This window comes from Cupriavidus sp. IDO (assembly GCF_000812465.1).
Taxonomy (GTDB): Bacteria; Pseudomonadota; Gammaproteobacteria; order Burkholderiales; family Burkholderiaceae; genus Cupriavidus.
Window position 1 is genome coordinate 1 of sequence record NZ_JWMA01000042.1, and the last position, 57,358, is coordinate 57,358.

Below are 57,358 nucleotides of genomic sequence, written 5' to 3' on the forward strand. Positions count from 1 at the left end.
GAAACTCCGCAGCCTCTTGAATGCTGACCATCGTGCGTATCATGCGCAAATTGTGCACAGCTGCGCAAGAACGCGCAACTATTCTGTCAGCAGTTCAAACCCTTGCCGCGGCGGCGTACAATGTGTCCCGGCTGGCACTCGTCCGGTCTCCTTCCCTTCGTCAAACAGAAAGCAGCTGGCCCCGTCCGCCGGCCGTCCACTTGCCTCGTCGCCCCATGACCGCAGCCAGCCAAGCTACTAACGCGTCCTCAAACTTCGTCTCGTCTTCCGAACGTGGAAAATCGAAGCTGCTGACCGTGGCACTGGCGTTCCTGCTCGGCTGCCTGGGCGCGCATCGCTTCTACCTTGGCGGCCTGCGCGACCGCTACGGATGGCTGCACCTGCTGGCAACGCTCGCCGGCGCGATCGGCATCGCCTCGATGGTGGTTGGCGCAGGCTCGCCTGCACTGAACTGGACCTTTGCCGTGGCAGGCGGAGCGTCTGTCATCAGCGCTTTCCTTGGCGCGATCGTCTATGGCTTGCGCCCCGACGAGAAGTGGGACGCGCGCTTCAACCCGAACGGCAAGCCGACGCGCTCGGGCTGGCCGGTGGTGATTCTCGTGATCCTGTCGCTGCTGATCGGCACCGGCCTGCTGATGGCGGGCCTGGCCATCAGCTTCCAGACCTTCTTCGAATCCCAGGTGGAGGCGGCACGCGCGCTGTCGCAGTAAGCGCCGGCCCCGTGGACTTCGACCTGCTCGAACGCTTGGCCGCACCATTTGCGCTTGCACAAATTGGGCCGCAATCGGTGTCACCGCTTTCGCGCAAATCGCCCATACTGGGAGTGGACCGCCTCCTGGCGGTGCAAGCGCGGGCCGGGCATGAGCCCGGTGACGCAAAGGAGCACAGATCGACATGCCTACCTATGAAGAAGGACGCCTGGCGGCCATCGCAGTCAGGCTGGCGCTGTCCTCGGGACTTCCCCCCGCGAACGCGAAAGCCGCGCTGGAGCTGGCGAGCAGGATGATCGGCGACCAGCTGGCAGCGGCGCCTGCTCAGAACAAGGAGCCCTGTGTATCGTCCGTGGCCCGCGGCCCTCTCGGCGGCGCCCGGAATCGTGAAGTATCCAGTTCAAACCGGTTGTAGCGAAAGCCGAGCCGGTCGGCGGCCTTGTAGAAGCGCTGGCGCATCAGGTCCGCCCAAATCCCTGTACCCCGCATGCGCGTCGCGAAGCTGGCATCGTAGTCCTTGCCGCCGCGCATCTCGCGTACTCGATTCATCACTCGCTCGGCCCGATCCGGGAAATGCGCCTGCAGCCATTCTTCAAACAGCGGGCGCACTTCCCAAGGCAATCGCAGCACGATGTAGTTCGCATAGACCGCGCCGGCTTCGCGCGCGGCCTCCAGTACCCGCTCCAGGTCCGGCTCCGTGATGAACGGAATGACCGGCGCCACGCTCACTCCCACCGGGATCCCCGCCTCGGACAACGTACGGATCGTGCGCAGCCGTCGCGGGGGTGTGGCGGCCCGCGGCTCCAGTGTGCGGGCAATCTCGGTATCGAGCGTGGTGATGGTCACCGCGGCGACGGCAAGGCGCTTGGCGGCCATCGGCGCCAGGATGTCAATGTCGCGCTCGATCAGTGACGACTTGGTGATCAGCGCGACCGGATGGTCGCATTCGCTGAGCACTTCGAGAATCCCGCGCGTCACACGCTGTTCGCGCTCGATCGGCTGGTAGGCATCGGTATTCACGCCCAGCGCAATGGTTTCGCATCGATACGTCGGCTTGGCGAGCGCCTCGCGCAGGCGCTTGGCGGCATTGGTCTTGGCGAACAGGCGGGTTTCGAAATCAAGACCCGGCGACAGATCGAGATAGGCATGCGTGGGCCGCGCGAAACAATAGATGCAGCCATGCTCACAGCCCCGGTATGGATTGAGCGATACATCGAACGGAATGTCCGGCGAGGCGTTGCGCGTCAGGATCGAGCGGGCGCGTTCGATGGTGACCTGTGTGCGCAGGGGCGGTAGCGGAGGATCCTCCTTTGCGACAGCGAGCGGGGCATCGGAACCGCTTTCCGGTTCGGAGACGTTGTCTCCAGCATGCTCGCCCCAGCCGTCGTCAAACGCTTCGCGCTGGTCGCGCTCGAACCGGCCCTGAAGGTTGCTGACCGCCCCACGCCCCTTGCGCGGCACAGGCGTGCGCCGGCCGGATACGCCGCCTTCAGCGTCGTCCCGCGGCTTGCGGTTGGCGGCGTTGCCTGAATCGTGTTCCGGACGGCGCATGTCTAGCCTGGCTGGCCCTTCTCTTCCACGGAGATGGCCAGGGTCTCCTTGATTTCTTCCATTACCACATAGCTCTTCGACTGCGCAGCGCCCGGCAGTTGCAGCAGGATGTCGCCGAGCAGCCGCCGATACTCGCCGATTTCGCGGATACGCGCCTTGATCAGGTAGTCGAAGTCGCCGGACACCAGGTGACATTCCAGCACTTCCGGAATCCGGGAAACCTCGCGCCGGAATTGCTCGAACATATTGCCCGACTTGTTTCCGAGCGAGATCTCCACGAACACCAGCAGCCCGCTGCCAAGCAAGGCCGGACTGAGCCGCGCGAAGTAACCCATGATGACACCATCGCGCTCCAGGCGCTTGACGCGCTCGATGCACGGCGTGATGGTCAGCCCGACCGCCTCGGCCAGGTCCTTCATCGACATGCGCCCGTCAGCCTGCAGCAGGCCCAGGATCTTCCGGTCGAGCCGGTCGAGGGTGCGCATGGGCTGGCGACTCGTTCTCATGATTAATTCCTGTTTCTGAGAAAAATTCGGTAACTATGACTGGATTAGTTTCAATAGTATAGAAGCAAATCCTTTATTGACCTGACATCTCAGTTGGGAGTCCCCGAACATGCGCGTTCTCGTACTTGGCAGTGGCGTTATCGGCGTCACCAGTGCGTGGTATCTGGCCAAGGCCGGTCATGAAGTGACGGTCGTCGACCGCGAGGCTGCGCCCGCGCTTGGCACCAGCTTTGCCAACGCCGGGCAGATCTCGCCCGGCTACGCGTCGCCGTGGGCCGCCCCCGGTGTGCCGCTGAAGGCCATCAAGTGGATGTTCCAGGAACATGCCCCGCTCTCGATCCGCCCGGACGGCACTCTGTTCCAGCTGCAATGGATGTGGCAGATGCTGCAGAACTGCAGCGCCGAGCGTTATGCCGTCAACAAGGAACGGATGGTCCGTCTTGCCGAATACAGCCGCGATTGCATCCGCAACCTGCGCGCGGAAACCGGCATCTCCTACGAAGGCCGCCAGCAAGGCACGCTGCAGGTGTTCCGCACCGCCGAGCAACTCGAAGGCGCGGCCAAGGACATCGCCGTGCTCGAGGAAGCCGGCGTGCCCTACCAGTTGCTCTCGCGCGAAGAACTCGCCGCGAGCGAACCGGCGCTTGCCGCAGTCAGCCACAAGCTGAGCGGCGGTCTGCGCCTGCCTAACGATGAGACCGGTGACTGCCAGCTGTTCACCCAACGGCTGGCAGCCATGGCGCAATCGCTGGGCGTGCAGTTCCTCTACAACCGCACGATCGACGGCCTGATGACCCAGGGCGACGCCGTCACTGGCGCCGTGGTCAATGGCCAGCCGATGGTTGCGGACCTGGTCGTGGTGGCGCTGGGCAGCTGGTCGACGCAACTGGTCAGGCCGTTCCTGTCCGGCATGTCGAACCTGCCGGTCTACCCGCTCAAGGGCTTCTCGATCACGGTGCCGATGACCAGTGCCGAGCGCAGCCCGGTCTCGACCGTGCTGGACGAGACCTACAAGGTTGCCATCACCCGTTTCGACGACCGCATCCGCGTGGGCGGCATGGCGCAGATCGTCGGCTACGACCGCAGCCTGGACCCGGCCAAGCGCCGCACGCTGGAGCACGTCGTGACCGACCTGTTCCCGGGCGCCGGCGATGTCAGCAAGGCCACCTTCTGGACCGGCCTGCGCCCGATGACGCCGGACGGTACGCCGATCGTCGGCCCGACGCAGATGCGCGGCCTGTGGCTCAATACCGGCCACGGCACGCTGGGCTGGACCATGGCCTGCGGCTCCGGCAAGCTGCTGTCCGACCTGGTCTCGGGCAAGTCGCCTGCGATCCGCTCGGACGACCTGTCCGTCTGGCGCTATCTGAAACAGCCTCGCGGCCATGTTGCGCCGCGTCCCGCAGTAGCCTGATTCGTATCGGCCTGCGTCAGCAGGCTCCAGCGAAAAAAGGGCGACCCCGACGGGTCGCCCTTTCTACTTTCCGATCCGACAGGCGCGGGTCAGAACTGCTCAGCTGTCAGCGCGTTAACCGGCGCCGAACCGCTGACGATCGCATCGCGCAGCCCCGAAGCCTGCGACAGGATGTGCTCCGCATAGAAATGCGCAGTCGCGATCTTGGCGTCGTGGAAGTTCGGATCTTCGCTGCGCCTTGCATCGGCGGCCAGCATGGCACGGCCGAGCTGCCAGCCCGAAAACACGATGCCGCAAAGGCGCAGGTAAGGCACGCTGCCGGCAAACACCGCGTTCGGATCGGACTTGGCATTGGCGACGACGAACTCCACCACCGCTTCCAGCGCGGCACGGCCCTTGGCCAGCTGTGCCTGCACAGCAGTGAAAGCTGCACCGCCGTGCTTGCCCAGCGCGGCTTCGGTCTCGGCAATCTGTGCGCAGATCGCGCGCGCCACGGCGCCGCCGTCGCGCACGGTCTTGCGGCCGACCAGGTCATTGGCCTGGATTGCCGTCGTGCCTTCGTAGATCGGCAGGATGCGGGCATCGCGGTAGTGCTGCGCGGCGCCGGTTTCCTCGATGAAGCCCATGCCGCCGTGCACCTGCACGCCCAGGCTGGTGACGTCGATCGACAGTTCCGTGCTCCAGCCCTTCACCACCGGCACCAGGAATTCATAGAACGCCTGGCTCTCCTTGCGCACGGCCTCGTCCGAATGCTGGTGCGCGGCATCGCTGGCGGCAGCGGCCACGTAGGCCACCGAGCGCGCACCTTCGATCAGGCCGCGCATCGTCATCAGCATGCGCTTGACGTCCGGATGATGGATGATCGTGACAGCCTCGCGCGCCGATCCATCGACCGGGCGGCTCTGCACGCGCTCACGGGCATAGGCGACGGCCTGCTGGTAGGCGCGCTCGGACACGGCGACGCCCTGCATGCCGACCGAGAAGCGCGCCGAGTTCATCATGATGAACATGTACTCCAGGCCGCGATTCTCTTCGCCCACCAGCGTGCCGATGGCACCGCCGTGGTCACCGAATTGCAGCACCGCGGTCGGGCTGGCCTTGATGCCCAGCTTGTGCTCGATCGACACGCAATGCACGTCGTTGCGCGCGCCGTTGCTGCCGTCGGCATTGACCATGAACTTCGGCACGATGAACAGCGAGATGCCCTTCACGCCTTCCGGAGCGTCGGGCGTGCGAGCCAGCACGAGATGGACGATGTTCTCCGCCATGTCGTGTTCACCGTAGGTGATGAAGATCTTGGTGCCGAAGACCTTGTAGGTGCCATCACCCTGCGGCACGGCGCGGGTGCGCACGGCCGCCAGGTCGGAGCCGGCCTGCGGCTCCGTCAGGTTCATGGTGCCGGTCCACTCACCCGAGATCAGCTTGGGCAGGAAAGTGGCCTTCTGTTCATCGGAGCCAGCCGTCAGCAACGCTTCGATCGCGCCGTCGGTCAGCAGCGGGCACAGCGCGAACGACAAGTTCGCAGTATTGAGCATCTCGTTGCAGGCCGTGGCGATCAGCTTGGGCAGGCCCTGGCCGCCAAATTCCTGCGGATGCAGCACGCCTTGCCAGCCGCCCTTGCCAAACTGGCGGAAGGCTTCCTTGAAGCCCGGCGTGGTGGTGACGACGCCGTCCTTCCAGCTGCTCGGATCCAGGTCACCGGCGCGGTTCAGCGGTGCAACGACCTGCTCATTGAACTTGGCCGCCTCTTCGAGCACGGCTTCGGCCGTTTCCCGGGTGGCTTCCTCATAGCCGGGCAACTGGCTGATGGCTTCAAGGCCCGCCAGCTCGTTCATCACGAACAGCATGTCCTTGAGCGGAGCACGGTAGGTCATCGATGTCTCCCAATATGTGTAAAAAAGCCGTTCAGGGGTGCCCCCCTTGAACGGCTCGTAATTGCTATCCAAGCCGGCCGCTCCGCGGCCGGCGAGGCATCAGCCCAGCGCCGCCACCAGCTCCGGCACGACAGTGTTCAGATCGCCAACCAGGCCATAGTCGGCCACGGAGAAGATCGGGGCTTCGGCATCCTTGTTGATCGCGACGATCACCTTGGAGTCCTTCATGCCGGCCAGATGCTGGATCGCGCCGGAGATGCCGACGGCGATGTACAGCTGCGGCGCGACGATCTTGCCGGTCTGGCCGACCTGGTAGTCGTTCGGCACGAAGCCGGCGTCCACGGCGGCACGCGAGGCGCCGAGGGCGGCACCCAGCTTGTCGGCCAGCGGCGTCAGCACCTTGGTGTAGTTCTCGCCCGAGCCCACGCCACGGCCACCGGAGACGATGATCTTGGCAGCGGTCAGTTCCGGACGGTCGCTCTTGGCCACTTCGCGCGAAACGAATTGCGAGATGCCCAGGTCGGCCACGGCCGGCAGGTTCTCGACGGCAGCCGAGCCGCCTTCGGCAGCAGCCGCGTCGAACGCCGTGCCGCGCACGGTGATGACCTTGATCTTGTCGGCCGACTTCACAGTGGCAATGGCGTTGCCGGCGTAGATCGGACGCTCGAAGGTGTCCGGGGCGTCGACCCTGGAGATTTCCGAGATCTGGGCCACGTCCAGCTTGGCAGCCACGCGCGGCAGGATGTTCTTGCCGTACGGGGTGGCCGGAGCCAGGATGTGCGAGTAGTCGTTGGCGATGGCCAGCGCCTGCTCGGCCACGTTCTCGGCCAGGCCGTCGCCGAAGTAGGCGGCGTCGGCCAGCAGGACCTTGCTCACGCCGGCGATCTTCGCGGCAGCAGCAGCGGCTGCAGCCGCGTTCGAACCAGCCACCAGCACGTGGACGTCGCCGCCACACTGGGCAGCAGCGGTCACGGTGTTCAGCGTGGCGGCCTTGATGGATTGATTGTCGTGTTCAGCAATGACGAGTGCAGTCATGTTCTATCTCCCCGCGCTCAGATAACTTTGGCTTCGTTCTTCAGCTTCTGCACCAGCGTCGCAACGTCCGGCACCATCACACCCGCGCTGCGCTTGGCAGGCTCGACCACCTTCAGGGTCGACAGGCGCGGCTTGACGTCCACGCCGAGGTCTTCCGGCTTGACGATATCGAGCTGCTTCTTCTTGGCCTTCATGATGTTCGGCAGCGTGACGTAGCGCGGCTCGTTCAGGCGCAGGTCGGTCGTTACCACGGCGGGCAGCTTGATCGACAGCGTTTCCAGGCCGCCGTCCACTTCACGGGTCACCGAAGCCTTGCCATCCGCCACCACCACCTTCGAGGCGAAGGTAGCTTGCGGCAGGCCGGCCAGTGCGGCCACCATCTGGCCGGTCTGGTTCGAATCGTCGTCGATGGCCTGCTTGCCCAGGATCACCAGCTGCGGTTGTTCCTTGTCGATCAGTGCCTTGAGCAGCTTGGCCACGGCCAGCGGCTGCAGGTCTTCATTCGATTCCACCAGGATGCCGCGGTCGGCACCGATGGCCATGGCCGTGCGCAGGGTTTCCTGGCACTGGGTCACGCCGCACGAGACGGCGATGACTTCGGTGGCAACACCGGCTTCCTTCAGGCGCACGGCCTCTTCGACGGCGATTTCGTCAAAGGGGTTCATGCTCATCTTGACGTTGGCCAGATCCACGCCGGTGCCGTCCGCCTTGACGCGGACCTTGACGTTGTAATCCACCACCCGCTTGACTGCGACGAGTACTTTCATGCGCTCACTCCACTGATAGCTGATAGTCAGAAATTTGTTCGCTCGTCATTATAACCACCGGGTTGGCGGCTCTCCTGTTTTTCGAACGATCGTACTATTTTATCGGCAAAATTATGCCGGGCATAGCCCGGCAAGCTCCAAGCCGTCCGCCGATTGTGCCGCAAACCGGGGCCGCGGGCATCGTCGGATTGGATTAAATCCTCGACTTACCAGGCCGTAATCACCGAATCCTTGAAGGTAGAAGTGATGTATTGCTTGATTTCCGGCGAATGGTAGGCCTTCACCAGCTTGGCCACCCAGGGTTTGTTCTTGTCGGCTTCGCGGATGGCGATCAGGTTCGCGTACGGGCCCTTCGGCCCTTCCATGGCAATGGCGTCCTTCGTCGGCGACAGGCCGGCCGACTCCGCGTAGTTGCCGTTGATCGCGGCGGCGTCCAGGTCATCCAGCGAACGCGGCAGTTGCGCGGCGTCCAGCTCGACAATGCGGATCTTCTTCGGGTTCTCGACGATATCCAGCGGCGTGGCCTTCAGACCGGCGTTGGCCTTGAGCTTGATCAGGCCCTTGCTTTGCAGCAACAGCAGGCCGCGACCACCGTTGGTGGGGTCATTGGGCACGCCGACGCGCGCACCTTGCTTGAGCTGGTCCAGCGACTTGATCTTCTTCGAGTACACGCCCATCGGGAAAGTGACGGTAAATGCCACATTCGTGAACTTGTAGCCACGGTCCTTGATCTGGGCTTCCAGGTACGGCAGGTGCTGGTAGCTGTTGGCATCCAGGTCGCCGGCTGCGAGCGCGGCGTTAGGCTGGATGTAGTCGCTGAATTCGACCACCTGGATATTCAGGCCGTCCTTGGCGGCGACCTTCTTCACCTGTTCCATGATCTGGGCGTGCGGGCCGCCCGTCACGCCGACCTTGATCGGCTTTTCCTGGGCAAGTGCGCCAGTCGCCAGCGTGGCGCCGATGGCGGCACCGAGAATCCATTGCAGGAGGTTGCGACGTTGCATTGTGTGCGTTCCTTTTCAGGGTTGTGCTGTGTCGTGCCCTTGTGGCGCGATGTCACGCGGAAATTCGAAAATCCGGGTTCAGCGGTGGCTGATGCGCCGGACGAGCCAGTCGCCGAAGCTCTGCACGGCCTGGACAAAGACGATCAGGATCACCACCACTGCGACCATCACCTCGGTGATGTAGCGCTGGTAGCCATAGCGGATGCCGAGGTCACCCAGCCCGCCGCCGCCAATCGCACCGGCCATGGCCGAATAGCCAACCAGGCTGACGAAGGTGATCGTCAGGCCGGCGACGATGCCAGGCATGGCTTCGGGCAACAGCACCTTCCACACGATCTGCCCGGTGGTCGCACCCATCGACTGGGCCGCCTCGACCAGGCCCTTGTCGACCTCGCGCAGCGCGCTTTCCACCAGGCGTGCGATGAACGGAATCGCCGCGATGGTCAGCGGCACGATGGCCGCCATCGTGCCGATCGATGAGCCGACGATAACGCGCGTGAACGGAATCACCACCACCAGCAGGATGATGAACGGGATCGACCGTACCGCGTTCACCACGACGCCGATGGTGCGATTGAACAGCGGATGCGACAGCACGCCGCCGCGGTTGGTCAGGTGCAGCAGCACGCCCAGGGGCACGCCCAGCAGCGAGCCGACCACGCCCGAAATCGCCACCATCAGCAGCGTTTCGTTGAACGAGGTGAGGAACAGGTCAAACATTTCAGACCACATGCTCGATCTCCTCCACGACTACGCCTTGCTCCTGCAGATAATCCATGGCTGCCCGCACGTCAGCCAGTTCGCCTGTAGCCATGATCGCCAGCGAGCCGAACGCCTGGCCCTGGATCTCGTCGATATGGCCGTGCAGGATGTTGAAATCGAGCCCGTAACGGCGGATCGCCTGGGCCAGCACCGGCTGGTCGACGCCTTCACCGGTGAAAGCCAGACGGTAGACGTGGTCGCGCCCGTTGCCGAGACGGCTTTCGACGCGCTTGAGCACGCTTTCCGGCAGTTCCTGGGCAATCACGTCGCCGATCATGGCGCGCGTGACTTCATGCTTCGGTCGCAGGAACACGTCGATGACGCGGCCCTCCTCCACCACCTGGCCGGATTCCAGCACCGCAACGCGGTCGCAGACCTGCTTGATGACCTCCATCTGGTGGGTGATCATCACGATGGTCAGCCCGAGGTCGCGGTTGATCTGCTTGAGCAGGTCAAGAATCGAGCGCGTGGTTTCCGGATCCAGCGCGGAAGTCGCCTCATCGGACAGCAGCACTTTCGGCTTGCTGGCCAGTGCGCGGGCGATGCCGACGCGCTGCTTCTGCCCGCCGCTGATCTGCGCCGGAAAGCGATCCTTCAGGGCCGACAGCCCGACCAGGTCCAGCAGCGGCAGCACCGTGGCCGCAATTTCGCCCTTTGTCTTGCCGGCGAGCTCCAGCGGCAGCGCCACATTGTCGTAGACGGTACGCGACGACAGCAGGTTGAAATGCTGGAAGATCATGCCAATGTCGCGGCGTGCCTGGCGCAGTGCGCCATTGTCCAGCGAGGTCAGGTCCTGGCCGGCGACGATCACGCGCCCGCTGGTGGGGCGGTTGAGCAGGTTGATGGCGCGCACCAGCGTACTTTTGCCGGCGCCGCTGCGGCCGATGATGCCGAAGACCTCGCCCGCCGCGATGGACAGGCTGACGTCCCGCAATGCATGCACTTCACCCGACCCGCCGGGGAAGCGCTGCGAGAGCCCTTGCAGTTCGATCATGAAAAGTGACCAAAAGAAAACGGCAACAGGGCGAGAAGGTCTCCAGCGCTGTTGCCGCACATTATTTTTTATGAAGCGCACATTTTAAGCGATTCGCTTCATGCCATAAACGAATTTTTGCCGATGTTCTTATATGTCTAAGGCATATAGGGCGCCTAATAAGCGCCTTATGGAGCTCACCAGGACGGCGGCCGCTTCTCGAGGAATGCCTGCACCCCCTCCAGCGCCGATTCCTCCATCATGTTGCACGCCATGGTCTGGCCGGCAAGCTGGTAAGCCGCCTCGATGCCCATCTCCAGCTGCCGGTAGAACAGGCCCTTCCCTGCCGCCACCGCCTCCGCGGGCTTGGCGCAGATGCCGGCGGCCAGGCGCGCCACTTCGTCGTCGAGCTGCAGCGCCGGCACGACACGGTTCACCAGCCCGCGCTCGCGCGCCGTAGCGGCATCGATCATGTCGCCCGTCAGCAGCATTTCCATGGCCTGCTTGCGCGACATGTTGCGCGAAAGCGCCACGCCCGGCGTCGAGCAGAACAGGCCGAGATTGACGCCCGACACGGCAAAACGCGCATCGTCGGCCGCCACCGCCAGGTCGCACATGGCAACCAGCTGGCAGCCCGCCGCCGTGGCGATGCCCTGCACGCGCGCGATCACCGGCTGCGGCATCTTCTGGATGGCCATCATCACCCGCGTGCATCGGTCGAACAGCCGGCGATAGTAATCGTGCGAGGGCGTCGCCCGCATCTCGCGCAGGTCGTGGCCGGCGCAGAAGGCTCGCCCGGCGCCGGCCAGGACTATGACCCGCACGGTGTCATCGGCGGCCAGGCGGCCAAGGGCTTCCGCCAGCGCATCGAGCAGTCCTTCGGACAGCGCATTGAAGGCTTCCGGGCGGTTCAACGTCAGCCGCGCCACCCCGGCGGCATCGCGCGATTCGATCAGTAGTGGCGCATCCACGCGCCGATCGTTCTCGGCCATGTTTGCCTCCTATCGTTCGACCAGCACCTTGAGGTGGGCCAGCACACTGCGCCCCAGCGCGCTCAGGTTGTAGCCGCCTTCCAGGCAGCTGACGATGCGGCCGTTGGCGTGCACACGCGCCAGGTCGACAAGCTGGCCGGTGATCCAGGCGTAATCCTGCTCGACCAGGCCCATTTGCCCGAGGTCGTCTTCGCGATGGGCGTCGAAGCCGGCGGAGATAAACAGCATCTGCGGCCTGAACTCGTTCAGGCGCGGCAGCCAGATTGTCTCCACCACCTCGCGCACCGCCATGCCGTTGGTGTAAGCCGGCAGCGGGATATTCGCCATGTTGGTGGCGATATGCTCGGTGCCGCTGTACGGGTAGAACGGGTGCTGGAAAAAGCTGCACATCAGCACCCGCTCGTCGCCGCGGAAAGCGGCTTCGGTGCCATTGCCGTGGTGAACGTCGAAATCGACGATGGCCACGCGCTCCAGGCCGTGCGCTTCCAGCGCATGGCGTGCGGCGATGGCGACGTTGTTGTAGAAGCAGAATCCCATCGCCCGGTCAGGCTCGGCGTGGTGCCCGGGGGGGCGCACGCAGCAGAAGGCATTCTCCATCTCGCCGGCGATCACGGCATCGGTCGCGGCCACCGCGGCGCCGGCTGCCAGGGTGGCGGCCGCCAGCGTATGGCTGTTCATGGTGGTGTCAGGATCGATCGGGTGGTATCCGCTCGTCGGACTGACACTCACCAGCGAATCGATATAGTCGGGCCGGTGCACGCGCTCGAGCTGCTCGCGCGTGGCGGGCGGCGCCTCGCGGCGCTCGAGCAAGCCGTCCATGCCGTGGGAAATCAGGTGATCCTCGATCGCCTGCAGGCGTTCCGGGCACTCTGGATGGAAATGGCCCATCTCGTGCAGCTGGAACTCGGGGTGCGTGTAATAGCCTGTCGGCATGTCTTATCGTCGCAATTTTGTCTCCAATCGCTACGTTAGCACAGGACGCGCGGCCTACCCAGCAAGCCGCCCGGGAGGCCGGATTCGCCATCCCATCCGCTATACTCGCTGCGACTTGCAAAGGACACCATGACCGACACCCAGCGTTCACTGCGCCGTCCGCTCCTGGGCGCCGCGCTTTCCGCTGCCGCACTGGGACTCTGCGGCCTTTCCCCCAACCTTTCAGCCGCCGGCAAACGCCGCGTCAGCGTCCGCGAAGAAGAAATCGAGCCGGGTCGCTATCGCGACAACGCCCAGACCCGCGCTTTTATCGATGAAATGGTGGCACGCCACGGCTTCGACCGCGGCATGCTCGAAAGCTGGTTCGGCCAGGCGGTCTATTCCGCCACGGTCGCGCGGCTGATCCTGCCGCCGGCCACGCCCGGGCGCAAAAGCTGGCGCGCCTACCGCTCGCGTTTCATCGAGCCGATCCGGATCAACGCCGGCGTGCGCTTCTGGCAGGACAACCGCGACACGCTGCGCCGCGCCGAAGCTGAATTCGGCGTGCCGGCTTCGGTGATCGTCGGCATCATCGGCGTCGAGACCATCTACGGCCGCGACATGGGCACGTTCCGCGTGATCGACTCGCTCTCAACGCTGGCCTTCGACTACCCAGCCACCGCAAACCGCGAGTCGCGCACGGCCCTGTTCCGGAACCAGCTCGCGGACTACCTGCTGTGGTGCCGCGACACGCGCACCGATGTGTTCTCCGTGCTGGGTTCCTACGCGGGCGCGATCGGCATTCCGCAGTTCATGCCGACCAGCCTGCGCGAGTACGCCATCGACTATGACGGCAACGGCCGTATCGACCTGCGCAACAGTCCGACCGACGCCATCGGCAGCGTGGCGCGCTTTCTCCAGCTGCACGGCTGGGAGCCGGGCCGCCCGGTGGTCTGGCGCATCGCCGGCGACGACGGCAGCCGCGGCATCGCCGCCGCAGCCGCGGACGGCGAGCCGTGGCCGACGCGGACGCTGAGCCAGCTCACCAAAGCCGGCCTGCGGCTGGATGAGCCCGTCGACCTCGCACGCGAAGGCGAAACGGGCGTCCTGGTGGTGGACCTGCCCACGCCGGACCAGCCGACCGAGTACATGATCGGCCTGCGAAATTTCTACGTACTGACACGCTACAACCGCAGCTTCTTCTATGCGCTGGCGGTGTATCAGCTGGGCGAGGCGGTCAAAGCGGCGATGGCCTGAAGCGCCTGCAAACGGCCATCAGAAACTAAAAGCCCCGCACGATGCGGGGCTTTTTGTTCACTGTAACGCGCGGCGCGAACGGCTCAGGCCGGGAACACGCCGGTCGACAGGTAGCGGTCGCCGCGATCGCACACGACGAACACGATGGTCGCGTTCTCGACTTCTTCCGCGATCCGCAGCGCCACGCAGAGCGCACCCGCAGCCGAGATGCCGCAGAAGATCCCTTCCTCGCTTGCCATGCGGCGGGCCATGTGCTCGGCGTCGCCCTGGCTGACGGGCTCGGTGCGGTCGATGTGCCTGGGATCGTAGATCTTGGGCAGGTAGGCTTCCGGCCATTTCCGGATACCCGGGATGCGCGAGCCCTCGGCAGGTTGCGCGCCGATGATCTGTACCGCCGGGTTCTGCTCCTTGAGGTAGCGAGACACGCCGGTGATCGTTCCAGTCGTGCCCATCGCAGAAACAAAATGCGTCACGCGGCCTTCGGTATCGCGCCAGATCTCCGGGCCGGTCCCTTCGTAGTGCGCCAGCGGATTGTCCGGGTTGGCAAACTGGTCGAGGATCACGCCCTTGCCTTCGCGCTCCATCGAATCTGCCAGGTCACGTGCGTATTCCATGCCACCCTTGACCGGCGTCAGGATGATCTCCGCGCCATAGGCCGCCATGCTCTGGCGGCGCTCGAGGCTCAGGTCCTCGGGCATGATCAGCACCATCTTGTAGCCGCGGATGGCGGCGGCCATGGCCAGCGCAATGCCGGTATTGCCCGAGGTTGCCTCGATCAGCGTGTCGCCGGGCTTGATGCGGCCGCGGGCTTCGGCGCGGGCGATCATCGAGACTGCCGGCCGGTCCTTGACCGATCCAGCCGGGTTGTTGCCTTCCAGCTTGCCAAGGATCACATTGCCGCGCTCGTCGTTGGCGGCACCGGGGATGCGCTGCAGTCGCACCAGCGGCGTGTTGCCGATGGTGTCTTCAATTGTCTTGTAGGCCATGGTGGGAATGGATCGATTTTCGCGGCCATTGTAATCCAGCCCACTTACCCGTGCCGGCAGGCGGGCTTTGCACGGTGCGAGCCCGCCTGCCAGCGGATCACTCTTCGTGATTGCCCTCGCCAAGCAGGTGGTAGAGGAGGATGCAGCCGAACGTCGCGGTTCCGATGCCGCCCAGCGTCATGCCGCCGAGCTTGAGCGTCAGGTCGCCGGCGGCCACGGTCAGCGTCGCGCCGACCGTGATCAGGTTGCGCGAGCTGGAGAAATCGACGTGGTTCTGCACCCAGATCCGACCGGCCGTGGCCGCGATCAGGCCAAACACGACAATGGTCAGTCCGCCGATGACCGGCCCCGGAATGGTCAGGATCAGCGCACCGAACTTGGGCGAGAAGCCCAGCAGGATTGCCACCAGCGCCGCCACCACGAAGATCAGGGTCGAATAGATCTTGGTGACAGCCATTACGCCCATGTTCTCCGCGTACGTGGTCACGCCGGTACCACCGCCGCTGGCCGACAGCATCGTCGCCACGCCGTCGCCGATAAAGGCACGGCCGATGTACGGATCGAGGTTCCGCCCCGTCATCACGCCGATAGCCTTGATATGGCCCAGGTTCTCCGCCACCAGCACGATCGCGACCGGTGCGATCAGCAGCATGGCGCTGGCCTCGAAGACCGGCGCGGAGAACGATGGCAGGCCGAACCAGCTCGCCGCGGCAACGCCCGAGAAATCGATGGCCTTGCCCAGCCCCATCACATTGGTGCCGACGTAGTAGGCAACGTAGCCGGCCAGGCCGCCGATCAGTACTGGCAAGCGCCCCACCATGCCCGGCGCACGCACCGCCACCAGCCCGACGGCCAGCACGGTCAGCAGCCCGACCCATGTATCCAGCGGCGCGCCGCTGACGGCCTTCACGGCCACCGGAGCCAGGTTCAGGCCGATGGCCGCGACGATCGCACCCGTCACCACCGGCGGCATCAGGCGTTCCACCCATGCATAGCCAACCGCTTGCACCACCAGCCCGATGACTGTGTACAGCGCGCCGGCCGCGATAATGCCGCCCAGCGCAACCGGGATATTCGCGTTAGGACCGCTTCCGGCATAGCCGGTGGCGGCGATCACAACGGCAATGAACGCAAAGCTCGAGCCGAGGTAGCTCGGCACCCTGCCGCGCACGCACAGGAAGAAGATCAGCGTGCCGATGCCCGAGAACAGGATGGCGATATTCGGATTGAAGCCCATCAGGATCGGGGCAATGGCGGTCGAGCCGAACATCGCCACGACATGCTGGATGCCTGCCAGCACTGTCTGCCCTGCCGGCAGGCGTTCGTCCGGCCCGATCACGCCTTCGGTCTTGAGCCGCCACTTAGGCAGGAATCCCGCGTCCTCGCCATTTCCCATTATTGAGCTCCCTGAGGTTCGGCCAGGCCCGCGCGACGCGGGCTGGCAAGTTCTTGTTGGCTATGTTCTGTTCTGCAGCCCCGCGCGACTGACCCTGCCCGCGACGGCGTCCGCATGATACTCCGCGGCCGCCGGCCTGCGAAGCCAGGATCGATCTAGCACAACACGTACCAGCAACCTGAACCAGGTTAGGGAACCGATGGCCCTGCCATGCACCGACAGGGCCAGAAGCTGATCGCCTCAGCGCGCAGGCTTGGCGGCCGCCTGTGGGGCGCCCTTCGCACCCTTGCCGGTCGCCGGCAGCCGGCGCCGCAGCTTTGGCGCCGAAGACCAGCCCCGCTTCCTGCAGCTTCGCCGCCGACTTGGGGCCGACGCCGCTGACGCGTTCGGCCAGGTCGGAGGCATCCTTGTAAGGTCCGCGCTTGTTGCGCTCGTCGATGATGTTTTTCGCGGTAGCGGGGCCGACGCCCTTGAGGGAGGTAAGCGCGGTTTCGTCGGCCGTGTTGACATCGACAGCCGCCTGCGCGGCGCCTGCCACGCAAAGCCACATTGCAGCGATCACTGCAGACTGCTGAACCAGTGATCATGAAACAGACTCCTTTCCGGTGTGGGTTGAGATACCACCTCGTCATGGGCGACGAAGTCCGGTCAGGATAGGCGCTGGCCGCTGCGGCGGCGCACGCGGCAACAAAAGTTGACGCCGGTCGTACAAAAGCGTTTCGGACCGATGCCGGATTGCTGCGTTCCGGTCAGCCGCCGCGCTGGAGCAGCCAGTCGCAATAGCGCGATACACCTTCTTCCACGGTCAGGAACGGCGCGGTGTAGCCGGCGCTGCGCAGCCGCGACACGTCCGACTGCGTAAAGCACTGGTACTTGCCGCGCAACGCGTCCGGAAACTTGACGTACTCGACCAGACCTTCCTGCACCAGCTCGTCCAGCGTCAGCGCCGGCTTGCCTTCCGCAGCACGCAGCGAGTTGACTACGGTAACGGCGATATCGTTGAAGGGCTGGGCGCGGCCGGTGCCAAGGTTGAAGATGCCGGATTTTTCCGGATGGTCAAGGAAGTGGAGATTGACCTTGACGACGTCTTCCACCGAGACGAAGTCGCGGCTCTGCATGCCGGGGCCGTAGCCACCGTACTCGCCGAACAGCTTGACCGTGCCGTCAGTGCGGAACTGGTTGAAGTTGTGGAAAGCGACCGATGCCATGCGGCCCTTGTGCGTCTCGCGCGGCCCATACACGTTGAAGTAGCGGAAGCCCACGATCTGCGACAGTGCCGACGGCAGGCGGCGACGGACGATCTGGTCGAACAGGAACTTGGAGTAGCCGTAGACATTGAGCGGCCGCTCGCACTCGCGGTCTTCCCGGAAGATCTGCGAGGCGCCGTACGTTGCCGCCGACGACGCGTACAGGAACTGCGTACCCTGCTCCAGGCAGCTTTCCATCAACGATAGCGTGTAGCGGTAGTTGTTCTCCATCATGTACCGGCCATCGGTTTCCATGGTGTCGGAGCACGCGCCTTCGTGGAACACCGCCCGGACCTTGCCGAAGTCCCCGCGCGCAAAGCGCGCGAGGAAATCCTGCTTGTCGAGGTAGTCGGAGATCTCGCAATCGACCAGGTTGTGGAACTTGTCGGCGCGGGTCAGGTTGTCGACGGCAACGACATTGTTCTCGCCGCGCGCGTTCAGCCCTTTGACGAGGTTGCTGCCGATAAAGCCGGCGGCGCCGGTGACGATGATGGTCATGGTCGGATCTATCAGGATTGCGCCGCGCTTCAGGCCGCGGCGCCAAACAATTCGGAATAGGAGACGACGGCGGTGCCAAGCTTGCCCACCACGATGCCGCCTGCGCGATTGGCGTGCTGGACCGCTTCCTTGAGCGGCACGCCGGCCCCGATCATGGTCGCGAGCGTGGCGATCACGGTATCGCCGGCCCCCGATACATCATAGACTTCGCGGGCCTGGGCCGACACGTGCAGCACTTCGGCCTCGGTGTAGAGCGTCATGCCCTCCTCGGAGCGCGTCAGCAGCAGCGCTTCGAGCTGGAGGTCGCGGCGCAGGTTCTGCGCGCGGATGGTCAGGTCCGCCTCGGTCTTCCACGCACCCACCACCGCTCGCATTTCAGCACGGTTGGGCGTGATCAGCGTGGCACCGCGATAGCGCGAATAGTCGTCCCCCTTGGGATCAATCAGCACCTTGCGGCCGGCCACGCGGCCGGCGTCGATCATGCGCGCCACATGGGTCAGACCGCCCTTGCCGTAGTCGGACAACACCAGCACCTGGTAGTCGTTGACCAGCGCCTGGAAGCGGTCCTGTACCGAAGCCAGCACCTCGTGCGTCGGCGCGCTCTCGAAATCGACACGTAGCAGTTGCTGCTGATGCGCGACCACGCGCAGCTTGATGGTGGTATTGACGCTCTGGTCGCGATGCAGGTATGGCTGCACATGGCTCTCGCCCAGCAAGGCTTCGAGCGTGCGCCCCGGCTCGTCGTCGCCGACCACCCCCAGCATGCCGACGCGCGCACCCAGCGCCGCCGCATTCCGGGCGACGTTGGCCGCGCCGCCCAGGCGCTCGTCGCTGCGCTTGATCTGGACTACCGGCACCGGAGCCTCGGGCGAAATGCGCTCGACATCGCCGAACCAGTAGCGGTCCAGCATCATGTCGCCCACCACCAGTACGTGGGACTGCTGAATCTGTTCCTGCGGAATTTGGTTCTTGCTCATGGACATCCTTGGCAACATGTGCCGGCCCGAAAGCCGGCACGTTGGCTGCTTACCCGTTGATGGCTTGCTGGCGCGTCAAGGTCGGACGCCCGATCGCATGATATTCAATGCCGGCCTCCACCATCGCATCGGGCTCGTACAGGTTGCGGCCATCAAAGACCACCGGCGCCTTGAGCCGCCGCTTGATCTGCCCGAAGTCCGGGCTGCGGAATACCTTCCATTCCGTCACGATGACCAGCGCGTCGGCGCCATCCAGCGTTTCCATCTGTCCTTCGTGAAAGCTGACCCGGTCGATGGCACCCGGAATATCGGCGAGATCCGCCTCCAGCACGCGCCGGGCTTCTTCCATCGATACGGGGTCGTGCATGCGCAACGCTGCGCCGCGCGATACCAGCTCGCGAGCTAGCACGCGTGACGGCGCTTCGCGCATGTCGTCAGTGTTCGGCTTGAACGCCAGGCCCCAGACCGCGAAGGTGCGCCCGCTCAGGTCGTCGCCGAAGCGTCGCACCACCTTGTCGCCCAGCACGCGCTTTTGCGCACCATTGACGGCCTCGACCGCCTCGAGCACCCGCATCGGCTTGCCGTGATCCTCGGCAGTGCGCATCAGTGCCTGCACGTCCTTCGGGAAGCACGAGCCGCCGTAGCCTGCGCCGGCATACAGGAAGCTGTAGCCGATGCGGGGATCGGAACCGATCCCCATGCGCACCAGCTCGATATCCGCGCCGACTTCATCGGCCAGGTTGGCCAGTTCGTTCATGAAGGAGATGCGCGTCGCCAGCATGGAGTTGGCTGCGTACTTGGTGAACTCGGCCGAACGCACATCCATGTAGAAGGTGCGCTCATGGTGGCGATTGAACGGCGCATACAGCTGCTTCATGGTCGCCTGCGCGTGACGGCCGGCGGGGTCGGCGTTGCAGCCGAGCACGATACGGTCCGGGCGCATGAAGTCCTCGACCGCCGCGCCTTCCTTCAGGAATTCGGGATTCGAAACCACCGAGAACTGCAGGTCTTCCAGGCTGCGCGCGGCCAGTTCGTCACGGATCGCGGCGGTGACGCGGTCGCCCGTGCCGACCGGCACCGTGGACTTGTCCACCACCACCTTGAAGCCGGTCATGTAGCGGCCGATGTTGCGAGCAGCGGCCAGCACGTACTTCAGGTCGGCCGAGCCGTCCTCGTCAGGAGGCGTACCGACGGCGATGAACTGCACATCGGCGTGCTCGACGCTCGCTGCCACATCGGTCGAGAACGTCAGGCGGCCGGCTGCGCGGTTACGCTGGATCAGCTCCTGCAGGCCGGGTTCATAGATCGGCACGCCCCCTGCGTTGAGCATCGCGATCTTCTTTTCGTCCAGATCCAGGCAAAACACATCGTTGCCAAGTTCCGCGAGGCAGGCGCCGGTAACCAGGCCGACGTAGCCGCTGCCGATAATGGTGACTTTCATAGCATGTACCTTGAATAGGGATCGTATTGCCGCGCCGCAGCTCAGCCAAGTGATTCAGAACGACGGGGCGCGTAAGTTTCCCAGCGGTTACAGCCAGGGCATTGCCAGTAGAACAGGCGGGCACGGAAGCCGCATTCCCGGCACGTATAGCGGGCCAGGTTGCGCGTGCGGAGTTGCAGCAGGTCACGGATGGCCGTGACTTCCTGCGCCTGGGTGTCTGTGGCTTGCGCCGGAGGCTGGGTAGCGGCCTCGGTGTTCTCTGATGCAATGGTCGCGGCTTGCGCTGCGGTATGCGTGGTCGAAGCAGCCTGTGCCTCGAAGTACTTCGTCAGGGCCAGCAAAGTCGGCTGGCGGCGCAGCTGGTCGCGCATGAGCCGGGCGGCGGCTTCCGGACCGTTGACGTCCAGTTCGGTCTTGTAGGCGGCATCCAGCACTTCGGGCGCGAGATTGCCCTTGAGCAGGCCTCGCAGCCATTCCAGCGCCTTGCCTTCCTCGTCCAGGCTGGCGTAGGCCTGGACCACGCGGTCGGCAACCAGCGGCAGATAGGACGCATCCTGGCGCTCGATGCCCAGCCAGTGGCCGAGCGCGGCTCGCGCATCGCCGGCAGCGGCGGCTACGTCGCCCAGCAGGATCGGCGCACGCACATTGGCCGGGTTCTCTTCGGTCGCCTGCCGCAGCCATTTCACCGCGTCTTCCGGGCGCTTGCGCTGCAGTGCGTCCTGCGCCAGCTCGCAGCAGAACTGCGCGATCTGCAGGCTGTAGCTTTTCTGCTCCAGCGCCTGCAATTCACGTGCGGCCTCGATGGCCTTCTGCCACTCCTTTTCCACTTCATACAGTTCGAGCAGAACGCGCTTGGCCGAGGCGGCATAAGGGCCGGACATCAATCGGCGCAGCGACTCTTCCGCACGGTCGAGCAGGCCAGCGCGCAGGAAATCCTGCCCCAGCTCGTACAGGGCATGCTCACGCTCCGGCTCAGGCAGGTCCGGCCGCGTGGCCAGGTTCTGGTGCACCCGGATGGCGCGCTCGGTCTCGCCGCGGCGGCGGAACAGCGCGCCCAGGGCGAAGTGGAGTTCAGTGGTTTCGGGGTCGAGCCGTGCGACTTCGATAAACGCGTCGATCGCCTGGTCAGGCTGCTCGTTGAGCAGGAAATTGAGCCCCTTGAAATAGGAGCGGGGCAGCGCGCCCTGCTCGCTGATGAGCTGGCGCACGTCAAAGCGTGCCGCCATCCAGCCAAGGCCAAAGACAAGTGGCAGCGCGAGCAGCCACCAGGTTTCAAACATCATGGATCAGACTTTCGGGCCGACTACGTTATAAGGGACGCCTTTGCTGCCATCGCGATCGGCAGCCGCCGCGGCAAGCGGCTTTTGCGCCTCGCCAAGGGCGCGCCGCAGCCTGGCCACCTCCATGCGCTGACGCATGAGCCCCGGGGCAATGGAAGCCAGCGCCGCAACAGCGCCCAGCCCGAAAGCGACGAACAGGATCAGGATCAGTGGCGCGCGCCAGACGGCATTGAAGAAGAGCTGCAGGGAAGCATCGGCGGTATTGCGCAGCGCCAGCACGAACAGCAGCGCGAACAGGACGATGCGGATGATCCAGGCGACAAGTTTCATGCGGGTAATGGCAAGCGTGGCGTTGCGGAAGCGCACATGCGTCCCGGCTGGGTCCGGCCAGGACCGGCGGCAGACCCCGGCATTGTAACGGAATCACTTCCCGCTAACGGTAACGCGCAAGTAACGCACGCGGCTCCCGGCAATAAAAAAAGCGCCTCGAATGAGACGCTTTCCTACAGACAACATCAGCTTCTGCGTGAAGCCCGGGCGATCACGGGCGGGCCAGGTTCAGCCCGCCACCCTCATGCATCACCGCCGAACCGGCCGGTGCCGCACCCTGGCCAGCCTTGCCAGGCCCGGCATTTGCCGGACCGGCAGCGTGGCCATTGCCGTTGCCGCCCGAAGGCGGCGACGGGCTGCGATCCACCCGTTCGCGCAACTCCTTGCCCGCCTTGAAGTGCGGCACCCGCTTCTCGGGCACCAGCACTCGTTCACCGGACTTGGGATTGCGCCCAACGCGCGGCGGACGCCGGTTCAGACCAAAACTGCCGAATCCGCGGATCTCGATGCGGTGGCCATCGGCCAGCGCATCGGACATCGCGTCGAGTATCGTTTTCACCGAGATGTCCGCATCCCGCAGCAGCAGCTGGGGGAAACGAGCAGCCAGCTTTTCGACGAGCTCCGACTTGGTCATGGGCATTCGCGCGGGCGCCGGGGCCTGCGATTACTGGTTGTCCTGGCCGAGCTTGGCCTTCAGCAGTGCGCCGAGGTTGGTCGTGCCAGCCGTGCCGGTATCAGCCTGGAACTTCTGCATCGCTTCTTGCTGCTCTGCGCTGTCCTTGGCCTTGATCGACAGGTTGATGTTGCGCGACTTGCGGTCGACGTTCACCACCAGGGCGGTGATCTGCTCGCCTTCCTTCAGCACGTTGCGGGCGTCTTCCACGCGGTCAGCGGAGATTTCCGATGCACGCAGGTAGCCTTCCACATCGTCAGCCAGCTGAACCACAGCGCCCTTGGCGTCGACAGCCTTGATGGTGCCGTTCACCAGCGAGCCCTTGTCGTTGGCCGAGATGAAGTTGTTGAACGGATCGCCCGACAGTTGCTTGATGCCCAGCGAGATGCGTTCCTTGTCGACGTCGATGCCCAGAACCACGGCTTCGACTTCGTCGCCCTTCTTGTACTTGCGAACGGCTTCTTCGCCGGTTTCCTGCCACGACAGGTCGGACAGGTGCACTAGGCCGTCGATGCCGCCAGGCAGGCCGATGAACACGCCGAAGTCGGTGATCGACTTGATCTGGCCGCTCAGCTTGTCGCCCTTCTTGTGGTTACGGCTGAAATCGTCCCACGGATTGGCCTTGCATTGCTTCATGCCCAGGCTGATACGACGCTTGTCTTCGTCGATATCCAGAACCATGACTTCGACTTCGTCGCCCAGCTGGACAACCTTCGACGGCGCAACGTTCTTGTTGGTCCAGTCCATTTCCGACACGTGGACCAGGCCTTCGATGCCGGCTTCGATCTCGACGAACGCGCCGTAGTCGGTCAGGTTGGTCACCTTGCCGAACAGGCGGGTGCCTTGCGGGTAGCGGCGCGAGATGCCGACCCACGGATCTTCGCCCAGTTGCTTCACGCCCAGCGAGACGCGGTTCTTTTCCTGGTCGAACTTGAGGATCTTGGCGGTGATTTCCTGGCCAACCGACAGCACTTCGCTCGGGTGACGCACACGACGCCATGCGAGGTCGGTGATGTGCAGCAGGCCGTCAATGCCACCCAGGTCCACGAACGCGCCGTAGTCGGTGATGTTCTTGACGATACCGTTGACGATGGCGCCTTCCTTCAGCGTTTCCATCAGCTTCTGACGCTCTTCGCCCAGGGTCGCTTCGACCACGGCGCGGCGCGACAGCACAACGTTGTTGCGCTTGCGGTCGAGCTTGATGACCTTGAATTCCAGGGTCTTGCCTTCGTACGGCGTGGTGTCCTTGATCGGACGCACGTCAACCAGCGAGCCCGGCAGGAACGCGCGGATGCCGTTGACCATCACGGTCAGGCCGCCCTTGACCTTGCCGGTCACGGTACCCGAGATGATTTCGCCGTCTTCCAGCGCCTTCTCGAGGTTGAGCCACGACGCCAGGCGCTTGGCCTTGTCGCGGGAGAGGATGGTGTCGCCATAGCCGTTCTCGAGCGCATCAATGGCCACGGAGACATAGTCGCCGGCCTGCACTTCGAGTTCGCCCTGGTCGTTCAGGAACTCCTCCACCGGCACAAATGCTTCGGACTTGAGGCCGGCATTGACGACCACGAAGTTGTGGTCGATGCGCACGACTTCAGCGGAGATCACTTCGCCAGCCTTCATATTGGAGCGGGCGACGGATTCCTCGAACAGTGCGGCAAAGGATTCGTTAGTTTGCAGGTCGGACATAAACGTAAGTTAGCAATCCGCAGTACGCTGGCCGGCGCGACTATCGCGCTCAGTCTGCCAATGCAGCGGGGTCAGGTTTGACAATGCCCGCACCGGATGCCCGGTGGCAGGCGCCAAATGGCACGGAAGGAATCCGGCCGCTTCATCTACGCGTGAACGGAGTCACTTGTTGCGCACAGCGGCGAACCATTCCAGTACCTGCGCCACTGCCTGATCCACCGTCATGTCGGAGGTATCGAGCAGGTGCGCATCCTCTGCGGGGCGCAGCGGCGCGGCGACTCGGGTGCGATCCCGTGCATCGCGCGTCTCAAGGTCACGCAAAAGGTCTTCGATATTAGCAGAAATTCCCTTATCAATCAATTGTTTATAGCGCCTGCGAGCGCGGGCTTCAACACTTGCCGTCAGGAATACCTTGAGCTGGGCGTCATGGAAGATCACGGTGCCCATGTCGCGGCCGTCGGCCACCAGGCCGGGCAGCTTGCGAAAGTCGCGCTGGAGCTTGGTCAGCGCGTCGCGCACCGGTTGGTGCACGGCAATGGCGGAGGCGCGGTTGCCAATGGCTTCGGCGCGAATCGCCAGACTGACCTCTTCGCCCGCCAGCCACACCCGGTCGGGGCCGAACTTCACATCGAGGCGGGACGCGATCTTTGCCAGGCCATCCACGTCCTGCAGATCAACGTCTGCACGGTCGCTGGCCAATGCCACCAACCGGTACAGCGCGCCGCTGTCCAGCAGGTGGAAGCCGACCGCATCGGCAACCTTGTGCGCCACAGTGCCCTTGCCTGAGGCGGTCGGGCCGTCAATGGTAATGACGTTGATGATAGTCATTTTCGATGATACTGAGAGAAACAATTGAATATTAATTCAATTGAGAATTATTATCATTTGATCCATGGCGCTGCGCTGCGAAGATTCCAAGCCGGCGCAAACCTTCAGTATTCGTCGCGAGGCAATCTACCATGGCAAAGACCCTGACGTTTGGCATCATGCACCTTGGCATCGCATTCAGCGTGACCTATGCGCTGACCGGCAGCCTGGCCATCAGCGGGGCGATCACTTTCATCGAGCCCGCCGTCAATACCATGGCGCACTACTTCTTCGACCGTTACTGGGAGAAGCGGGAGCGCCGGCACGCAGACAACGCCGCGGCAGCGGCCTCGTCCGGCGAGACCGCCCTGGTCAGCGCGTAACGCCGCCGAACACCGCGAAATAGTCCGGGAACGTCTTTGCCACGCAGCCCGGATCGTTGATACGGACCGGCAGCGGCCCGAAGGCCGCCAGCGAGAAACACATCGCCATGCGATGGTCATCATAGGTCCCGATCCCCCCCTCGGGCGTCTGCCATTGTTCCGGCGGGGTCACCCGCAGGTAGTCGGGGCCCTCTTCCACCATCGCGCCCAGCTTGCGCAATTCGGTCGCCATCGCAGCAATGCGGTCGGTTTCCTTGACCCGCCAGCTGGCAATATTGGTCAGCGTCGTGGTGCCCTCCGCAAACAGCGCGGCCACGGCCAATGTCATCGCGGCATCGGGGATGTGGTTGCAGTCCAGCTCAATACCAGTCAGCCGGCCGTGGTCGTTTCCGGTGCCCCGCACCTCGATCCAGTTGTCGCCTGCCATCACATTGGCGCCCATCTGGTTGAGCGCCTCGGCGAATTTCACGTCGCCCTGGATGCTTGACATGCCCACGCCCTCGACCCGTACGGGGCCGCCGCCAATCGCGCCGGCCGCCAGGAAGTACGAAGCGGACGAGGCATCGCCTTCGACGAAAATCTCGCCCGGGGACTGATAGCTCGCGCCCGCCGGGACGATGAAGCGCTCCCAGCCCTGCCGCTCCACAACGATACCGAAGCGCGCCAGCAGGTTCAGCGTGATCTCGATATAGGGCTTGGAAATCAGTTCACCGATGACTTCGATCTCGATGCGGCCGCCGGCAGCTTGCGCCATCGGCAACGTCATCAGCAATGCCGTCAGGAACTGGCTCGACACATCGCCACGCACGCGGATCGGCGCGTCGATACAAATCTGCGCCGGCTGGATATGCAGCGGCGGAAAGCCTTCGTTGCCCAGGTAGTCGATCACTGCGCCAACCTGACGCAGGCCGTCGACCAGGTCACCGATCGGCCGTTCATGCATGCGCGGCACGCCAGACAGCTTGTAGCTGCCGCCTTGCAGGGCGAGCGCGGCCGTCAGCGGACGGATCGCGGTGCCGGCATTGCCCATGAACAGATCCGCAGACTTGTTCGGGAAATCGCCACCGGCGCCGGTCACGATGTAGTCCGCGCCTTCCTGCCGCCACGCCACGCCGAGCGTCTTCAGCGCCTGCAGCATGACGCGGGTGTCGTCGGAATCGAGCAGGTCGCGCACGCGCGTCTCGCCCCCGGCCAGCGCCGCGAGCAGCAGCACTCGGTTGGAAATGCTCTTCGAACCCGGCAGCCGGACGGTGCCGGAAGCGCGGGTGAGGGGGCCAAGCGTCAGGTGTTCCATGATGTTCAGGCGGCTAAGGCAGATAAGGCAATGACGGCGCCGCGCCGAAGGCGGCACCTGACGGCAATGACGACCGTCTCAAGGTTCGATGTTGGCGCCGGCCGCTCGGTCGGCGCCCCACTTCTGGCGAGTCTTGCTGGCGCGCATAAAGATCCGCTCCAGGGCGTCGCCGTCGCCCTTCTCGATCTGGGTCTTCAGGTGCGTGAGCACCGACTGGTAAGTATTCAGTTCACGCAGCAGTGCCTCGCGGTTGGCGACGCAGATATCGCGCCACATCTCTGGCGAAGAGGCAGCAATCCGCGTGAAATCGCGGAAACCGCCGCCGGCGAAATCGAGCTTGAGCTCGGCGTCCTCGGCATTGCCAACTTGCGCGACCAGCGCATAAGAGAGCACGTGCGGCAGATGGCTGACGGCGGCAAATATGGCATCGTGCTGCACTGCCGACATCACATGGCAATGCGCGCCGGCGCTTTCCCACATCGCCTTCACGGCAGCCACATCGGCGCGCGAGTTCTCCTGCAGCGGGCACAGGACGGTCTTCTTGCCGACGTAAAGGTCTGGCAGCGCTGCCTCCACGCCATTGAGCTCACGCCCTGCGATGGGATGTGCCGGCACGAACTGAGCCGCCTTGTCACCCAGCGCTGTCTTGGCCGCCATGATGACGTCCGACTTGGTGCTGCCCGCATCGGTGACGATGGTCCCCGGCTGCAGATGCGGCTCCAGCGCGTGCAGCAGCGCAAAGTTCTGCGCGACCGGTGCGCACAGCACGATCACGCTGGCGCCGCGGGCTGCATCCTCCAGCGAGGCAGCCTCGTCGATCACACCCAGGTCCAGCGCCCTCTGCAGAGACGCAGCGGAACGCCCCACCCCGACCACCGTGCCCACGACGCCGGCACGCTTGAGCGCCAGCGCCAGCGAGCCGCCAATCAGGCCGACACCGACAATCACAACACGGGAAAAATGCAGAGCGCTCACAATCTCAAGCCGCGGGGGCGGATCATTCAATGATTTCAGGGTGAATCGGAAAACACCGGAAAAGCCGGCATTGTAGCGGTGCCGGTGGCGCTCACCTGAGCGCCTGCTCCAGCGCCACAATAAACGCCGCGTTCTCTTCCGGCAGGCCGATGGTCACGCGCAGCCAGCGCGGCAGGTTGTAATTGCCAACCGGCCGCACGATGACACCTTGCTTCAGCAGCGCGAGGTTGACGCGCGCGCCGGCGCCGTCATCGTCACCGACACGCACCAGCACGAAGTTGCCGGACGACGGCACAAATTCCAGGCCGAGCCGTTCGAAGGCCCCGACCAGCTGCGCCTTGCCCGCGCGGTTCAGCTCCGCGCTCTTGCGCAGGAATTCCGTATCGCCCAGCGCGGCGACAGCAGCGGCCTGCGCGACGCTATTGACGTTGAACGGCTGGCGGACCCGGTTCAGCAGGTCGGTCAGTTCTGGCTGGGCGACTGCATAGCCGATACGCAGGCCGGCGAGTCCATACGCCTTGGAGAACGTCCGCGAAACCATCAGGTTGGGATACTTGCGCACCCACGCCACCGAGTCGTACTGCTGGCCGGCGTCGAGGTACTCGTTGTAGGCCTCGTCCAGCACGACCACCACGTGCGACGGCACCTTGCCCAGGAAGGCTTCGATGGCTGCCGCCGACAGGAACGTGCCGGTCGGATTATTCGGATTGGCGATAAACACCAGGCGGGTGTCCGGCGCGATCGCGGCGGCCATGGCATCGAGGTCGTGCCCGTAGTCGCGCGCCTTCACCTCGATGGCGCGCGCGCCCAGCTCCTGCGTGGCCAGCGCGTAGACCGCGAACGCATATTCCGCATAGACGATCGACTGGCCCGGCGTAACCAGCGCATGTGCGGCCAGTTCGAGGATATCGTTGCTGCCGTTGCCAAGCGTGAGCCAGTCCGCAGGGACGCCATACCTTGCGGAAAGCGCGGCCTTCAGCTCGAAGCCATTTGAGTCGGGGTAGCGCCCGAGATCGGCGATGGCAGCCGCAACGGCCTGCTTTGCCGAGTCAGGCATGCCAAGGGGATTCTCGTTCGACGCCAGCTTGACGATCGTGGCTTCGTCCAGGCCAAACTCGCGCGCCACTTCGGAAATCGGCTTGCCAGCCACGTAGGGCGAGATCGCCCGCACATAGTCGGGGCCAAAGTGCGTGCCGCCGGTTTGCATGTTCTGTTCTGCCATCTTGTCTCCTCGCTGGCGCCGCGATTGTCGCCTTCTGTCTTACTTGCTCGACGGATACGAGCCCAGCACCTTCAGGTACGCGGCGTTCCGGCGCAGCTCATTGATTGCCCGCTCGACCGCCGGCTCGTGCTGGTGTCCTTCCACATCCACATAAAAGTAGTATTCCCACGCGCCGCTGCGCGCCGGCCGCGATTCGAAGCGGCACATCGACACGCCGTTCTCTGCCAGCGGCGCCAGCAGCTGGTAGACCGCACCGGCCTTGTTCGGCACCGACAGGATCATCGAGGTCTGGTCGCTGCCTGAAGGCTCGGTCTCATAACGCCCGATCACAGCAAAACGCGTGCGATTGTGAGGATCGTCCTGGATATGGGTACGCACCATATGCAAGTGATAGCGATTGGCCGCCGACTCACCGGCGATCGCCGCGACGGTCGGGTCCTCGCTGGCCATGCGCGCGGCCTCGGCGTTGCTCGACACGGCCTGCCGCTCCAGATGCGGGTAGTTCGCCGTCAGCCAGTGCTGGCACTGCGCCAGCGCCTGCGCATGTGCGCGAACCACCTTGACGCCTTTCATGTCGGGCGTTGAGGCCATCAGGTTGTGATGCACCTTCAGCGCAATCTCGCCACTGATCTTGAGCGAAGTCTGCAGGAACAGGTCGAGCGTACGGGACACTGCGCCCTCAGTCGAATTCTCGACCGGCACGACACCGTACTCGACCGTCCCCGCTTCCACCGCGCGGAACACCTCGTCGATGCTCGGGCAGGGGACGCCGGTCACCTCATGACCGAAATGGGCATACAGGGCCTGCTCGGAAAACGTTCCGGCCGGACCGAGGAAGGCAATCTCCAGCGGCTTTTCGAGTCCGCGGCAGGCAGACATGACTTCGCGCCAGATCGACGCCACGCTTTCGCCGAGCAGAGGGCCGGGATTGGCAGCCTGCACCTTGCGGATCACCTGCAGCTCGCGCTCGGGGCGGAACACCGGCGCGCCGTATTTCTTCTTGACCTCGCCAACGTCCAGCGCGAGTTGGGCGCGCCGGTTGAGCATGGCCAGCAGCTCGCGGTCCACGGTATCGATCTGGTCGCGCAGGGGAGCCAGCTCGGCGGACAAGGCTCGCTCTGCTTCACTCGGCTGGGCGCCGTTCGCCTGCGTCTCCTCGGGCGCGTTCTTGCTGTCTTCGCTTGTCATTTTGATGAAACCCGGTTGGCCACCCGTGGCGGGCGACCTGAAAAATTCGGTCCCGCGCACGAGGGTGCGCGGTGCGCGTGCGGCACGCCGTCAGCCGGCGGTGCGTTCGAATTCGCGCATGAAGTCGATCAGCGCCGAGACGCCGTCCATCGACATGGCGTTGTAGATGCTGGCACGCATGCCGCCGACGGCCTTGTGGCCCTTCAGCTGGATCAGCCCGTTGGCACGCGCCTGGGTCAGGAATGCCTCATTACGCGATTCGTCGGCCAGGAAGAACGGCACGTTCATGCGCGAACGGCAGCTCGGATCGATCTCGTTGCGATAGAAAGCGCTCTGATCCAGGAAATCGTACAGCGCCGAGGCCTTGGCGATATTGCGCTGCTCGATCGCAGCCACGCCGCCCTGCCGCTTCAGCCACTTGAACACCAGTCCGGCGATATAGATGGCGTAGGTCGGCGGCGTGTTGTACATCGAATCGTGCTCGGCCACCAGGCGCCAGTTGAAGGCGGAGGGGCACAGCGGATGCGCGTGGCCGATCAGGTCTTCGCGCACAATCACGATCGTCACGCCGGCGGGGCCAATATTCTTCTGTGCGCCGCCATATACGACCTGCACGCGCGACCAGTCGATCGGGCGGGACAGGATGTGGCTGGATGCGTCAGCCACGACAACACGTCCCTGGCCCTGGCCGATGTCCGGGATGTCCTGGAACTCGACGCCGACGATCGTCTCGTTGGTGCACAGATGTACGTAGGCAGCGTCGTCCGACAGCTTCCAGCCGGCCACATCCGGGATGCGGACGAACTTCTCGTCGGCACTCGAAGCAGCAATATTGACCGTGCCGTAGCGGCGCGCTTCCTGCTCGGTCTTCACCGACCAGGTGCCCGTCACGACGAAATCCGCTTTCGGATTCTCGGCCCCACGCAGCCGCATCAGGTTCAGCGGAACGATGCCGTTCTCGCCGATGGCACCGCCCTGCAGGAGCAGGATGCGGAAATTCTTCGGAATGTGCAGCAACTCGCGCAGATCGGCCAGTGCTTCGGCCTGAATGCCTTCGAACTCCCGGCTACGGTGGCTCATCTCCATCACCGATACACCGGTCCCTCGCCACGACAACATCTCTTCTGCCGCCTGTTGCAGCACTTCGGTCGGCAACGCTGCCGGACCCGGGGAGAAGTTATAGACACGCTCGGCCAATGCGCGGTGCATCATGCCGGCAAGGGCGGGATTCTGGGGATCGTTCATGAACTGGAAAGGAAAAATGGCTGCCGGTGTTACCCAAGCAGCCATTATCCCTCAAACCCGCGTCCCGTTGGGCGCTGCGGGCCTTTGCCCGCCGCAGCCCGGCCTCCGGCCGAGCCGCCTGGTCAATTACTTCGATGCAGCGGCGATTTCCTTCTCGGCGGCATCGCGCATCGACTTGCCGACCTGCGGGCCGTACTTCTGCATCATCGAACCCCAGATCTCCTGGGTCGCCTTGCCCTGGTTGGCCATGAACTTCTGGCCGGTCGGCGACTTCAGGAACGTGGTCAGGTCCTTGATTTCCTGCGTGCTGTAGTACTTGCCGAAGGCGTCGTAGTGCGCCTGCAGGGCGTCCTTCTTGAAGCCGTCGGTCGTGAACGCCGTGCCGGCGCCATCCACCATGCGCTGAACGGCACCGTTCTTCTTCAGCTTGTCGACAGCGGCCTGCTTCTGCTTGTCATTCAGCGTCTTGTTCTCAACCAGCACCTGCTCCAGCACCAGCGGCGCTTCCTGCTTGGCGCCGGCCTGCCAATTGTCAGCCTGGCCCTTCACGGCCTGGTCGGCCTGCATGACGGAAAGCAGTTCCTTGATGGCCGCGGTCTTCTCGGCATCCTGGGCGTACGCATGTTGCGCCACCATGAACGTCGGAACGAAAGCAGCCAGAACAGCGATACGTCGATAGGTTTTGAGCATTGTGACTCCCTGGTAAATACGTCCGTTTTAGTCCGACGGGCCAAGTGGCGAGTTCCGGCCCTCGTCCTATTGTTGCAACAACTTACGAATTGGCGTCGGCGTCTGCAGCACCGTCGGCCTCTTCAGCCTCTTCCGAGCCGGAGCCATTGTCTGCATCACTTTCCACGATGCGCTGCAGGCCCGACAGCTTGGTGCCTTCGTCGACGTTGATCAGCGTCACGCCCTGCGTGGCCCGTCCCATTTCGCGGATTTCCGCCACACGGGTACGGATCAGCACGCCACCGGTAGTGATCAGCATGATTTCGTCATCCGGCGCGACAAGTGCAGCCGCCACCACACGACCATTGCGCTCGCTCGTCTGGATCGCAATCATGCCCTTGGTGCCACGGCCGTGTCGAGTGTACTCGGCGATTGGGGTACGCTTGCCGTAGCCGTTCTCGGTGGCCGTCAGCACGCTGCCAACCGGCGCGGCGGCATCGGCGTCGGCCTGCTCAGCATTCTCCGCGGGGGCAACCAGCATGGCGATCACGGTCTGGCTATCTTCCAGATTCATACCACGTACGCCGCGGGCCTGGCGGCCCATCGGGCGCACGTCATTCTCGTCGAAGCGCACCGCCTTGCCTGCGTCGGAGAACAGCATCACATCATGCTGGCCGTCGGTCACGGCGGCGCCGATCAGGTAGTCGCCTTCATCGAGGTCAACCGCAATGATGCCGGCCTTGCGCGGGTTGGAAAACTCGGTCAGCGCCGTCTTCTTCACGGTTCCGCGTGCAGTCGCCATGAAAATGAAGTGTTCCGCGTCGAACTGCCGCACCGGCAGGATGACGTTGATCTTCTCGCCCTCGGACAGCGGGAACATGTTCACGATCGGCCGGCCGCGCGAATTCCGCGAGCCCTGCGGCACTTCATACACCTTCAGCCAGTACAGCCGGCCGCGGTTGGAGAAGCACAGGATGTAGTCGTGCGTATTGGCAACGAACAGTGTATCGATCCAGTCGTCTTCCTTGGTCGCAGCGGCCTGCTTGCCGCGTCCGCCCCGCTTCTGCGCGCGGTACTCGGAAATCGGCTGGCTCTTCATATAGCCGCTGTGCGACAGGGTGACCACCATGTCCTGCGGCGTGATCAGGTCTTCGGTATCGAGCTCGGTCGCGTTCAGCTCGATCTGCGAGCGACGCTCATCACCGAATTCGGCGCGGATCGCCGTCAATTCCTCGGAGATGATGGTAGTAATGCGTTCCGGGCGCGCCAGGATATCGAGAAGATCGGCGATGACAGCCATGACTTCGCGATATTCCTGGACGATCTTGTCCTGCTCAAGGCCAGTGAGGCGCTGGAGGCGCATCTGCAGGATTTCCTGCGCTTGCGAATCCGAAAGCCGGTACAGGCCGTCAGCCTGCATGCCGAAAATCGCTGGCAAACCGTCCGGACGATAGGAAGCGCGGCCCCCCGGCGTCTCGCCTTCGGCACGCGACAGCATTTCGCGCACCAGGCTCGAATCCCAGGACTTCGACATCAGTTCCTGCTTCGCGATCGGCGGCGTCGGCGCCGCCTTGATGATGGCGATGAACTCGTCAATATTGGCCAGCGCAACCGCCAGGCCTTCCAGCACGTGCCCACGCTCGCGCGCCTTGCGCAGCTCGAACACCGTCCGGCGCGTCACAACCTCCCGGCGGTGCGCCAGGAAGTACTCGAGCATCTGGCGCAGGTTCAGCAGGCGCGGCTGGCGGTCGACCAGCGCCACCATGTTCATGCCGAAGGTGTCCTGCAGCTGGGTGTTCTTATATAGGTTGTTGAGAACGACCTCGGGAACTTCGTTGCGCTTGAGCTCGATCACCACGCGCATGCCGGACTTGTCCGATTCGTCGCGGATGTCGGAAATGCCCTCGATCTTCTTCTCGGTCACCAGCTCGGCGATCCGTTCGAGCAGCGTCCGCTTGTTGACCTGGTACGGCAGCTCGTCGACGATGATCGCCTGGCGCTGGCCGCGATCGATGTCCTCGAAGTGCGTCTTGGCGCGCATCACGATGCGGCCACGTCCGGTGCGGTAGCCCTCGCGCACGCCCTGGATGCCGTAGATAATCCCGGCGGTCGGGAAATCCGGCGCCGGAATCAATTCGATCAGCTCGTCCACCGTCGCTTGCGGATTGCGCAGCAGGTGCAGACAGCCGTCGACGATTTCATTCAGGTTATGCGGCGGGATATTCGTCGCCATGCCGACGGCAATACCCGACGAGCCATTGATTAGCAGATTCGGAATACGGGCCGGGAGAATAGTCGGCTCTTTTTCGGAGCCATCATAGTTGCCGTCGAAATCGACAGTTTCCTTGTCGATGTCATGCAGCATCTCGTGGGCGATTTTCGACAGGCGGATTTCGGTATAACGCATTGCCGCCGCGTTATCACCGTCGACCGAACCGAAATTGCCCTGCCCGTCGACCAGCATGTAACGCAGGGAAAAATTCTGCGCCATCCGGACGATGGTGTCGTATACAGCCGTATCGCCGTGCGGGTGATACTTACCAATCACATCCCCGACAATACGTGCCGATTTCTTGTACGCCCGGTTCCAGTCGTTGTTGAGCTCATGCATCGCATAGAGCACGCGCCGGTGTACCGGTTTCAGGCCATCCCGCACATCTGGAAGCGCCCGCCCCACGATCACGCTCATTGCGTAATCCAGATAGGAGCGGCGCATTTCCTCTTCTAGGGAGACCGGAAGGGTTTCTTTGGCGAATTGATCCATTGCGGCGTGGTTTATGCGGCGGGTTTAAGCGAAAGAGGCCCCGATTTCCGTCGGACTCCAGCAGGCGTCCGACGGGTGGGGAACGTGCCATTCTAACATGCGCGACCACCCGGTTCCGCTGGTCCGCGGCTCACCGCAATGATGCTCCGCCGTCAAGTCGGAAAAGCTTGCAACCCAGATGGGACAAGGCTTTGCGGGCGACACAAGACCCATGTTGCACAAACACCACAGGCCCAAAACCCATGGTGTGAATCGAATATATTTACTTCTTAGGAAACGACCCTTGTGGCACAATTCCCCAGCGAAGAGCCAGACATTGTTCGAAGTGGAGCATTAGCCACATCGAGAATGTTATACTCCGAAGAATGTATGACTTGTTTTCGTCCATTTGCTCGCAGTAACCCTGCGGTGATCTCATCCTGAGAGGAGAAATATGAAAAAATTTGCCAAGCTCGCGCTCGTTGCAGCTACCGCAGTAATGGCTGCATCCGCTCAAGCCCAGTCCGTCCCCTATGAAAAGAAGGCTGTGAACGACAACTGGGGCAACGGTACGAGCGAGTACGTGTGGAAGAACGGCACGAACGAGCTCTGCTGGCGCGACAGCTCCTGGACCCCGGCAACTGCGAATGCCCTGTGCGACGGCGCACTGGCTCCCGCAGCAGCCCCGGCGCCGGCACCGGCACCGGTAGCTCCGCCGGTCGTGTCGAGCGAGAAGGTCACTTTCGCAGCTGACACCCTGTTCGACTTCGACAAGGCTGTTCTGAAGCCCGAAGGCAAGGCCAAGCTGGACGATCTGGTCTCGAAGCTGCAAGGCATCACCCTGGAAGTCATTATCGCCGTTGGCCACACCGACTCGTTCGGTTCGGACAAGTACAACGATCGCCTGTCGATCCGCCGTGCTGAATCGGTCAAGGCTTACCTGGTGAGCAAGGGCGTTGAAGCCAACCGCGTGTACACCGAAGGCAAGGGCAAGCGCCAGCTGAAGGTTGATCCGAAGTCGTGCAAGGGCAACCGCAAGGCTCAGATCTCCTGCCAGCAACCGAACCGTCGCGTGGAAGTCGAAGTGGTCGGCACCCGCAGCGCACGTTAATCGGATCCTTTCCGATGAAAAAAGCCCAGCGCAAGCTGGGCTTTTTTTTTGGTACAGTTGGCCAGACTTTCCTCATTACCTGCCGTCTCCGCCATGTCGTCGGGGCCGGCCCAGCCACACGATGATGTCGCAATCGCAATCCACGCCTCCGTCTGTCGACTCCGCTCCTCGCGGCATGAATGCCGATCCGAAGGAAATCGACAAGTTCAGTGAACTGGCTCACCGCTGGTGGGACCCGAACAGCGAATTCAAGCCGCTGCACGATCTCAATCCCCTGCGGCTCGGCTGGATCGACGGCATCGCGTCGCTCTCCGGCAAGGACGTGGTCGATATCGGCTGCGGTGGCGGCATCCTGGCCGAGAGCATGGCAAGGCTTGGCGCCAGGGTACGCGGCATCGATCTCTCGACCAAGGCCCTGCGGGTAGCGGACTTGCACAGTCTGGAGTCCGGAGTTGCCGTCACCTACGAGGAGATCGCCGCCGAAGCGCTGGCCGCGCGGATGCCCGCCAGCGTGGATGTCGTGACTTGCATGGAGATGCTCGAACATGTGCCCGACCCGGGTTCGATCGTGCAGGCCTGTGCAACACTGGTTCGCCCCGGCGGCTATGTGTTCTTCTCGACCATCAACCGTAATCTCAAGGCCTACCTGCTGGCCATCGTCGGCGCCGAATATGTACTGAACATGCTGCCCCGCGGCACGCACGATTACGAGAAGTTCATCACGCCCTCGGAAATGGCCCGCTTTGCCCGCAACGCCGGGCTTGACCTGATCGAGATGCGGGGCATGACCTACAACCCGCTGTCGCAGGTGTACGCGCTGAGCCGCGACACGGACGTAAACTATATGATGGCATTTCGGAAGGCGGCCTGAGCATGGGCGGCATCAAGGCAGTATTCTTCGATCTTGACGGCACCCTGGCAGACACTGCCCCGGATCTCGCGGCCGCGGCCAACCGACTGGTCGTCGAACATGGCATGGCGCCTGTCGCCTATGAGAGGCTTCGCCCGGTGGCATCGCATGGCGCACGTGGACTGCTTGGCGCGGCCTTCGGCAAGCGGCCCGAGGATCCCGAGTTCCCGGCCCTGCGGGATACCTTCCTCGACTACTACGAGGCCGATATCGCCGTGCATACGCGGCTTTTCGACGGCATGGCCGACGTGCTCGCTTCCCTCGAGGCTGCCGGCATCCACTGGGGAATCGTCACCAACAAGATTGCGCGCTTCACCGTTCCGCTGGTCGCCGCCATCGGTCTTGCGTCACGTGCTTCTGCTGTCGTCAGCGGCGACACGACTTCGCACGCCAAGCCCCACCCCGCGCCGCTGCTGCGCGCGGCCGAGATCAGCGGCGTTGAGCCCCGGCGCTGCGTCTATGTGGGCGATGACTTGCGCGACATCCAGGCCGGGAAGGCCGCCGGGATGCTGACGGTCACGGCCGCCTACGGCTATTGTGGCGACGGCGAGCCGCCCGAGAGCTGGGGCGCGGATTACCTCGTGCGCCATCCCAGCGAGCTGATCCCCCTGCTCACGCCGGCATTCGCCTGACGGCCGGCGGCGGCCCCGGAACTCCTCCAAGACAGCCGGCGTCCAACCGGGTACAATCCGTCTTCCTCACTGGGGCCGACATGGTTTCGACGTGGGTTACAAAGCAGTGGAGGGCATACCGAGGACCCGTCACCTCGTTAATCAATGGGAATGTAATAACTGCTAACGACGAACGTTACGCACTGGCCGCTTAATTGCGGCCGTCCTCGCACTGGCTCGCTGACGGGCTAGGGTCGCAAGACCACGCGAGGTCATTTACGTCAGATAAGCTCCGGAAGCGTCACGAGTCTGGGGACGAAAATTTAGTGACTCGCCGTCGTAAAGCGTGTTCGTCCGCGGTGCGCCGGTTAAATCAAATGACAGAACTAAGTATGTAGAACTCTCTGTGGAGGGCTTGCGGACGCGGGTTCGATCCCCGCCGGCTCCACCATATTCAGACGGTCCAGAACCGTCCCAAACCCGCGGTAGCTTAAGGCTCCGCGGGTTTTTCTTTGTCCTCGCCCGCCCAGAATCGCCCACCAGCCAGCGGCTCCCGAAACGTCAAAGACTACAATGTGAGCCCGGGCTAACCTGCATCACCAACGCAGAGGCCTTTTTCAAATTCGGCACAGGGAGGCCGGCATGAACAAGAGACGCAAAGCTGGTGCAATCGCCCTGGTCGCGCTAGGCGCGCTTACCAGCTACGCCAGTCCTTACTGGACCATTTACCAGATGCGTTCAGCGATTGAAACGCGGGATCCGGAGAAGTTCTCAAGATACGTTGACTATCCCGCCCTGCGAGAGAACCTGAAAGCGCAGATCGTACTCTCCTTGAAGGAACAGTTGCCCTCTCCTGAGAAGGACAACCCCTTCGCTGGCCTCGGGCAAATGATCGGCCTTGCAATGGTCAATACCGTTGTCGACGCCATGGTATCCCCGGCTGGCGTGATGGCGCTGATGGCCGGCGAGAAGCCTGCTGCGAAGCCTGCGCAGCCCGCACCTGCCCCGGCCCCAGCCAACCCGAAGAAGGAAGCAGCAAAAGACACGCTGAAGTACGACGTGTCCTATCGCAGATGGGATCTGGTCCAGGCAACCGCGACCAGGGACAACGGCGAGCAGATCGTTGTCGATCTGAGGCGCGATGGACTGTGGTCGTGGAAATGGGCCGGCGTCAAATTGCCAGGCCTCCAGAAGGTGAACTAGCGCTCCCACGCTGGATCCCGAATCCGATTCAACGGCGGCGATACACGTACCGTTGGACTGCCGGGCAAGTTGAGCTCATTTTCAGGAATTTCCCTGCTCCCATTGGGAAATTTCCGCACGTCGCGTCAGCCAGAGATGACTAAAGTGAGCCGGTCTCCGAGCGGCATGGTGGACTTCCCCCGTCCACAGACGACTTGATCCAAGGCATTTTCCCTGGACGACCGATGGCATGGCGCACAGCGGAAAGGCTGGCAGGCCAGGGCGTGGCTGGCAGCCCGCCGTTCGCGATCCAGCTGACCTGCAGCGACTCGGCCATCGTCGGGATGACGCTGGACGGGGCAGCCGGCACGCCGGTGGTGTCCGCCCCGAATGGTGTCCTGGGCATCATCAATGCCGGCTCGCCTGGCGTGGCCAGCGGCGCAGGCATTCAGATCGTCAATGCCAGCGGCACCACGCCCGTGCCGCTGCAGATAAGCAACGCCATGGGGGCCATCGCCCCGAACACCCCGGCGACGTACCGCTTCGCCGCACGCTACTTCAACCTCGGCGGCACGCCCTCACCGGGAACGGTCCGCAGCGCAATGATATTCACGCTGGATTACCAATAGCGGGCTGAGGAACCCCATTCTGGTTCCGGACGCCGCACAGCAAGGATCCGGCTGCCGCCAGATTGGACGGCCCCGATTTCGCGGCGGCCGAGCGCCGGGGGACTACAATATGTCGTTGCAGCCCTCCGAGCCTCTTACGCATGTCAGACCATCCCCGCTTCACCATCAACCGCACCATGGTCACCCTGGTCCCCGAGCAGCCGTTCCTGGACTGGATCAAGGCAGTGGATCCGGAGCCGGTGCCCGCACTCAGCCTCGATCACGTGCGCGAGGACCAGAGCGTATTTCTGCTGCCTGGCGATATCGCCGACTCACCGGAGAACGCCACGCACTGGGTCGAAAAGCGCTGGCAGGCATTCTTCGAGTTCATGCTCGGAGAGTGGTTCGATGACTCACTGTGGCCTGAGGAACTGTCGCTTGCGATGTTCCGCGAATGGTTCAGCCTGCGCTTCCATTCGATGGTGTTCGATATGGCGCCCGACGCGCCGGTCATCCACGAAGACTGGGACGACGAGGACGATTCGCCGGACCTGCTGCATTAAGCTGCATCCGGCGTGAACGCGTTCACGCCGGATTTGCGGGTTCAACTCAGAGGAAACGGTCGAGCAGCTTGCGGCTCGGCTTGTCCAGCGCCATCAGGTCGCGGATCAGATAGTGGATGCCGTGGCTGTCCGAGATCAGCAGCGTGCTGCCGGCCAGGCGGCGGATGTCCTCTTCACCGCGCAGCACCAGCGAGGTTTGGCCCCGGTCTGTCTGCACGGTCCACACGCTCGGCGTGGCGAAGGTGGATACGCTGACGATGCGCCGGATCTCCGGCATGAACTCGCGTGCAGCGAGTTCGGCTTCTATCAGGCTGCGTTGCGTCTGCGGCAGCCGGTCCAGGCGGGCAATCCAGGCAAGCTCGCGGCCATCGGCGCTGATCATGCCGATGCCGTCGTCGGGCGCGCCGATCGGGAAGGCGCGCACGGGCACCACGCCCTCGTGCTCGATGCCGTCGGCCGTGGTCAGCACCAGCCGGCCAAAGCTGTTGCGGGACAGCGTGAATTCAGGGGTCTGCATCGCGTTGGCGTCCAGGGTTGCCTCATTGCGCATGGGTTGCCTCCGCGGTTTCGACGAGCTTCTCGCCATCGCTGGGCAGCTCGGCCTCGGTATCGACATTGCGGGCCTGCGCCTGGTAGAGCTTGTAGTAAGCCCCTTCGCGCGCGAGCAGCTCCTCGTGCCCGCCTACTTCCACGATCTGTCCGCGGTCCATCACCACCAGCCGGTCGGCCTTGCGCAGTGTCGAGAGACGGTGCGCAATGGCAATGGTGGTGCGCCCCTGCACCAGGTTGTCGAGCGCCTTCTGGATTTCCTTCTCGGTCGCCGTATCCACCGACGAGGTGGCCTCGTCCATGATCAGGATGCGCGGATTGATCAGCAGCGCGCGGGCGATCGAGATGCGCTGGCGCTCGCCGCCGGACAGGGCCTGGCCGCGCTCCCCAACCAGCGAATCGTAGCCATGCGGCAGCCGCAGGATGAACTCGTGCGCGTGGGCTGCGCGTGCTGCCGCGACAATCTCCTCGCGCGTGGCATCGGGCTTGCCGTAGGCAATGTTCTCGGCAATGGTGCCGAAGAACAGGAACGGCTCCTGCAGCACCAGCCCGATATGCCGGCGGTACTCCGATACCGGCAACGAGCGGATATCGATGCCGTCGACGCGGATCGCGCCTTCCGACACGTCATAGAAACGGCAGATCAGGTTGACCAGCGTACTCTTGCCCGAGCCACTGTGCCCCACCAGCCCGATCATCTCGCCTGGCGCGATCGACAGGTCCAGCCCACGGATCACCGCGCGGTTGCCATAGCGGAAGCCCAGGTCGCGCATCTCGATGGCGCCCTCTACCTTCTCCAGGCGGGCGGGGCGCACTGGCTCCGGCACGCTCGACACATGGTCGAGGATGTCGAAGATGCGCTTGGCGCCGGCCGCCGCCTTCTGCGTGACCGACACGATGCGGCTCATCGAATCCAGGCGCGTATAGAAGCGGCTGATATAGGTGAGGAAGGCCACCAGCACGCCCACCGTAATGGCGCTGTGCGACACCTGCCAGATGCCGAACACCCACACCACCAGCAGGCCGATCTCGGTAAGCAGCGTCACCGTAGGCGTGAACAGCGACCACACCGCATTGACGCGGTCGTTGATGGCCAGGTTGTGCTTGTTGGCTTCACGGAAACGGGAGACCTCGCGCTTCTCCTGTGCAAACGCCTTGACCACGCGGATGCCCGGGATGGTGTCGGCCAGCACGTTGGTGATTTCCGACCAGATCCGGTCGATCTTCTCGAAGCCGTGGCGCAGCCGGTCGCGCACCAGGTGGATCATCCACGCGATGAACGGCAGCGGCACCAGTGTCACCAGCGCCAGCCAGGGATTGATCGAAACGAGGATGATCGCGGTCATCACGATCATCAGCACGTCGGTGGCGAAGTCCAGCAGGTGCAGCGAAAGGAAAACGCAGATGCGATCGCTCTCCGAGCCGATGCGTGCCATCAGGTCGCCGGTCCGCTTGCCGCCGAAGTACTCCAGCGACAGGCGCAGCAGGTGTTCGTACGTCGTGGTCCGCAGGTCGGCGCCGATCCGTTCGGATACGCGCGCGAGCAGGTAGGTCCGGGCCCAGCCAAGGCTCCAGGCGACCAGCGCCGCGCCGAGGAGCCCCGCCAAGTACAGGCGCACCAGGCCGTAGTCGATCGGCACGCCGTTCTGGAAGGGAATCAGCACCTTGTCCATCAGCGGCATGGTCAGGTACGGCGGCACCAGCGTGGCGGCGGTCGACAGCAGCGTCAGGAGAAAGCCCGAGAGCAGTTGCCAGCGATAGGGCTGCGCAAACCGCCACAGGCGCAGCAGTGCCCAGGTCGAGGGCGGCGTCTCCAGCTCGCGGCTGCATTGCGGGCAGACTTCCTCGCCCGGTGGCAGCGGTGCCTTGCAGGTAGGGCAAAGGATCTCCGCGCCAGTGCTCGCGGCCTGCCCGGAAACGGACAGGTCGCGCTGCGCCTCGAACTGATCGACCAGCCGCAGGGCGGCTGGATTGTAACCAAGCGTGTACCGCCAGCTCCCCAGCCGGCCGGTCAGGTTGGTCAGTTCCAGCGCGCCAACGCCCGCATGGTCCGTATGCGAGAGGCGCAAACCCGGCTCGATGGCCCATTCCCGCACATTTTTTTCACCCGGCGACCTCGCAATAAGCCGCCGATCCGTCACAACCAGCCACCCTTGGGTAAAATGCAGCCTCGCGTCGAGGTCAAGTTCCAGCCCGGCCTGGATGGTCTCGCCGGGACGGAGCATCGCACCGAGTTCGGTACGCCACGGTTCGTCTGCGGCTTCGCTTTGGGGGACAGGCAAGGAGGACTGGGTCATTGTTGGCGCGGCATGCTGCGTCCAGAGGGTACGGACATAACTTGAAACAAATTAGAGCGGGCGCTTACTGGCGGCCCGCGATTTCGCCCGCAAGTATACATAACGCGAACCCGCGGGTGTTTCTGATGCATTGCACAAGAGCTTTTAAGTCGAGAAAGTCAACCCGAGGTATGCTGTAACGTTACTGAAAGGTTAGGCTTCCATTTCTCGGGCATTCGCCCACTGCCTCAAGCTAAATCAATGAAAAAGAAGGACATTGAGATTTTCGATGTCATGTCGCTGCGCGGCCCGAATATGTGGACATATCGGCCCGTTCTCGAGGCATGGGTCGACATCGGCGAACTGGAGGATTTTCCCTCCAACACGATTCCGGGATTCTACGAACGGCTGTCGGCCTGGCTGCCGACGCTGGTCGAGCACCGCTGCAGCATCGGGGAGCGCGGCGGCTTTCTCCAGCGTCTGAAAGAAGGCACCTGGCCCGGCCACATTCTGGAACACGTGACGCTTGAGCTGCAGAACCTGGCCGGCATGCCCGGCGGCTTCGGGAAGGCCCGGGAAACCCCGATCCGCGGCGTGTACAAGGTCATCGTGCGCGCCTGGCATGAAGAAGTCACGCGCGCCGCCCTCTTTGCCGCCCGCGACCTGGTGATGGCCGCCATCGAAGACCGTCCGTTCGACGTGCCCGAAGCTGTGGAAAACCTGCGCCGCCTGGTCGACGAGCATTGCCTGGGCCCGAGCACCGCCTGCATCGTCGATGCCGCCGACGACCGCGACATCCCTTCGATCCGCCTGTCTGACGGCAACCTGGTGCAGCTCGGCTACGGCGCGCGCCAGCGCCGCATCTGGACAGCCGAGACCGACCGCACCAGCGCCATCGGCGAGAGCATCTCGCGCGACAAGGACCTGACCAAGAGCCTGCTGGAATCGTGCGGCGTGCCGGTGCCGGAAGGCCGCATGGTCGAATCGCCGGAAGACGCCTGGGACGCCGCCGAAGACATCGGCGTTCCGGTCGTGGTCAAGCCCTATGACGGCAACCATGGCCGCGGCGTCTTCACCAACCTGATGACCCGCGAGGAAGTCGAGACCGCCTACGCGGTTGCCATCGAAGAAGGCAGCGGCGTCATCGTCGAGCGCTTTATCCCCGGCAACGAACACCGCCTGCTGGTAGTCGGTGGCCGCATGGTCGCCGCCGCGATGGGCGAGACAGCCAGCGTCGTCGGCGACGGCAAGTCGACCGTCGACGAGCTGATCGAACTGCAGATCAATTCCGATCCGCGCCGCGGCAGCACCGAAGACCATCCGCTCAACCGCGTGCGGCTGGATTCCGCCGCGCGCCTGGAGCTGAAGCGCCAGGGCCTGGAAGACGGCAACTCGGTGCCGCCGGCTGGCAAGAATGTCCTGATCCAGCGCAACGGCAACGTCGCCTTCGACGTGACCGACCGTGTGCACCCGAGCGTGGCGGCCCACGCAGCGCTGGCTGCGCGCGTGGTCGGACTGGACATCGCCGGGGTGGACCTGGTGGCCGAAGACATCTCCCGCCCGCTCGCCGAGCAACGCGGCGCAATCGTCGAAGTCAACGCCGGTCCCGGCCTGCTGATGCATATCAAGCCGGCCGAAGGCACGGCGCGCCCGGTGGGCCGCGCCATTGTCGACCACCTGTTCCCGGAAACCGGCGATGGTTCCGATGAAGGCCGTATTCCCGTGGTCGGCATCACCGGCACCAACGGCAAGACCGTGGTCGCCAAGCTGGTGGCGCGCTTGCTCCAGCTGTCGGGCAAGCACACTGGCCTGGCCTGCAGCGATGGCCTGTTCCTGGACCGCCGCCTGGTCGAGAGCGGCGACCGGGCCAATTGGGCCGCCGGCCATCGCATCCTGATGAACCGCGCGGTGGAGGCCGCCGTGTTCGAGAACGACAGCGGCGCCATCCTGTCGGAAGGCCTCGTCTATGACCGCTGCCAGGTCGGCGTGGTCACCAACTTCGACGAGCCCGATCACATGGGCGATTACTACGTCGAAGACGAAGACCGCATGTTCAACGTCATGCGCACGCAGATCGACGTGGTCCTCAAGAACGGCGTTGCCGTGCTCAACGCGCGTGATCCGCGCGTGGTCGAAATGGCCGAACTGAGCGATGGCGACGTGATCTTCTTCGGCCTTTCCTCCGACCTGCCGGCCATCAGCGCGCACCGCGCGGAAGGCAAGCGTGCGGTGTTCGTGCGTGAGGGCAAGGTCGTGCTGGCCACCGGCAGCACCGAGACGCCGCTGACCGATGTCGCCGCGATTCCCCTCACCTACGCCGGCCGCGTCGCATTCCAGATCGAAAATGTGCTGGCTGCCGTGGCGACGGGCTGGGCGCTGGGTATCTCCAACGACCTGATCCGCGCCGGCATCGTGACGTTCGACGTCGGCCAGGTCGATGTACCCGGCCGCTTTACGCTGTTCGAGCGCAACGGCGCCAAGGTGGTGGTCGACGACGCGCACAACGCGCCCGCGCTGGAGGCCCTTGCCACCGCGCTGGATCGTTTCCCGGCCGAGCGCCGCATGATCGTCTATGGCGCTGGCGCACAGCGCCGGGACGAAGACATGGTGAAACAGGGCAAGGTGCTCGGCGCCATGTTCGATCGCGTCTTCCTGTGCGAAGACCGCAGCGTCAAGCGCGCCCTGCCCGATGCCGAAGCCCGCGCACTGCTCAAGCAAGGGCTGTACGAAGGCCGCCGCGTCACCAAGATCATCGACGAAGGCACGCGCCGCAGCGCCATTGAAACCGCGCTCGGCCAGCTGGTGCCCGGCGACCTGCTAGTCCTGCAATGCGATGAAGGCGCGGCGGGTCCGACCGTCGACCTGGTGCACCAGTGGATGGGCACGCCCGCGCGCCGCGCCTGATCGGGGCCTGAAAAAGAACAGAGCCCAGAGCAAACGGAAACCGATTCTATGGAAGTCTCACGTATCCGGGCCCTGCGGGGTCCGAACCTGTGGTGCCGCCACACCGCCATCGAAGCCATCGTGGCCTGCAAGGCACCGACTGGCATTCTGTCGGACCTGCCCGGCTTTGAAGATCGCCTGCGCGCGCGCTTTCCGGACATCGGGCCGCTGCGCCCCGACGATGAGTCCGGCGAGCTGTCGCTCGCGCACGTGCTGGAAGTGGCTGCGCTCCGCCTGCAGGCAGCGGCCGGTTGCCCGGTCACCTTCAGCCGCACCGCGCAGACCGTTGAACCCGGCACCTATCAGGTCGTCGTGCAATACAGCGAAGAAGAAGTCGGCCGGCTCGCCTTCGAGCTGGCCGAGGCCCTGAGCATCGCCGCGCGCGATGACACCGCATTCGATCTGGCCGATGCCCTGCACCGCCTGCGCGATCTCGATGAAGATGTGCGCCTCGGGCCCAGCACCGGCTCAATCGTCTATGCGGCCGTGGCACGCGGGGTTCCATACCGCCGCCTGACGCAAGGCTCGATGGTGCAGTTCGGCTGGGGCAGCAAGCAGCGCCGCATCCAGGCTGCCGAGACCGACCTGACCAGCGCTGTGGCCGAATCGATCGCGCAGGACAAGGAACTCACCAAGAGCCTGCTCCACGCCGCCGGCGTGCCAGTGCCGCTGGGCCGCTCGGTGCGCAGCGCCGAGGAAGCCTGGGAAGCGGCGCAGGAGATCGACGCCCCCGTGGTGGTCAAGCCGCGCGACGGCAACCAGGGCAAGGGCGTGGCCGTGCGCATCCGCACGCGCGAAGAAGTCATGACGGCGTATGAAGTCGCCTCCGACATCAGTTCCGATGTACTGGTCGAGCGCTATATCCCGGGCCATGACTTCCGCCTGCTGGTGGTGGGCAAGCACCTGGTGGCGGCGGCGCGCCGCGATCCGCCGCAGGTCACCGGCGACGGCGTGCACACCGTGCGCCAGCTGGTCGAGGAAGTGAACCGCGACCCGCGCCGCGGCGAAGGGCATGCCACCTCCCTGACCAAGATCCGCTTCGACGATATCGCGCTGGCCGTGTTGGCCAAGCAGCACCTGACGGCCGACTCGGTTCCCGCCAAGGGCACGCGTGTCGTACTGCGCAATAACGCCAACCTGTCGACCGGCGGCAGCGCCACCGACGTCACGGACGACGTGCACCCGGACATCGCTGCACGCGCGGTGGCAGCGGCGCAGATGGTCGGCCTCGACATCGCGGGCGTCGACGCCGTGTGCGAGACCGTGCTAAAGCCGTTCGAGGAACAGGCCGGCGGCATCGTCGAAGTCAACGCCGCGCCGGGCCTGCGCATGCACCTGCAGCCGTCGTATGGCAAGGGTCGCGCCGTGGGCGAAGCCATTGTTTCGACCATGTTCTCCGATGGCGACGATGGCCGCATTCCGGTGGTGGCGGTCTCCGGCACCAACGGCAAGACCACTACAGTGCGCCTGATCACGCATCTGATGGCCACCAGCGGACTGCGCGTGGGCATGACCGGCACTGATGGCGTGTACATCCAGGGGCAGCGCATCGACACCGGCGACTGCAGCGGTCCGCGCAGCGCGCGCAACGTGCTGCTGCATCCGGACGTGGATGCAGCCGTGTTCGAAACCGCTCGCGGCGGCTTGCTGCGCGAAGGCCTGGCCTTCGACCGTTGCGATGTTGCCGTGGTGACCAACGTCGGCGAAGGCGACCACCTGGGTCTGTCGTATATCAGCACGGTGGAAGACCTGGCAGTGCTCAAGAGCGTGATCGTGCAGAACGTCGCACCGCACGGCATGGCCGTGCTGAACGCGGCCGATCCGATGGTGGTGCGCATGGCCGACGCCTGCCCCGGCGCCGTGACCTTCTTCGCCCACGACGCGGACCAGCCCGCGATGGCAACGCATCGTGCGCAAGGCAAGCGCGTGGTGTTCGTCGATGGCGACCATATCGTTGCCTCGGAAGGCGAGACGCAGGTGCGCATCGCACTGGCGGACATTCCGCTGACCCGCAATGGCATGATCGGCTTCCAGGTCGAGAATGCGATGTCCTCGATCGCCGCGGCATGGGCGCTAGGCCTCGACTGGTCGGTGATTCGCCGCGGCCTGGCCACCTTCGTCAATGACGCCGACACCGCGCCTGGCCGCTTCAATGTGTTCGACTACAAGGGCGCCACGCTGATTGCCGACTACGGCCACAACCCGGATGCCATCCAGGCGCTGTCCAACGCCGTGGAAACCATGCAGGCCACGCGCCGCGTGGTGGTGATCAGCGGCGCGGGCGACCGCCGCGACGTCGATATCCGCCGCCAGACGCAGATCCTGGGCGGCGTGTTCGACGAGGTGATCCTGTACCAGGACCAGTGCCAGCGCGGCCGCGCCGATGGCGAAGTGCTCGCGCTGCTGCGCGAGGGCCTGGTCGGCGCGCAGCGCGCCAGCAAGGTGGAAGAGATCCGTGGCGAGTTCCTGGCCATCGACACCGCGCTGTCGCACCTGCAACCCGGCGACCTCTGCCTGATCCTTGTCGATCAGGTGGAAGAAGCGCTGGCCCATATTGCCGGGCGCATCGCACAAGGCTGAACTTGGCCGTGCAAGAAAATGGCCAGCTCAAACGAGCTGGCCATTTTTTTCGTCCGAAGGTAGTGCCCGTCAGTGCCGCCCCGGCAGCGACAGACGCCGCTCCAGCACATGCTGCAACCCGGAAAGGCCGGTGCTGAGCACCCAGTAGATGGCCGCGACGGCCAGATAGAGCGGCAGCGGCTGGTAGGTCGCCGCGATGACCTCCTGCGCCGTGCGCAGCAGCTCCGTCACGGTGATGACGGAAACCAGCGAGGTGTCCTTGATCAGGCTGATCAGGCTGTTGGACAGGCTCGGCACCGCCAGCCGCAACGCCTGCGGGCCCACCACGTAGCGCAGCGTCTGCGCCGGGGTCAGTCCAAGGCTGTAGGCGGCCAGCCATTGCCCGCGCGGAATGCCGAGGATCGCCCCGCGCATGCTTTCCGAAAGGTATGCCCCCACATTGAGGCTCAGCGTCAGCACGCCGGCAGGCGTGGGCTCCAGCGCAATGCCGATGCCGGGCAGCCCGTAATAGACCACGAAGATCTGCACCAGCAGCGGCGTCCCGCGCATGATGCTGACATAGACCCGCGCGATCGTGTTCAGCACGCGGCTGTGGGTGATGCCCATCACCGCCACCACCATCCCCAGCACCAGCCCGAAGGCCATCGACCAGAGCGCGAACTTGATGGTGAGCAGCGTGCCCTGCAACAGCACGGGCAGCGAATCGATAACTAGCTGAAGGGCGGGCATGGACGAGGCCGGTACATGAACAATGGGGGCATGATACGGTCTCTTGCGGCGCGCGCAAGCCGCGGCAAACACCGGCGGCGAATGCGCTGGTGTTTGCCGCCGTCAGCCTGCGGGCCGGCGGCTTACTTGATCGGCTTCGTCACGTCGCTGCCGAACCACTTCACCGACATCTTGGTCAGCGAGCCGTCCTTGCGCAGGTCGTCCAGCGCGTGGTCGATCGCCTGGGCAAACTTGGGATTGTCCTTGCGGAAGGGAATCGCCACGTCGGAGTTGGCGCCCTGCACTACCGCGCCCGCGCGCAACGGCAGGTTGGACGTCTTGATCAGATAGCTGATCATCAGGCGGTCGTTGAGCGCCGCGTCCACGCGCTGCGCGGCCAGGTCGCGCAGGTATTCGGGCGCGCCCGGATAGGTCTTGACGTCGATGCCGGCGACCGACTTGGCCAGTTCGTTGTAGTTGCTGCCAAGGCTGACGCCGAGCTTGTGGCCCTTGAGGTCTTCCAGCGACTTGAACTCGCGCTTGTCATCCTTGCGCTGGATCAGCTGCGCGGCCGAGTAGACGTAAGGCGTCGAGAAATCCAGCGCCTGCTTGCGCTGCGGCGTTACCGCGACCTGGTTGACGATCACGTCGAACTTGCCGGCCTGCAACCCGGCAATGATGCCGCTCCATTCGGTCGTGACGAACTCGGGCTTGACGCCAAGCTTGCCGGCGACGGCCCGCGCCACGTCCACATCGAAGCCTTCGAGTTGGTTGTTGGCGCCGCGGTAGTTGAACGGGGGATACGTGCCCTCGACGCCGATCTTCAGCACGCCGGCCTGTTTTACCGTATCGAGCAGATCTGCCGCATGCGCGGCGCCGGTCGCCAGCAGCGAAGCGGCAAGCAGGGCGCTGAACCAGCCAGTACGAATCAATCGCATATGTTCTCCAGTGGGATGCGGGGATACCGAAAAGGCCGGACGCCTCTCGTGAAAGCCGCGCCGGCCGGTTGTGCTGCTATGAGCCTATATCGGCCTCAACGGTACCGCAAACACTATTAATACATAAATAACGATTCATTATGGCTATATAACCGACAGCCACCCTGCTGAGGCGCTTACTGGAACGCCTTGTCGTTCGGTGCCGCGAACAGGGCCTTCATGTCGGCGGACAGCGGGTAGTTCATGTTGATGCCGCGCGGCGGGATCGGCGACATGAACCACTTGTTGTAGAGCTTCTCGGCGCGGCCGCTGGTCATCAGGTCGGCCACCACGCCGTCGGCCAGCTTCTTGAACGACGGGTCGTCCTTGCGGAACATGCAGGCGTAATTCTCGGTCTGCAGCGGCGTGCCGACCACGGCCCAGTCGCCTGCGCTCTTGGCCTTGGTGCGCTCGCCGTACAGCAACGGCTCATCCATCACGAACGCCGCCGCACGGCCGGTTTCCAGGATCAGGAAGGACTGTCCGTGATCCTTGGCGCTGATCAGGTTCATGTTCATGGCTTTCTCGCCATTCATCTTGACCAGCAGGCGCTCGCCGGTGGTGCCAGCGGTGGTGACAACGTTGCGGTCCTTCAGGTCCGAGAACTCCTTCACGCCCGAATCCTTCTTTGTCAGCATGCGGATGCCGTAGACGAACAGGCTGTTGGAAAACGCCACCTGCTTCTGGCGCTCCAGGTTGTTGGTGGTGCTGCCGCACTCGATATCGATGGTCCCGTTCTGCACCAGCGGAATGCGGTTCTGCGAAGTGATGGGCGTCAGCCGGACCTGCAGGTTGGGCATCTTCAGGTCGCTCTTCACCTTTTCCACGATCTGCAACAGGATCTCGTGCGAGTAGCCCATCACCTCCTTGCCGTCGGTGTACGAGAACGGAATCGACGATTCGCGATAGCCCAGCGAGATCACGCCGCTGTCCTTGATCTTGCGCAGCGTATCGCCGTCGGCGGCACTGGCGGCGCCTGCGGCCAGCGCAAGCGCGGCGGCGGCGAGTGCGCGGCGGGTGATACGGCGATGCATGCTCGGTTGGCGGGTGTGCAGCTTCTTCATGTGGCGCTCCTTGATGGGGCTTGGTTATTGATGCTCGATGACAGACTTGGCACTGCGAAACTGAAAGACCTTCATGCGGACCGCTTCGATGCCGGCGCGTCCTCCGTGCTGCGGCAATCCGGCATTACGCCAGCGCCGCGCTGAAATCACCGGCATCGACCGCGGGGCGGCGCCCTGCGAGCTGGTCCGCCAACAGGCCGGCGCTGCCCATGGCCAGCGTAAAGCCCAGCGCGCCGTGGCCGAGATTCAGCCACAGACCGCGCAGGCGCGACGGCCCTACCAACGGCGATCCGTCCGGCGTCGCGGGCCGCAGGCCGGCCCACGGCTGCAACTGGGCAACGGGGATATCCGGCACGATGCCATCGAACAAGGCGCGCGTCTGCGTGACCAGCGTATCCACGCGCTCAGGGTCGATGCGGTTGCCGCCGCGCACCAGGTCGGCCATGCCCGCCACGCGCAGCGTATTGCCGATGCGCGCGTAGACGATCTTGTTGGCGAAGTCCGTGACGCTGATATGCGGGGCATGGGCGCCATCCGCGAGCGGCACCGTGATGCTGTATCCCTTGAGCGGCCACAGCATCGGGCGCACACCCAGCGGTCGCAGCAACGGGACGCTACCGATGCCGCCAGCCATCACCACCGCATCGGCCGGAACCACGCCGGTGGCCGTCTTCACACCGGTGACGCGATCGCCTTGCTGCACCAGCCCCTGCACGCTCGTGCCGAATTGCATCGTCACGCCTGAACGCTCGCGCAGCAACCGTGCCAGCGCCAGGCAGAAGCGATGGCAATCGCCGACCTCCTCGCTAGGCGTATAGATCGCGCCCGCGATGTCATGCCGGATGCCGGCCAGTGCCGGCTCCAGCGCCACGCATGCATCGCGATCGAGCGCCTGTTGTTCGCAGCCAAGGCTGGCCTGGTAGTCGAGCAGGCCACATGCCGAATCGAAGGCTGCCGCATCGCGGTGCACGACCAGTTTGCCGCGCCGCGCAAAATCGAAATCCGTGGCCAGTTCGCCGTGGCGGCTTTCACTGGCAACGAAGGCCTGCATCAGGTCGCGCGAGTAGAAGGCCAGCCGCAGCAGCTTGCGCGTGGTGGCCTCGCTGGTGGCCTTATTGCAGGCGCCCATGAAGGCGGCCAGCCAGCGCCACTGCGCCGGGTCGGCTACCGGCCGGAAGCGCATTGGCGAATCGCGCCGCAGCAGCCAGCCGGGCACCTTGGACAGCACGCCCGGCCCCGCCAGCGGCGCCACGTAGCTGTAGCTCAGCTGACCGCCGTTGGCAAAGCTGGTTTCCTCGCCCGGCCCGTCATGCCGCTCCAGGATGGTCACCTCATGGCCGTCTTCGGCCAGGCGCCAGGCGCTGGTCATGCCGACCACGCCGGCGCCCACGATCACTACCCGCATTGCTGTTTGTCCGCTTTTCATCCGATGTGCGCAGCGTAGACCAGCGCGCCCGGCTTGCCCAATGCGAATACGTGCCAGAATATGTCTTTCGGCTATGGATGCTGTCTCTCCGCCCCCGAAGCCATGCGACTGCGACAGATCGAAGTCTTCCGCGCCGTGATGCTGACTGGTACCGTCAGCGAGGCGGCACGCCTGCTCCATGTCTCCCAACCCGTGGTCACGCGCGTGTTGCAGCATGCCGAGGCCTCGCTCGGCTTTCGCCTGTTCGAGCGGGTGCGCGGGCGCCTCCAGGCCACGCCCGAGGCCAATGCGCTCTACGGCGATGTCGAAAGGCTATATGGCGAGGTCGAGCGCGTGCGGCGGGTCTCGGAAAGCCTTCGCCACAAGGGCGCCGGGCGCCTGCGCGTAGCCGCCACCCCCAGCCTGGCCAATCCGCTGCTGGTCCCTGCGGTGCGCCGGTTTTGTGCGCGGCACCCCGATACCCAGGTGCAGGTGCTGACCCACCATACCGACGAAATCGTCGATGCCCTGCTCGCCAACCAGATCGACCTGGGCTTTGCCTTCTCGCCGCCACGCCATGAGGCGATTTCCAGCGAGCCTGTTGCAGGCGGGCGCATGCTGCTGGCGGTACCGCGCACGCAACCGCTGCCGGTGGGCGGGCGGCGCAACGTGGTGCCGATGCACCGGCTGATGGAGCGCCCCTTTATCGGCTATGACGACAACAGCTCGCTCGGCCTGCTGGTGCGGCAAACACTGGCGCGGCACGCGCTGGAGCCGCATTCGACGCTGGAAGTGCAGACCTATTCGCTGGCCCTGGCGCTGGTCGACGCCGGCCTCGGCATGACCCTGCTGGACCAGTACACGGCGCTGAGCGCCAATCCCGAGCGCGTGTCGCTGCATGAAGTGGTGCCGGCGCTGCCGTTCGAGATCCAGCTGCTGCGCGCCAGCCATCGCGCCGCGTCGAGTCTGGTGGACGATATGCGCACGCAGTTTGCCGAAGCGGCGCAGGAGCTTGCCCGGTCGCTGCCGCAACGGCTCGAAGCCCCCGCCGCCAGCTTCGAAGCCGCACCGGCGGCAGTGCCGCGGACACGCGATTGACAGCAGTGAGCCGACTGCACCATTATCAGAGCGCCTATGTTCGTACTGACACTGCTCCTCCTCATCCTGATCAGCGCCTTTTTCTCGATCTCCGAGATCGCGCTGACGGCTGCGCGCCGCACCAAGCTGCAAACCCTGTCGGAACGCGGTGACCGTCGTGCCACCAGGATCCTGCTGCTCAAGGAGGAGCCCGGAAACTTCTTCACCATCGTCCAGATCGGCGTGAACAGCGTGGCCATCCTGGCCGGTATCCTGGGCGAGAAGCATGTTTCCGACTTGGTCTTTGCAGGGCTGTCACCCTATATGGAAGCGGCCAACGCGCAGCGCGTGGCCAATATCGGTTCGTTCCTGATCGTCACGCTGCTGTTCATCCAGTTTGCCGACCTGATCCCCAAGCGGATCGCCATGACCTTTCCGGAAACCTGTGCGCTGGCGGTAATCGATCCGATCCTGACCCTGCTGCGCGTGCTCAAGCCGCTGGTCTATGTGTTCAATGCAGCAGCGGATGCGACGCTGAAGCTGTTCGGCTTGCCCACCAAGCCGGTCGACCAGATCACGACCGAGGACATTGCCGCCATGGTCGATGCAGGCGCCGAAGCCGGCGTGCTGCTCAAGCATGAGATCCACCTGATCGAGAACGTATTCGAGCTCGATTCCAAGAGCGTGACGGCCATCATGACGCCGCGCGACGACGTGGTCTACCTCACCCAGGACGAGCCCGCCGACAGCGTGCGGCGCAAGCTGGTCAGCCAGCCGCACGCGCAGTATCCGGTGTGCGGCCACGACCTGGACGATATCCAGGGCTACATCGATTCCAAGGACATCCTGCAGCTGCTGCTGGCGGACGAGACCGCGGCGGTGATGGACAATATCGGCCGGCACCATGACAAGAACGTGCTGGTGATCCCCGACACGCTGACGCTGTCCGAAGCACTGACGCGTTTTCGCGAGATGCACCAGAACTTTGCGGTGGTGATGAACGAGTACGGGCTGGTGGTCGGCATCGTTACGCTTGACGATATCGTCGGCGCGCTGATGGGCAATATCCTCTACTCCAGCGAAGACGAGCAGATCGTTCGCCGCGACGACAGCTCCTGGCTGGTCGACGGGCTGACGCCGCTGGTGGACCTCAAGAAGGCGCTCGAGCTCGATACACTGCCCGGCGAAGACTACGTGGATACCGCCGCCGGTCTGGTCATCTACGCGCTGAAGCGGATCCCCAAGAAATCCGAATCGATCACCGTGGCGGGCTATCGCTTTGAAGTGCTGGACATCGATCACCACAAGATCGACCAGCTGCTGGTTTCGCGGCTTCCGCAGGGGAAGCCGGACGCGCAGCCCCAGGTGCAGGCATGACGGACGCGCCTGCCTGGCGGTAGCGCGCGATGCGGTCCGGCAAGCTGAACCAGGCCAGATAGCTCCCCACCACCAGCACCGTGGCGGCGGCCACCGCGCCAAGCGGCAGCGCCGGCAGCCTGGCTGGTACATGCAAGGTGCGGTACGCCGTGCCCAGCATCACTACCCAGGCCAGCCCGAGTGCGACCCCTGCCGCCACGTCAGACAGCCAGTGCATGCCCAGGTAGAGCCGCGACAGGCCGATGCAGACGACCGCCATTGCAGTCAGCGCCAGCACCGGAATCCGCACGCGCCACGGCTGGCGCACGCACAGCAGGAATGCCAGGAAGCCATAGGTGACCATGCTGCTGGTCGCGTGGCCGCTGGGAAACGAGTAAGACTCCAGGCCAGTGTAGATGCTTGCGGGCCGCACGCGCTGCAGGCTCAGCTTGAGCACCATCACGCAGGCGCGCGCGCCCAGCAGCGCGCCTGCCCAGTACACCGCCGCGGCCCATGCACGCCGCCACATCAGCCACGCGAACACGACCACGCCCACAGCCACCGAGATGCGGCCGCCGCCAAGCTCGGTCACGGCCACCATCACGGCATCGAGCCAGCCTTGCCGCCACGCCTGCAACTGCGCGAAGACGGCCTGATCCAACAGCACCAGCATCGAGCCTTCGTTGATCTCACCGATCAGCCAGACGAGCACGCCACCGCATGCGAGCAGCAAGGCACCGGCCAGCATCACCAGCAGCAATTCGGCAACATTGCGCTGCAGCGTCCACGACGTCGCGGCCCACAGCCGAGATGTGCCTGTCCGCGACGTCATCGCGCTCAGCCGCGCCACGCGCCAGCCGTCGAGCCGGCGGATCAGCGGACGCAGCACAAACACCAGCAGCGGAACCAGGCACAGGAGAAACAGCAAGACCAGCGTGAACAGGCTCAGCACCGTCAGCAATGCGCCAGGCGTCAGCCAGTCGGCGCCGACGAGCGACGCCCCGTGCTCCACCTGCGCCATTGCCATGTCACGCATGCGATGTTCCCGCGACCCGTTCGATATTGCGGCGCGCCGGCGCTTCGCAATCGGCGAAGGCTTCGGTCTGGAACAGCCGCGGCCGCTGCGCGAGCGTCGTCAGGAATGCCGCCCGACGCTGCATGAACGCCTGCCATAACGCTTCGCCGGCCTGCCCTGTGCGCGCGGCGAGCAGCGGACGATTCTCCTCAAAGACCGCAAGGCTGAAGGCATCGAACGCATCGGCCGGCGCGGCCAGCCGGTACAGGTCGAGATCGAGCACGACGGCGGCATCGGCCACGCCGGCCTCATGCGTTCGCGTATCGAGCACGATTTTCGCGGCCAGCCGGATCGTCTCGCCATCGACGCCGCCCGCCATCGTCTCGATCAGCGCCGCCGAGGCCGCTTCGTTGAATTCGCAGCCCGGCACATAGACTGCGTCATGAAACAGCACCGCCAGTGCCTGGGCCGGGTTCAGCACGATGCTGCGCTCATGCGCCAGGTGGAACATCTCCAGCACATGACGCCGGTCGTGATAGCGGCGATAAGGCGCGTCGTACAACGCGAGCACCTGAAGAACCGACTGACGCGGCAGGAAATCCAGGCAATCCAGCGCACGCGGCCAGTCCGGCGCAAAGCGCGGCACCTCGCCTTCCGGGGTCTGCACGGATTCGCTGAAGACCTCAGCGCTGCGCACCCACAGCAAGGACGGGTCTCGCATCGACTGGTACACCACCGCCGGCGACAGATCGGCCTCCAGGCGGCCGATGCCGACCACGGCATAGGCGCCGCCCTTGTAGTGGCGGTATGGCATGCCGGCCGTCAGACCGGGATCGGTGGGAAGCTCGGCAGGATCGCCTTCGTAGCGCGTGGAGCTGGCTTGCGGTTGGGTCATCGTGCGGCGTCCGGATGGTTCGGCCGGCGCAATGTCATGCCGGCGGAACGCCATGATACGGCGCGCGCGTTCGGGCACCAACAGCCTGCTGTCCTTCCCATGCGTAGTCACGTTGCGTGCGATGCGCCCAGCCAGCACGTCGGCGGCCGCTCGCCGCGGAAAGTCTGCCGCAGAAAAAACAAAACCGACGTCTGCTTTCACAGTACGTCGGTCCGAGTTTAACTACAGATTCTTGCTTGCCCGGCAAGCCGGACAGCTTCTTATATGGCGGAGAGGGTGGGATTCGAACCCACGGTACCGTCGCCGGTACGCCTGATTTCGAGTCAGGTACATTCGACCACTCTGCCACCTCTCCGGTAACTTGGTCGCTTGTGGCGAAACCAACATTATAGCCATGTTCGACCAGTCATTGCAAGAGGCTGGTCGTGACTTTTTACAGCTCCGTTTCCAGTCGCGTGGCGCCGCCCATGTAGGGCTGCAATGCGGCAGGGATGGTCACCGAACCATCGGCGTTCTGGTAGTTCTCCAGGATCGCCACCAGCGTGCGGCCCACTGCCAGGCCGGAGCCGTTGAGCGTGTGCACCAGTTCCGGCTTGCCCTGCCCGACGCGGTAGCGGGCCTGCATGCGGCGCGCCTGGAAATCGCCCATGCTCGAGCACGAGCTGATTTCGCGATAGGTGTTCTGCGCCGGGATCCAGACTTCCAGGTCATAGGTCTTGGTGCTGCCGAAG

Annotated in this window: 51 protein-coding genes, 1 tRNA gene and 1 other RNA gene (1 of these 53 cut by a window edge); 15 read left to right on the forward strand and 38 right to left on the reverse strand. The window is 64.3% G+C overall.

The features are described 5' to 3' along the window. Positions 1 to 215 precede the first annotated feature (215 nt). Complete coding sequence (locus RM96_RS13840; protein WP_039011264.1) at positions 216 to 710, forward strand: TM2 domain-containing protein; 495 nt, start codon at positions 216 to 218, stop codon at positions 708 to 710. 324 nt (positions 711 to 1,034) lie between these two features. Here RM96_RS13840 and RM96_RS13845 read toward each other — a convergent pair whose 3' ends face one another. Then, the gene (locus tag RM96_RS13845; RefSeq protein ID WP_082016545.1) at positions 1,035 to 2,261 is read right to left on the reverse strand and encodes a PA0069 family radical SAM protein; all 1,227 of its coding nucleotides are present in this window, start codon (positions 2,259 to 2,261) and stop codon (positions 1,035 to 1,037) included. 2 nt (positions 2,262 to 2,263) lie between these two features. Next, a complete protein-coding gene (locus RM96_RS13850; protein ID WP_039011265.1) occupies positions 2,264 to 2,767 on the reverse strand; it encodes an Lrp/AsnC ligand binding domain-containing protein in 504 nt (167 codons plus the stop codon). 109 nt (positions 2,768 to 2,876) lie between these two features. Between RM96_RS13850 and RM96_RS13855 the strand changes: the two genes are divergently transcribed. Continuing rightward, entirely contained in the window at positions 2,877 to 4,181 is a 1,305-nt protein-coding gene (locus RM96_RS13855) for a D-amino acid dehydrogenase (protein ID WP_039011267.1), read from the forward strand. Between the two features lie 89 nt (positions 4,182 to 4,270). On the opposite strand, the gene RM96_RS13860 is transcribed toward RM96_RS13855, so the two are convergent. From RM96_RS13860 to RM96_RS13895, 8 genes are all read right to left on the reverse strand, one after another. After that, positions 4,271 to 6,055 (reverse strand): acyl-CoA dehydrogenase, encoded by a 1,785-nt coding sequence (locus RM96_RS13860; RefSeq protein WP_039011269.1) that lies wholly within the window; start codon positions 6,053 to 6,055, stop codon positions 4,271 to 4,273. Positions 6,056 to 6,154: 99 nt separating this feature from the next. Beyond that, positions 6,155 to 7,090, reverse strand: a complete 936-nt coding sequence (locus RM96_RS13865) for an electron transfer flavoprotein subunit alpha/FixB family protein (RefSeq protein ID WP_039011273.1) — start codon at positions 7,088 to 7,090, stop codon at positions 6,155 to 6,157. A 17-nt stretch (positions 7,091 to 7,107) separates the two neighbouring features. Then, positions 7,108 to 7,857 carry an electron transfer flavoprotein subunit beta/FixA family protein gene (locus tag RM96_RS13870; RefSeq protein WP_039011275.1) on the reverse strand — a complete coding sequence of 250 codons (750 nt, stop codon included), beginning with the start codon at positions 7,855 to 7,857 and terminating at the stop codon, positions 7,108 to 7,110. Positions 7,858 to 8,063: 206 nt separating this feature from the next. Next, entirely contained in the window at positions 8,064 to 8,861 is a 798-nt protein-coding gene (locus tag RM96_RS13875) for a MetQ/NlpA family ABC transporter substrate-binding protein (RefSeq protein ID WP_039011276.1), read from the reverse strand. A gap of 78 nt (positions 8,862 to 8,939) precedes the next feature. Beyond that, complete coding sequence (locus RM96_RS13880) at positions 8,940 to 9,593, reverse strand: methionine ABC transporter permease (protein WP_039011277.1); 654 nt, start codon at positions 9,591 to 9,593, stop codon at positions 8,940 to 8,942. Further along, the gene (locus RM96_RS13885) at positions 9,583 to 10,617 is read right to left on the reverse strand and encodes a methionine ABC transporter ATP-binding protein (RefSeq protein ID WP_039011280.1); all 1,035 of its coding nucleotides are present in this window, start codon (positions 10,615 to 10,617) and stop codon (positions 9,583 to 9,585) included. Before RM96_RS13885 ends, RM96_RS13880 begins: the two co-directional genes overlap by 11 nt. 176 nt (positions 10,618 to 10,793) lie before the next feature. After that, a complete protein-coding gene (locus tag RM96_RS13890; protein WP_039011281.1) occupies positions 10,794 to 11,588 on the reverse strand; it encodes an enoyl-CoA hydratase in 795 nt (264 codons plus the stop codon). Positions 11,589 to 11,597: 9 nt separating this feature from the next. Continuing rightward, a complete protein-coding gene (locus RM96_RS13895) occupies positions 11,598 to 12,521 on the reverse strand; it encodes a histone deacetylase family protein (protein ID WP_039011284.1) in 924 nt (307 codons plus the stop codon). 129 nt (positions 12,522 to 12,650) lie between these two features. Here RM96_RS13895 and mltB point away from each other — a divergent pair, with 129 nt between their 5' ends. Continuing rightward, positions 12,651 to 13,757 carry a lytic murein transglycosylase B gene (gene mltB / locus RM96_RS13900; RefSeq protein WP_039011286.1) on the forward strand — a complete coding sequence of 369 codons (1,107 nt, stop codon included), beginning with the start codon at positions 12,651 to 12,653 and terminating at the stop codon, positions 13,755 to 13,757. An 83-nt stretch (positions 13,758 to 13,840) separates the two neighbouring features. Here mltB and cysM read toward each other — a convergent pair whose 3' ends face one another. From cysM to cmk, 11 genes are all read right to left on the reverse strand, one after another. Next, positions 13,841 to 14,743 (reverse strand): cysteine synthase CysM, encoded by a 903-nt coding sequence (cysM, locus tag RM96_RS13905; RefSeq protein ID WP_039011287.1) that lies wholly within the window; start codon positions 14,741 to 14,743, stop codon positions 13,841 to 13,843. A gap of 97 nt (positions 14,744 to 14,840) precedes the next feature. Further along, a complete protein-coding gene (locus RM96_RS13910) occupies positions 14,841 to 16,139 on the reverse strand; it encodes a solute carrier family 23 protein (protein ID WP_039011289.1) in 1,299 nt (432 codons plus the stop codon). After that, complete coding sequence (locus RM96_RS39965; RefSeq protein ID WP_238587265.1) at positions 16,105 to 16,701, reverse strand: ComEA family DNA-binding protein; 597 nt, start codon at positions 16,699 to 16,701, stop codon at positions 16,105 to 16,107. The genes RM96_RS13910 and RM96_RS39965 overlap by 35 nt, the downstream gene beginning before the upstream one ends. Before the next feature lie 187 nt (positions 16,702 to 16,888). Beyond that, positions 16,889 to 17,884 carry an ADP-glyceromanno-heptose 6-epimerase gene (rfaD, locus tag RM96_RS13920; protein WP_039011431.1) on the reverse strand — a complete coding sequence of 332 codons (996 nt, stop codon included), beginning with the start codon at positions 17,882 to 17,884 and terminating at the stop codon, positions 16,889 to 16,891. Positions 17,885 to 17,913: 29 nt separating this feature from the next. Beyond that, entirely contained in the window at positions 17,914 to 18,861 is a 948-nt protein-coding gene (gene rfaE1 / locus RM96_RS13925) for a D-glycero-beta-D-manno-heptose-7-phosphate kinase (protein WP_052279504.1), read from the reverse strand. Positions 18,862 to 18,910: 49 nt separating this feature from the next. After that, the gene (locus tag RM96_RS13930) at positions 18,911 to 20,302 is read right to left on the reverse strand and encodes a UDP-glucose dehydrogenase family protein (protein WP_039011293.1); all 1,392 of its coding nucleotides are present in this window, start codon (positions 20,300 to 20,302) and stop codon (positions 18,911 to 18,913) included. A 41-nt stretch (positions 20,303 to 20,343) separates the two neighbouring features. Further along, complete coding sequence (gene lapB / locus RM96_RS13935) at positions 20,344 to 21,585, reverse strand: lipopolysaccharide assembly protein LapB (RefSeq protein WP_039011296.1); 1,242 nt, start codon at positions 21,583 to 21,585, stop codon at positions 20,344 to 20,346. Between the two features lie 3 nt (positions 21,586 to 21,588). After that, positions 21,589 to 21,912 carry a LapA family protein gene (locus RM96_RS13940; protein WP_039011433.1) on the reverse strand — a complete coding sequence of 108 codons (324 nt, stop codon included), beginning with the start codon at positions 21,910 to 21,912 and terminating at the stop codon, positions 21,589 to 21,591. Between the two features lie 211 nt (positions 21,913 to 22,123). Next, positions 22,124 to 22,546, reverse strand: coding sequence for an integration host factor subunit beta (locus tag RM96_RS13945; RefSeq protein WP_039011435.1), 423 nt, complete (start codon positions 22,544 to 22,546; stop codon positions 22,124 to 22,126). A 30-nt stretch (positions 22,547 to 22,576) separates the two neighbouring features. Then, positions 22,577 to 24,271, reverse strand: a complete 1,695-nt coding sequence (rpsA, locus tag RM96_RS13950) for a 30S ribosomal protein S1 (RefSeq protein WP_039011297.1) — start codon at positions 24,269 to 24,271, stop codon at positions 22,577 to 22,579. A gap of 162 nt (positions 24,272 to 24,433) precedes the next feature. Beyond that, positions 24,434 to 25,099: a (d)CMP kinase gene (gene cmk, locus RM96_RS13955; protein ID WP_039011299.1), complete on the reverse strand. Its 666-nt coding sequence runs from the start codon at positions 25,097 to 25,099 to the stop codon at positions 24,434 to 24,436. Between the two features lie 131 nt (positions 25,100 to 25,230). On the opposite strand from cmk, the gene RM96_RS13960 reads away from it, so the two are divergent. Continuing rightward, on the forward strand, positions 25,231 to 25,461 hold the full coding sequence (locus RM96_RS13960; protein WP_039011301.1) for a DUF2061 domain-containing protein: 231 nt from the start codon (positions 25,231 to 25,233) through the stop codon (positions 25,459 to 25,461). On the opposite strand, the gene aroA is transcribed toward RM96_RS13960, so the two are convergent. From aroA to gyrA, 7 genes are all read right to left on the reverse strand, one after another. Then, entirely contained in the window at positions 25,451 to 26,755 is a 1,305-nt protein-coding gene (gene aroA, locus RM96_RS13965; RefSeq protein WP_039011303.1) for a 3-phosphoshikimate 1-carboxyvinyltransferase, read from the reverse strand. The genes RM96_RS13960 and aroA overlap by 11 nt on opposite strands. 78 nt (positions 26,756 to 26,833) lie before the next feature. Continuing rightward, positions 26,834 to 27,730 carry a prephenate dehydrogenase gene (locus RM96_RS13970; protein WP_152624107.1) on the reverse strand — a complete coding sequence of 299 codons (897 nt, stop codon included), beginning with the start codon at positions 27,728 to 27,730 and terminating at the stop codon, positions 26,834 to 26,836. A 91-nt stretch (positions 27,731 to 27,821) separates the two neighbouring features. Next, positions 27,822 to 28,952, reverse strand: coding sequence for a histidinol-phosphate transaminase (hisC, locus tag RM96_RS13975; RefSeq protein WP_052279505.1), 1,131 nt, complete (start codon positions 28,950 to 28,952; stop codon positions 27,822 to 27,824). A 39-nt stretch (positions 28,953 to 28,991) separates the two neighbouring features. After that, complete coding sequence (gene pheA / locus RM96_RS13980) at positions 28,992 to 30,140, reverse strand: prephenate dehydratase (RefSeq protein WP_039011305.1); 1,149 nt, start codon at positions 30,138 to 30,140, stop codon at positions 28,992 to 28,994. A gap of 90 nt (positions 30,141 to 30,230) precedes the next feature. Then, on the reverse strand, positions 30,231 to 31,385 hold the full coding sequence (gene serC / locus RM96_RS13985) for a 3-phosphoserine/phosphohydroxythreonine transaminase (protein WP_039011440.1): 1,155 nt from the start codon (positions 31,383 to 31,385) through the stop codon (positions 30,231 to 30,233). A 126-nt stretch (positions 31,386 to 31,511) separates the two neighbouring features. Further along, positions 31,512 to 32,075 carry a DUF2059 domain-containing protein gene (locus tag RM96_RS13990; protein ID WP_039011307.1) on the reverse strand — a complete coding sequence of 188 codons (564 nt, stop codon included), beginning with the start codon at positions 32,073 to 32,075 and terminating at the stop codon, positions 31,512 to 31,514. 82 nt (positions 32,076 to 32,157) lie between these two features. Beyond that, entirely contained in the window at positions 32,158 to 34,818 is a 2,661-nt protein-coding gene (gene gyrA, locus RM96_RS13995) for a DNA gyrase subunit A (RefSeq protein ID WP_039011310.1), read from the reverse strand. 433 nt (positions 34,819 to 35,251) lie between these two features. Between gyrA and ompA the strand changes: the two genes are divergently transcribed. The 7 genes from ompA to RM96_RS14025 all read left to right on the forward strand — a co-directional run bounded on the left by ompA (position 35,252) and on the right by RM96_RS14025 (position 39,782). Next, positions 35,252 to 35,908, forward strand: a complete 657-nt coding sequence (ompA, locus tag RM96_RS14000; protein WP_039011313.1) for an outer membrane protein OmpA — start codon at positions 35,252 to 35,254, stop codon at positions 35,906 to 35,908. A gap of 121 nt (positions 35,909 to 36,029) precedes the next feature. Continuing rightward, on the forward strand, positions 36,030 to 36,779 hold the full coding sequence (gene ubiG, locus RM96_RS14005) for a bifunctional 2-polyprenyl-6-hydroxyphenol methylase/3-demethylubiquinol 3-O-methyltransferase UbiG (RefSeq protein WP_039011315.1): 750 nt from the start codon (positions 36,030 to 36,032) through the stop codon (positions 36,777 to 36,779). A 2-nt stretch (positions 36,780 to 36,781) separates the two neighbouring features. Beyond that, complete coding sequence (gene gph / locus RM96_RS14010) at positions 36,782 to 37,450, forward strand: phosphoglycolate phosphatase (protein ID WP_039011317.1); 669 nt, start codon at positions 36,782 to 36,784, stop codon at positions 37,448 to 37,450. Positions 37,451 to 37,521: 71 nt separating this feature from the next. After that, positions 37,522 to 37,880, forward strand: a transfer-messenger RNA (tmRNA) gene (ssrA, locus tag RM96_RS36540). 191 nt (positions 37,881 to 38,071) lie between these two features. Then, entirely contained in the window at positions 38,072 to 38,632 is a 561-nt protein-coding gene (locus RM96_RS14015) for a DUF2939 domain-containing protein (protein ID WP_039011319.1), read from the forward strand. A gap of 224 nt (positions 38,633 to 38,856) precedes the next feature. Continuing rightward, positions 38,857 to 39,240, forward strand: a complete 384-nt coding sequence (locus tag RM96_RS14020) for a fimbrial protein (RefSeq protein WP_082016546.1) — start codon at positions 38,857 to 38,859, stop codon at positions 39,238 to 39,240. A gap of 140 nt (positions 39,241 to 39,380) precedes the next feature. Further along, positions 39,381 to 39,782 carry a hypothetical protein gene (locus tag RM96_RS14025; RefSeq protein ID WP_039011320.1) on the forward strand — a complete coding sequence of 134 codons (402 nt, stop codon included), beginning with the start codon at positions 39,381 to 39,383 and terminating at the stop codon, positions 39,780 to 39,782. 46 nt (positions 39,783 to 39,828) lie between these two features. On the opposite strand, the gene RM96_RS14030 is transcribed toward RM96_RS14025, so the two are convergent. Next, on the reverse strand, positions 39,829 to 40,299 hold the full coding sequence (locus tag RM96_RS14030; protein ID WP_039011446.1) for a cyanophycin metabolism-associated DUF1854 family protein: 471 nt from the start codon (positions 40,297 to 40,299) through the stop codon (positions 39,829 to 39,831). A gap of 22 nt (positions 40,300 to 40,321) precedes the next feature. Continuing rightward, positions 40,322 to 42,628, reverse strand: coding sequence for a cyanophycin metabolism-associated ABC transporter (locus RM96_RS14035; RefSeq protein WP_039011322.1), 2,307 nt, complete (start codon positions 42,626 to 42,628; stop codon positions 40,322 to 40,324). Between the two features lie 240 nt (positions 42,629 to 42,868). Between RM96_RS14035 and cphA (RM96_RS14040) the strand changes: the two genes are divergently transcribed. Beyond that, positions 42,869 to 45,511, forward strand: a complete 2,643-nt coding sequence (cphA, locus tag RM96_RS14040; RefSeq protein WP_039011323.1) for a cyanophycin synthetase — start codon at positions 42,869 to 42,871, stop codon at positions 45,509 to 45,511. A gap of 48 nt (positions 45,512 to 45,559) precedes the next feature. After that, positions 45,560 to 48,130 carry a cyanophycin synthetase gene (gene cphA / locus RM96_RS14045; RefSeq protein ID WP_039011325.1) on the forward strand — a complete coding sequence of 857 codons (2,571 nt, stop codon included), beginning with the start codon at positions 45,560 to 45,562 and terminating at the stop codon, positions 48,128 to 48,130. 69 nt (positions 48,131 to 48,199) lie between these two features. On the opposite strand, the gene RM96_RS14050 is transcribed toward cphA (RM96_RS14045), so the two are convergent. From RM96_RS14050 to RM96_RS14065, 4 genes are all read right to left on the reverse strand, one after another. After that, entirely contained in the window at positions 48,200 to 48,859 is a 660-nt protein-coding gene (locus RM96_RS14050) for an amino acid ABC transporter permease (protein ID WP_039011327.1), read from the reverse strand. Between the two features lie 122 nt (positions 48,860 to 48,981). Beyond that, positions 48,982 to 49,776 (reverse strand): transporter substrate-binding domain-containing protein, encoded by a 795-nt coding sequence (locus RM96_RS14055; protein WP_039011328.1) that lies wholly within the window; start codon positions 49,774 to 49,776, stop codon positions 48,982 to 48,984. A gap of 176 nt (positions 49,777 to 49,952) precedes the next feature. Next, on the reverse strand, positions 49,953 to 50,879 hold the full coding sequence (locus RM96_RS14060; protein WP_039011330.1) for a glutamate/aspartate ABC transporter substrate-binding protein: 927 nt from the start codon (positions 50,877 to 50,879) through the stop codon (positions 49,953 to 49,955). 124 nt (positions 50,880 to 51,003) lie between these two features. Continuing rightward, a complete protein-coding gene (locus RM96_RS14065; protein ID WP_039011332.1) occupies positions 51,004 to 52,284 on the reverse strand; it encodes a D-amino acid dehydrogenase in 1,281 nt (426 codons plus the stop codon). A gap of 123 nt (positions 52,285 to 52,407) precedes the next feature. Between RM96_RS14065 and RM96_RS14070 the strand changes: the two genes are divergently transcribed. Then, a complete protein-coding gene (locus RM96_RS14070; protein WP_039011334.1) occupies positions 52,408 to 53,382 on the forward strand; it encodes a LysR substrate-binding domain-containing protein in 975 nt (324 codons plus the stop codon). 36 nt (positions 53,383 to 53,418) lie between these two features. Then, the gene (locus RM96_RS14075; RefSeq protein ID WP_039011335.1) at positions 53,419 to 54,738 is read left to right on the forward strand and encodes a hemolysin family protein; all 1,320 of its coding nucleotides are present in this window, start codon (positions 53,419 to 53,421) and stop codon (positions 54,736 to 54,738) included. On the opposite strand, the gene RM96_RS37105 is transcribed toward RM96_RS14075, so the two are convergent. The 4 genes from RM96_RS37105 to serS form a co-directional block, all read right to left on the reverse strand. After that, positions 54,620 to 55,753, reverse strand: a complete 1,134-nt coding sequence (locus tag RM96_RS37105) for a phosphatase PAP2 family protein (protein ID WP_082016547.1) — start codon at positions 55,751 to 55,753, stop codon at positions 54,620 to 54,622. The genes RM96_RS14075 and RM96_RS37105 overlap by 119 nt on opposite strands. Then, on the reverse strand, positions 55,746 to 56,627 hold the full coding sequence (locus RM96_RS14085; RefSeq protein WP_039011448.1) for a DUF1653 domain-containing protein: 882 nt from the start codon (positions 56,625 to 56,627) through the stop codon (positions 55,746 to 55,748). Before RM96_RS14085 ends, RM96_RS37105 begins: the two co-directional genes overlap by 8 nt. Before the next feature lie 265 nt (positions 56,628 to 56,892). Then, a tRNA-Ser gene (locus RM96_RS14090) sits at positions 56,893 to 56,982 on the reverse strand. Between the two features lie 78 nt (positions 56,983 to 57,060). Continuing rightward, positions 57,061 to 57,358: the 3' end of a serine--tRNA ligase gene (gene serS / locus RM96_RS14095; RefSeq protein ID WP_039011339.1), read on the reverse strand. Its footprint extends 1,007 nt past the window's final position; the window shows 298 of its 1,305 coding nt (coding positions 1,008–1,305); the start codon falls outside the window, past its right edge — the gene reads right to left on this strand; it ends in the stop codon at positions 57,061 to 57,063.

Coding starts and splice junctions, on each gene's coding strand:
- RM96_RS13840 (WP_039011264.1), top strand. CDS start 216: ATGACCGCAGCCAGCCAAGCTACTAACGCGTCCTCAAACTTCGTCTCG.
- RM96_RS13845 (WP_082016545.1), bottom strand. CDS start 2,261: ATGCGCCGTCCGGAACACGATTCAGGCAACGCCGCCAACCGCAAGCCG.
- RM96_RS13850 (WP_039011265.1), bottom strand. CDS start 2,767: ATGAGAACGAGTCGCCAGCCCATGCGCACCCTCGACCGGCTCGACCGG.
- RM96_RS13855 (WP_039011267.1), top strand. CDS start 2,877: ATGCGCGTTCTCGTACTTGGCAGTGGCGTTATCGGCGTCACCAGTGCG.
- RM96_RS13860 (WP_039011269.1), bottom strand. CDS start 6,055: ATGACCTACCGTGCTCCGCTCAAGGACATGCTGTTCGTGATGAACGAG.
- RM96_RS13865 (WP_039011273.1), bottom strand. CDS start 7,090: ATGACTGCACTCGTCATTGCTGAACACGACAATCAATCCATCAAGGCC.
- RM96_RS13870 (WP_039011275.1), bottom strand. CDS start 7,857: ATGAAAGTACTCGTCGCAGTCAAGCGGGTGGTGGATTACAACGTCAAG.
- RM96_RS13875 (WP_039011276.1), bottom strand. CDS start 8,861: ATGCAACGTCGCAACCTCCTGCAATGGATTCTCGGTGCCGCCATCGGC.
- RM96_RS13880 (WP_039011277.1), bottom strand. CDS start 9,593: ATGTGGTCTGAAATGTTTGACCTGTTCCTCACCTCGTTCAACGAAACG.
- RM96_RS13885 (WP_039011280.1), bottom strand. CDS start 10,617: ATGATCGAACTGCAAGGGCTCTCGCAGCGCTTCCCCGGCGGGTCGGGT.
- RM96_RS13890 (WP_039011281.1), bottom strand. CDS start 11,588: ATGGCCGAGAACGATCGGCGCGTGGATGCGCCACTACTGATCGAATCG.
- RM96_RS13895 (WP_039011284.1), bottom strand. CDS start 12,521: ATGCCGACAGGCTATTACACGCACCCCGAGTTCCAGCTGCACGAGATG.
- mltB (WP_039011286.1), top strand. CDS start 12,651: ATGACCGACACCCAGCGTTCACTGCGCCGTCCGCTCCTGGGCGCCGCG.
- cysM (WP_039011287.1), bottom strand. CDS start 14,743: ATGGCCTACAAGACAATTGAAGACACCATCGGCAACACGCCGCTGGTG.
- RM96_RS13910 (WP_039011289.1), bottom strand. CDS start 16,139: ATGGGAAATGGCGAGGACGCGGGATTCCTGCCTAAGTGGCGGCTCAAG.
- rfaD (WP_039011431.1), bottom strand. CDS start 17,884: ATGACCATCATCGTCACCGGCGCCGCCGGCTTTATCGGCAGCAACCTC.
- rfaE1 (WP_052279504.1), bottom strand. CDS start 18,861: ATGAGCAAGAACCAAATTCCGCAGGAACAGATTCAGCAGTCCCACGTA.
- RM96_RS13930 (WP_039011293.1), bottom strand. CDS start 20,302: ATGAAAGTCACCATTATCGGCAGCGGCTACGTCGGCCTGGTTACCGGC.
- lapB (WP_039011296.1), bottom strand. CDS start 21,585: ATGATGTTTGAAACCTGGTGGCTGCTCGCGCTGCCACTTGTCTTTGGC.
- RM96_RS13940 (WP_039011433.1), bottom strand. CDS start 21,912: ATGAAACTTGTCGCCTGGATCATCCGCATCGTCCTGTTCGCGCTGCTG.
- RM96_RS13945 (WP_039011435.1), bottom strand. CDS start 22,546: ATGACCAAGTCGGAGCTCGTCGAAAAGCTGGCTGCTCGTTTCCCCCAG.
- rpsA (WP_039011297.1), bottom strand. CDS start 24,271: ATGTCCGACCTGCAAACTAACGAATCCTTTGCCGCACTGTTCGAGGAA.
- cmk (WP_039011299.1), bottom strand. CDS start 25,099: ATGACTATCATCAACGTCATTACCATTGACGGCCCGACCGCCTCAGGC.
- RM96_RS13960 (WP_039011301.1), top strand. CDS start 25,231: ATGGCAAAGACCCTGACGTTTGGCATCATGCACCTTGGCATCGCATTC.
- aroA (WP_039011303.1), bottom strand. CDS start 26,755: ATGGAACACCTGACGCTTGGCCCCCTCACCCGCGCTTCCGGCACCGTC.
- hisC (WP_052279505.1), bottom strand. CDS start 28,952: ATGGCAGAACAGAACATGCAAACCGGCGGCACGCACTTTGGCCCCGAC.
- pheA (WP_039011305.1), bottom strand. CDS start 30,140: ATGACAAGCGAAGACAGCAAGAACGCGCCCGAGGAGACGCAGGCGAAC.
- serC (WP_039011440.1), bottom strand. CDS start 31,385: ATGAACGATCCCCAGAATCCCGCCCTTGCCGGCATGATGCACCGCGCA.
- RM96_RS13990 (WP_039011307.1), bottom strand. CDS start 32,075: ATGCTCAAAACCTATCGACGTATCGCTGTTCTGGCTGCTTTCGTTCCG.
- gyrA (WP_039011310.1), bottom strand. CDS start 34,818: ATGGATCAATTCGCCAAAGAAACCCTTCCGGTCTCCCTAGAAGAGGAA.
- ompA (WP_039011313.1), top strand. CDS start 35,252: ATGAAAAAATTTGCCAAGCTCGCGCTCGTTGCAGCTACCGCAGTAATG.
- ubiG (WP_039011315.1), top strand. CDS start 36,030: ATGATGTCGCAATCGCAATCCACGCCTCCGTCTGTCGACTCCGCTCCT.
- gph (WP_039011317.1), top strand. CDS start 36,782: ATGGGCGGCATCAAGGCAGTATTCTTCGATCTTGACGGCACCCTGGCA.
- RM96_RS14015 (WP_039011319.1), top strand. CDS start 38,072: ATGAACAAGAGACGCAAAGCTGGTGCAATCGCCCTGGTCGCGCTAGGC.
- RM96_RS14020 (WP_082016546.1), top strand. CDS start 38,857: ATGGCATGGCGCACAGCGGAAAGGCTGGCAGGCCAGGGCGTGGCTGGC.
- RM96_RS14025 (WP_039011320.1), top strand. CDS start 39,381: ATGTCAGACCATCCCCGCTTCACCATCAACCGCACCATGGTCACCCTG.
- RM96_RS14030 (WP_039011446.1), bottom strand. CDS start 40,299: ATGCAGACCCCTGAATTCACGCTGTCCCGCAACAGCTTTGGCCGGCTG.
- RM96_RS14035 (WP_039011322.1), bottom strand. CDS start 42,628: ATGACCCAGTCCTCCTTGCCTGTCCCCCAAAGCGAAGCCGCAGACGAA.
- cphA (WP_039011323.1), top strand. CDS start 42,869: ATGAAAAAGAAGGACATTGAGATTTTCGATGTCATGTCGCTGCGCGGC.
- cphA (WP_039011325.1), top strand. CDS start 45,560: ATGGAAGTCTCACGTATCCGGGCCCTGCGGGGTCCGAACCTGTGGTGC.
- RM96_RS14050 (WP_039011327.1), bottom strand. CDS start 48,859: ATGCCCGCCCTTCAGCTAGTTATCGATTCGCTGCCCGTGCTGTTGCAG.
- RM96_RS14055 (WP_039011328.1), bottom strand. CDS start 49,776: ATGCGATTGATTCGTACTGGCTGGTTCAGCGCCCTGCTTGCCGCTTCG.
- RM96_RS14060 (WP_039011330.1), bottom strand. CDS start 50,879: ATGAAGAAGCTGCACACCCGCCAACCGAGCATGCATCGCCGTATCACC.
- RM96_RS14065 (WP_039011332.1), bottom strand. CDS start 52,284: ATGCGGGTAGTGATCGTGGGCGCCGGCGTGGTCGGCATGACCAGCGCC.
- RM96_RS14070 (WP_039011334.1), top strand. CDS start 52,408: ATGCGACTGCGACAGATCGAAGTCTTCCGCGCCGTGATGCTGACTGGT.
- RM96_RS14075 (WP_039011335.1), top strand. CDS start 53,419: ATGTTCGTACTGACACTGCTCCTCCTCATCCTGATCAGCGCCTTTTTC.
- RM96_RS37105 (WP_082016547.1), bottom strand. CDS start 55,753: ATGCGTGACATGGCAATGGCGCAGGTGGAGCACGGGGCGTCGCTCGTC.
- RM96_RS14085 (WP_039011448.1), bottom strand. CDS start 56,627: ATGACCCAACCGCAAGCCAGCTCCACGCGCTACGAAGGCGATCCTGCC.